45 protein-coding genes and 1 riboswitch are annotated in these 57671 nt (G+C 43.9%); of the genes, 6 read left to right on the top strand and 39 right to left on the bottom strand.

From position 1 onward, the window contains the following. Positions 1-7 precede the first annotated feature (7 nt). Complete coding sequence (locus AC58UU_RS31355; protein WP_497321409.1) at positions 8-781, bottom strand: phytanoyl-CoA dioxygenase family protein; 774 nt, start codon at positions 779-781, stop codon at positions 8-10. A 151-nt stretch (positions 782-932) separates the two neighbouring features. Here AC58UU_RS31355 and AC58UU_RS31350 point away from each other — a divergent pair, with 151 nt between their 5' ends. After that, a complete protein-coding gene (locus AC58UU_RS31350; protein ID WP_497321407.1) occupies positions 933-1712 on the top strand; it encodes a helix-turn-helix domain-containing protein in 780 nt (259 codons plus the stop codon). Between the two features lie 57 nt (positions 1713-1769). On the opposite strand, the gene AC58UU_RS31345 is transcribed toward AC58UU_RS31350, so the two are convergent. The 10 genes from AC58UU_RS31345 to AC58UU_RS31300 form a co-directional block, all read right to left on the bottom strand. Then, entirely contained in the window at positions 1770-2216 is a 447-nt protein-coding gene (locus AC58UU_RS31345) for a GNAT family N-acetyltransferase (RefSeq protein WP_497321405.1), read from the bottom strand. 175 nt (positions 2217-2391) lie between these two features. Then, a complete protein-coding gene (locus AC58UU_RS31340; protein ID WP_497321403.1) occupies positions 2392-8754 on the bottom strand; it encodes an OmpL47-type beta-barrel domain-containing protein in 6363 nt (2120 codons plus the stop codon). Between the two features lie 270 nt (positions 8755-9024). Further along, positions 9025-10026: a Gfo/Idh/MocA family protein gene (locus AC58UU_RS31335; protein ID WP_497321401.1), complete on the bottom strand. Its 1002-nt coding sequence runs from the start codon at positions 10024-10026 to the stop codon at positions 9025-9027. Between the two features lie 23 nt (positions 10027-10049). After that, complete coding sequence (locus AC58UU_RS31330) at positions 10050-10961, bottom strand: Gfo/Idh/MocA family protein (protein ID WP_497321399.1); 912 nt, start codon at positions 10959-10961, stop codon at positions 10050-10052. A 22-nt stretch (positions 10962-10983) separates the two neighbouring features. Then, entirely contained in the window at positions 10984-12054 is a 1071-nt protein-coding gene (locus tag AC58UU_RS31325) for a dihydrodipicolinate synthase family protein (RefSeq protein WP_497321398.1), read from the bottom strand. A gap of 2 nt (positions 12055-12056) precedes the next feature. Beyond that, on the bottom strand, positions 12057-13073 hold the full coding sequence (locus AC58UU_RS31320; protein WP_497321397.1) for an NAD-dependent epimerase/dehydratase family protein: 1017 nt from the start codon (positions 13071-13073) through the stop codon (positions 12057-12059). Between the two features lie 122 nt (positions 13074-13195). After that, on the bottom strand, positions 13196-14227 hold the full coding sequence (locus tag AC58UU_RS31315) for a GTP cyclohydrolase IIa (protein ID WP_497321396.1): 1032 nt from the start codon (positions 14225-14227) through the stop codon (positions 13196-13198). Positions 14228-14829: 602 nt separating this feature from the next. Continuing rightward, positions 14830-15387, bottom strand: a complete 558-nt coding sequence (locus AC58UU_RS31310) for a discoidin domain-containing protein (RefSeq protein WP_497321394.1) — start codon at positions 15385-15387, stop codon at positions 14830-14832. Continuing rightward, positions 15384-17147 carry a glycoside hydrolase family 2 protein gene (locus AC58UU_RS31305; protein ID WP_497321392.1) on the bottom strand — a complete coding sequence of 588 codons (1764 nt, stop codon included), beginning with the start codon at positions 17145-17147 and terminating at the stop codon, positions 15384-15386. Before AC58UU_RS31305 ends, AC58UU_RS31310 begins: the two co-directional genes overlap by 4 nt. Continuing rightward, the gene (locus tag AC58UU_RS31300; protein ID WP_497321390.1) at positions 17075-17683 is read right to left on the bottom strand and encodes a sugar-binding domain-containing protein; all 609 of its coding nucleotides are present in this window, start codon (positions 17681-17683) and stop codon (positions 17075-17077) included. Before AC58UU_RS31300 ends, AC58UU_RS31305 begins: the two co-directional genes overlap by 73 nt. Positions 17684-17909: 226 nt before the next feature. On the opposite strand from AC58UU_RS31300, the gene AC58UU_RS31295 reads away from it, so the two are divergent. Further along, the gene (locus AC58UU_RS31295; protein WP_497321389.1) at positions 17910-18074 is read left to right on the top strand and encodes a hypothetical protein; all 165 of its coding nucleotides are present in this window, start codon (positions 17910-17912) and stop codon (positions 18072-18074) included. Positions 18075-18639: 565 nt separating this feature from the next. Here the strand turns inward: AC58UU_RS31295 and AC58UU_RS31290 are convergent. The 12 genes from AC58UU_RS31290 to AC58UU_RS31235 form a co-directional block, all read right to left on the bottom strand. Continuing rightward, a complete protein-coding gene (locus AC58UU_RS31290; RefSeq protein WP_497321387.1) occupies positions 18640-20247 on the bottom strand; it encodes a response regulator transcription factor in 1608 nt (535 codons plus the stop codon). Positions 20248-20270: 23 nt separating this feature from the next. Beyond that, a complete protein-coding gene (locus AC58UU_RS31285; RefSeq protein WP_497321385.1) occupies positions 20271-21998 on the bottom strand; it encodes a cache domain-containing sensor histidine kinase in 1728 nt (575 codons plus the stop codon). Between the two features lie 134 nt (positions 21999-22132). Continuing rightward, a complete protein-coding gene (locus tag AC58UU_RS31280; protein ID WP_497321384.1) occupies positions 22133-23020 on the bottom strand; it encodes a carbohydrate ABC transporter permease in 888 nt (295 codons plus the stop codon). A gap of 30 nt (positions 23021-23050) precedes the next feature. After that, a complete protein-coding gene (locus AC58UU_RS31275) occupies positions 23051-24010 on the bottom strand; it encodes an ABC transporter permease (protein WP_497321382.1) in 960 nt (319 codons plus the stop codon). 85 nt (positions 24011-24095) lie between these two features. Continuing rightward, on the bottom strand, positions 24096-25685 hold the full coding sequence (locus tag AC58UU_RS31270) for a type 2 periplasmic-binding domain-containing protein (protein WP_497321380.1): 1590 nt from the start codon (positions 25683-25685) through the stop codon (positions 24096-24098). A gap of 246 nt (positions 25686-25931) precedes the next feature. Further along, entirely contained in the window at positions 25932-27032 is a 1101-nt protein-coding gene (locus AC58UU_RS31265; protein ID WP_497321378.1) for a GerAB/ArcD/ProY family transporter, read from the bottom strand. A gap of 1 nt (position 27033) precedes the next feature. Then, complete coding sequence (locus AC58UU_RS31260) at positions 27034-28122, bottom strand: Ger(x)C family spore germination protein (RefSeq protein ID WP_497321376.1); 1089 nt, start codon at positions 28120-28122, stop codon at positions 27034-27036. A gap of 23 nt (positions 28123-28145) precedes the next feature. Then, positions 28146-29699, bottom strand: coding sequence for a spore germination protein (locus AC58UU_RS31255; protein ID WP_497321374.1), 1554 nt, complete (start codon positions 29697-29699; stop codon positions 28146-28148). A gap of 482 nt (positions 29700-30181) precedes the next feature. Continuing rightward, on the bottom strand, positions 30182-31180 hold the full coding sequence (pdxA, locus tag AC58UU_RS31250) for a 4-hydroxythreonine-4-phosphate dehydrogenase PdxA (protein WP_497321373.1): 999 nt from the start codon (positions 31178-31180) through the stop codon (positions 30182-30184). Then, positions 31173-32483: a four-carbon acid sugar kinase family protein gene (locus AC58UU_RS31245; RefSeq protein ID WP_497321372.1), complete on the bottom strand. Its 1311-nt coding sequence runs from the start codon at positions 32481-32483 to the stop codon at positions 31173-31175. The genes pdxA and AC58UU_RS31245 overlap by 8 nt, the downstream gene beginning before the upstream one ends. 29 nt (positions 32484-32512) lie before the next feature. Then, on the bottom strand, positions 32513-33472 hold the full coding sequence (locus AC58UU_RS31240) for a 2-keto-3-deoxygluconate permease (protein WP_497321371.1): 960 nt from the start codon (positions 33470-33472) through the stop codon (positions 32513-32515). A gap of 124 nt (positions 33473-33596) precedes the next feature. After that, positions 33597-35438: a sigma-54-dependent Fis family transcriptional regulator gene (locus AC58UU_RS31235; protein WP_497321370.1), complete on the bottom strand. Its 1842-nt coding sequence runs from the start codon at positions 35436-35438 to the stop codon at positions 33597-33599. Between the two features lie 579 nt (positions 35439-36017). On the opposite strand from AC58UU_RS31235, the gene AC58UU_RS31230 reads away from it, so the two are divergent. Then, positions 36018-38399, top strand: a complete 2382-nt coding sequence (locus AC58UU_RS31230; protein WP_497321368.1) for an immune inhibitor A domain-containing protein — start codon at positions 36018-36020, stop codon at positions 38397-38399. A 405-nt stretch (positions 38400-38804) separates the two neighbouring features. Here AC58UU_RS31230 and AC58UU_RS31225 read toward each other — a convergent pair whose 3' ends face one another. From AC58UU_RS31225 to AC58UU_RS31180, 10 genes are all read right to left on the bottom strand, one after another. After that, the gene (locus AC58UU_RS31225) at positions 38805-39890 is read right to left on the bottom strand and encodes an NAD(P)H-dependent flavin oxidoreductase (RefSeq protein WP_497321470.1); all 1086 of its coding nucleotides are present in this window, start codon (positions 39888-39890) and stop codon (positions 38805-38807) included. 124 nt (positions 39891-40014) lie between these two features. Beyond that, positions 40015-40824, bottom strand: a complete 810-nt coding sequence (locus tag AC58UU_RS31220; protein ID WP_497321366.1) for a hypothetical protein — start codon at positions 40822-40824, stop codon at positions 40015-40017. Next, entirely contained in the window at positions 40821-41585 is a 765-nt protein-coding gene (locus AC58UU_RS31215; protein ID WP_497321365.1) for a glycerophosphodiester phosphodiesterase, read from the bottom strand. Before AC58UU_RS31215 ends, AC58UU_RS31220 begins: the two co-directional genes overlap by 4 nt. Before the next feature lie 18 nt (positions 41586-41603). Then, positions 41604-42596, bottom strand: coding sequence for a CehA/McbA family metallohydrolase (locus tag AC58UU_RS31210; protein ID WP_497321364.1), 993 nt, complete (start codon positions 42594-42596; stop codon positions 41604-41606). A 4-nt stretch (positions 42597-42600) separates the two neighbouring features. Further along, on the bottom strand, positions 42601-43065 hold the full coding sequence (locus AC58UU_RS31205; protein WP_497321362.1) for a hypothetical protein: 465 nt from the start codon (positions 43063-43065) through the stop codon (positions 42601-42603). Then, positions 43062-43907: an ABC transporter permease gene (locus AC58UU_RS31200; protein ID WP_497321361.1), complete on the bottom strand. Its 846-nt coding sequence runs from the start codon at positions 43905-43907 to the stop codon at positions 43062-43064. The genes AC58UU_RS31205 and AC58UU_RS31200 overlap by 4 nt, the downstream gene beginning before the upstream one ends. Next, positions 43904-45064, bottom strand: coding sequence for an extracellular solute-binding protein (locus tag AC58UU_RS31195; protein ID WP_497321359.1), 1161 nt, complete (start codon positions 45062-45064; stop codon positions 43904-43906). The genes AC58UU_RS31200 and AC58UU_RS31195 overlap by 4 nt, the downstream gene beginning before the upstream one ends. A gap of 26 nt (positions 45065-45090) precedes the next feature. Beyond that, entirely contained in the window at positions 45091-46122 is a 1032-nt protein-coding gene (locus tag AC58UU_RS31190) for an ABC transporter ATP-binding protein (RefSeq protein WP_497321357.1), read from the bottom strand. A gap of 33 nt (positions 46123-46155) precedes the next feature. Beyond that, positions 46156-46980, bottom strand: coding sequence for an ABC transporter permease (locus AC58UU_RS31185; protein WP_171689923.1), 825 nt, complete (start codon positions 46978-46980; stop codon positions 46156-46158). A 29-nt stretch (positions 46981-47009) separates the two neighbouring features. After that, entirely contained in the window at positions 47010-48017 is a 1008-nt protein-coding gene (locus tag AC58UU_RS31180; protein WP_497321356.1) for a LacI family DNA-binding transcriptional regulator, read from the bottom strand. A 300-nt stretch (positions 48018-48317) separates the two neighbouring features. Between AC58UU_RS31180 and AC58UU_RS31175 the strand changes: the two genes are divergently transcribed. After that, positions 48318-48953, top strand: a complete 636-nt coding sequence (locus AC58UU_RS31175; RefSeq protein WP_497321355.1) for an FMN-dependent NADH-azoreductase — start codon at positions 48318-48320, stop codon at positions 48951-48953. A gap of 77 nt (positions 48954-49030) precedes the next feature. Here the strand turns inward: AC58UU_RS31175 and AC58UU_RS31170 are convergent, their stop codons facing one another. The 3 genes from AC58UU_RS31170 to AC58UU_RS31160 form a co-directional block, all read right to left on the bottom strand. After that, a complete protein-coding gene (locus AC58UU_RS31170; protein ID WP_497321354.1) occupies positions 49031-49999 on the bottom strand; it encodes a DMT family transporter in 969 nt (322 codons plus the stop codon). A 160-nt stretch (positions 50000-50159) separates the two neighbouring features. After that, a riboswitch (FMN riboswitch) is annotated at positions 50160-50306 on the bottom strand. A 134-nt stretch (positions 50307-50440) separates the two neighbouring features. Beyond that, positions 50441-50914 (bottom strand): hypothetical protein, encoded by a 474-nt coding sequence (locus AC58UU_RS31165; RefSeq protein ID WP_497321353.1) that lies wholly within the window; start codon positions 50912-50914, stop codon positions 50441-50443. Further along, positions 50889-51464, bottom strand: a complete 576-nt coding sequence (locus AC58UU_RS31160; protein ID WP_497321351.1) for a CBO0543 family protein — start codon at positions 51462-51464, stop codon at positions 50889-50891. Before AC58UU_RS31160 ends, AC58UU_RS31165 begins: the two co-directional genes overlap by 26 nt. 204 nt (positions 51465-51668) lie before the next feature. Here AC58UU_RS31160 and AC58UU_RS31155 point away from each other — a divergent pair, with 204 nt between their 5' ends. Continuing rightward, entirely contained in the window at positions 51669-53000 is a 1332-nt protein-coding gene (locus tag AC58UU_RS31155; RefSeq protein WP_497321350.1) for an MFS transporter, read from the top strand. 48 nt (positions 53001-53048) lie between these two features. Then, positions 53049-54053 carry a DUF3231 family protein gene (locus tag AC58UU_RS31150; protein ID WP_497321348.1) on the top strand — a complete coding sequence of 335 codons (1005 nt, stop codon included), beginning with the start codon at positions 53049-53051 and terminating at the stop codon, positions 54051-54053. Between the two features lie 72 nt (positions 54054-54125). On the opposite strand, the gene AC58UU_RS31145 is transcribed toward AC58UU_RS31150, so the two are convergent. The 3 genes from AC58UU_RS31145 to AC58UU_RS31135 all read right to left on the bottom strand — a co-directional run. Continuing rightward, on the bottom strand, positions 54126-55769 hold the full coding sequence (locus AC58UU_RS31145; RefSeq protein WP_497321346.1) for an alpha-amylase family glycosyl hydrolase: 1644 nt from the start codon (positions 55767-55769) through the stop codon (positions 54126-54128). 87 nt (positions 55770-55856) lie between these two features. Then, positions 55857-56759 (bottom strand): helix-turn-helix transcriptional regulator, encoded by a 903-nt coding sequence (locus AC58UU_RS31140; RefSeq protein ID WP_497321345.1) that lies wholly within the window; start codon positions 56757-56759, stop codon positions 55857-55859. Positions 56760-56841: 82 nt separating this feature from the next. Then, the coding region (locus AC58UU_RS31135) for an ATP-binding protein (protein ID WP_497321344.1) at positions 56842-57671 on the bottom strand (830 nt) is incomplete at its 5' end.

The raw sequence follows: 57671 nt of genomic DNA, 5'->3' as shown, positions 1-57671 counted from the left end.
TATTTACCTACAGAAAATAAAAGCTGGATGTGTCTCTACCTTTTAAATTATAGCGTTGGTAGTGTTGGTAATGCGCTTTATATAGATTTCCATTCTTACTAGGCGTGTACGTCAAATACAACTGTTTGCGGCTTACGTCGGACAAGTTGGCCCCGCTTTGATGAGGTGTAAATGAATGGAAGATGATCACATCACCTGGATTTGTTTCTACGATAACACCTTTTTGGGGATCAATCTCAGCAATTTCTTCCGCATTCATGTTGCGCAGCTCACCCGGCGTGGAACGCAATCTTTCATGATAGCCTGGGAACAATTCCAAGCCTCCGTTTGCCATTGTCGCTCCATCAATTGCCACCATCACAGAGATCAGACCTTCAATGGGGAAGCCTTGCCACCAAGATGCATCTTGATGCATCGAGTAGCCATTCGCGCCTGGGAGCTTAAAGATGAGTTTATCCTTGAAAAGTAGCGGTTCGTCCAAATAAATATCACGCAGCGGTGATAAAATGCGCTCATCCTCTACTAAATCAGCAAACACTGCGGAAATGTCATGAACCGGGTCCAGACGTTCGATCGCAACTCGGCCATCCGCGTAGACTTTGTGACCAGCACGAATGTTAAACTTATCAGTATAATCGCCTAATGTAAGCAATTGATCGCATTCCGTTTGGATGACTTTCGCTTCATGTTCTGTAAATACGCCCCGCAGTACCAAGTACCCCTGCTCGTTATACGTTTGAAGCTGCTCTTCTGTTAAAATACTCAAAGATTTCTTTCTCATGGAAATCTCCACCTCTCATTTGTTTTTTTGCCTCTCACGTTGTGTGATTGACTTTCTTATAACCTTATATTACAGCCATGTATTCCCTTAATCCATGCACTAGGTTATACTAATTCATATACTTTTTTGCATGGAACGGGAGGGTGAGTACATGATTGGAAAGCTCCAAATTAAGCGGTATTATTTTGGTAAACAAAGAGAGCAGTTTTCTTTATCTGAAGACACTTATGAAAGCTGGGGTATGCTCGCTGCCCAATCGGGTCGATTCTCCTTCACTTTAGAGGGCGGTGAACAAGGTGAGAGGATTGCTGAATTCGGGGAGCTTGTTTTTTGCCAACCCGGCCAAACGTTCAGGCGTCTTGCTCTTGAACCGATCTCTTTTCATTTCGCTGAATTCACTTTAGATAGCAGTTGGACGCTGCCAGGTAAAATCCGAATCAAGGATGTCGGTAGGCTCAGCTCCACCTTTCAATATTTGCAAGAATGGCAGGAAGAAGTAGATCATGGCGATCATCAGTGGGAGGTCGTTCATCATCTCATTGAAGACCTGCTTTTCATGGCAAATCGGGAGCAGCTCACAGCGCAGCGTAACCGATCCGGTACTTCTGATCCCTTAATGAATCAAGCGGCTGCTTATATAGAACTGCAGGCTTTCGAACATGAATTGTCCTTGCAGGGGCTAGCTGTCACACTTGGTATTGGCGCATCTCAGCTTACTCGGCGTTTTCAAGCCGCGTACGGTATGTCACCAATTCGGTATGCAACAAAGGTTCGAATATCCCGAGCACGCTTGCTGCTGGCCGAAACGCCAGACACACTCGATGCCATTGCTGAGCAGTGCGGTTTTCAGAATGCCTTCTACTTCAGCCGTGTCTTTTCGCAGCAAATGCAAATAAGCCCTTCCGCTTATCGAAGGACATTCCGTGTATGAAAAAGGGCCGTTGATCGTTAGTTCGAACGGATCAGCGGCCAGATTAATCGCAACGGCTTAGACGATGGAATAGTTAACCCAATCCCCTTGAACCCCGCCCATTTTATCAAAAAAATGTTGAGCTCGTTTATTATCAGGAGCCGTTATCCAAGACATATACGCATATCCTTGATCTTTTGAGTAACCTTGACATTCTAAAAAAAGTTCTGATTCCACTTCTGTACCTCGAAATGGCTCAATGACATAAAGGTCGTTCATGATGGTAATTTTCTCTGCTTTCATCGTACTAAATGCGAAGTATAAGGTAGCAAAGCCGACTAGCTTTCCGTCTTGTTCTGCGACAAACTGTATACCTAATTGTTTCTCTAAAAGGGTTTGAATCAACTTATGTATTTTTCCATCGGCCGGCCTAGGTTTCTGATAAAATCCTACGATGTATTCATACATTAATTCGGTCAAGCTGTTTTCATCATCAGGTTCTGCGTCTCTCACGATAAGTGGCATTAATAATTCCCTCCATTTTCAATATTGCATAATTATACATAAAAGTGTATGTATATTCAATAATATTTTTGCACGTTATTCGAAATAAAAAAGAGAAGCCGCCACGAAAGCGAGCTCCTCCATCAATTTGAAACTTTGATTCCATTTAGGAAGCACCTGATAGAAAGACGTCCTTTTACATTTGGAATACTACAGTTGGATTAGTTGTTATGTTATTTACAATTTCTCTGTACATTCCCCCATAAGTTATGCCGAAGGTATAAGAACCAGGCAATAGCTCCTTGCTGATCTCTCCACCGGTTGTTTGGCCAAAAGTCAGCCAGCCTCCCGCATAGTATTTCACGCTTCCGCTGTCCATCAGATTTCCTTGACTGTCTTTCAGTTGTACCTTGACCTTAATCGTCTGGAATATGACCACTGCGTCAGTTCCAATATCCTGTACTTTCTCCTTATACGCTCCCTCGTTGGTCATGCCGAAAGTATAAGTGCCGGGCAATAACTCATTGCTGACCTCTCCGCCTATTGTTTGGCCGAACGTCAACCAGCCTCCCGCATAGTATTTCACACTGCCGCTGTCCATCAGATTTCCCTGGCTGTCTTTCAATTGTACTTTGACCTTTACCGTCTGGAATACGACTACTGGGTCAATCCCTATATTCTGTACCTTCTCCTTATACGCACCCACGTTTGTCATGCCGAAGGTATAAGAACCAGGCAATAGCTCCTTGCTGATCTCTCCACCAGTTGTATGACCAAACGTCAACCAGCCTCCCGCGTAGTATTTCACGCTTCCGCTGTCCATCAGATTTCCTTGGCTGTCCTTCAGCTGAACCTTGGCTTTTACCGTCTGGAATACAACCACTGCATCAGTTCTGGTATTTTGCAGCTTCTCTTTATATGTTCCCTCATACGTAATGCCGAAGGTGTAGCTTTTGTCTGCTATGGATTTACTTACCCTTCCACTAGCGTCCGTCACACCAAAATCCTTCCATCCTCCGTCGTAGTATTTCACTACTCCGCCGCTGAGCGGATTTCCATTACTGTCTTTTAACTCAATCTTTACCGCGGTTGTGGCAAGCGAAAAACTAAGATTATGTGCCGACTCAATATTCCCTGCTTGATCCGTTGACTTATAGATCAAGGTATATTGACCTTGCTTATCCAACGTAACAGGTGATGTATAGAGCTGAAAAGTAGTCCCATTATCCAGACTGTATTCTGTTTTCTTCACACCTGAATCAACATCCACTGCATTTAAACTAAATGCAATCGGCCCAGCGTAAGTACCGTTTGGTCCTTCCGGTTGTGCCGGGTTCACACTGACTGATGTACTCGGCGCTATTTTGTCAATATTGTTCACCGTGTAGCTGCTAATATTGGACGCATGGCCTGCCGCATCTATTCCTCTCGCAAAGATCATGCCATTTTCGGAAACGACTACTGGCGTCGTGTATGCTGTCCATGTGCCGCTATCACCTACTTTATACTCTTTCACCGCTGCAATAGCCGGATAGCTGATCGTTACGGTGACATTGGTGTTGGTCGGTGCTGTGATATCTGCAGTAAGGATTGCCTCTGCTGGCGGTTGCGCAACTTGATTAGTGCTGTACGTCAGCGGGATCCTAAATGAAGCACCACCTGCTATATCATAGATAAATCCTTTACTGAAATCATTCGAATCTTTATAGGATCGGACAAGCGTAATGTCCCCTATATCGAGCTTCAAGCGGGTCCCTTCCATGGCGGATACATCCTTGATGCGATAAGACGCATAGCGGACACCGTCGTTTTGAATGGTGATGCTCTTACCAATCAAATCGGCAGGGGTGCTGAAAAGCCCAGAAGCTTCGATAATGATCTCGTTATGCGGTGACAAATCCTTCGTAAAGTCCACAACTGTTCCGGTAACGGCTCCAACCCGATCCTGCCGGACTACATTGTTCTTTCCGATATAAGAGCCGTCGTGCAAATAGGTGCTCGCACTTCCATCCTCCTGCACCAAATATACGCCGAAGAAGCCTTTAAACTCCAAAGAGTATGCGGTATCAGGCAGTTCAACCGTGTAAGCTTTGCTTGAATCCAAGCTGCTAACCATATAATCGGTTCTGCCGTTTTTCAATTTTACGCTTACTGCCCGAACCCCGCTGTCATCCACGGTCTGTCCGTTCAGCTTAACGATCAATGGTGTGATGGAACTAATAAAGCGTTCTCCCTTATACGGCTCAATGATCGAAGTAAATAAACTATCAATGTTAGTACCGCTGCTGTGGGCGATCAAATACCGGAGATCTTTCGGATTGCCCACCTTATTTTGTGGCGGTACTCCGTCGGCCAGCGCTACGTCATTTACATTGCCTAACATCGTCAATCTAAGGTGAACATCTGTCGCAGCCCCGCTTCCATGACCGTACATATTCCAGGTATCTTTCACATTCCAGTCGATACTGAATTTGTCCGCTGGAGACCCATCACGTTCCACATTTTTCAAATAGTGAAACCCGCTGCCCATATAACCGACCCCTGCGATATCATCGACTCTTTGCCCATAAGGTACGTCCGCTCCCGCATACGTCCCTGTTGCCTGCGGTACCAGGTTCAACCCTTCCGTCTCGACCGTTCCTTCTGCTCCATGGAAGCTAAAGTAATGATCATTGCCTCCCTTAACCCGAAACAGATCCACGGTATAGGAGTTTTTGTCATCTGCCTTGATCATGGCCGTAGTCCGCTTATATAGCGTCGTCTGCGGATATACCTTAGGCGCCTCCACATCAATGAGCTTCACCAAATCTGTATCATCGAAATGCTTTGCATCCGCAGCCCACAAATTCGTGTTCTGTTTTCGTTTATCCACGACTACCGTGTTATGGCTGATTGTATTGACGACCCACTGCGCTCGATGCATATCGACGCTGTCCGCGAATTCGGGGTAGCCCAAATCTGGCGACAAATCGAGACCAAATGCGTGAAATCCAACATTTAACGTGTCCCCATGACCGTGGCTTACGTTGCGGCCATAGAACATCCATTCATCCCGAAGCGTGTTAATCGCGTTCAGCTGGGCATCCCGCTGGGAGCGCGCCTGCGCATTCAGCAAATTAAATACGCGGACGTCCAGATTATAGCCGCTGGATGACGGATGCTTCCCGATACCCTCGAAGGAAATAGTATGCAGTCCTTGCGTAAGATTCATCTGGTTGATGATCTCATATGCATTCGTATCCGTCCCGTAAAAATCCAACTCTTTAACAGGTTGCCCATCGATGGAAATACGATAAATGCCATTAGACTGCGCTTTTACGGGGAGTAAATCCAACTCATAATCATCCGTAGTCGGAACAGTAAATTCAAATGTTGCCGTTTCTCCGCTTTGAGTTGCCGCAAGCTGGATGGAACTAGTAGCCTCAACAAACTTCGTCGGTACGCTTTGTGCGGACACGTTCATGCCGCCAAAGCCAATCCTCGTTCCATAATCAACTTTCGGATTATCACCGTCCCGCAGCGCGGCAAATCCATATCCGCTCGCATTTACACTTTCCAAATTCAGTGGACCTTTTACGTTAATAACCTCTTGAATTTGATTAGCGATCGCACTAGGACTGGAGGAAAATACATCCTTATGAATCCCGTCGGTCGTATTATTGTTCAGAAAATAAGCCAGCTGCGCATAAATCGGATCACCGAATTTTTCAAACGCTTTGACGGAATCCGTCATTCGCTCAATGATAAAAGGATTTCCGGTTCGGCCCGTATCCCCGATGTTTGCTGTGAATTTCTCGCTCAATATGAGTGTACTCATAGCGGAAAACATTTTTCTAAACTTCACGTTGTTGTACAGATCGGCCTGCGGGTATAAATCGTAGCCCTCCAAAATATCGGCAGTCAACCGATGATTCACCAGCCACAAAGCATTGTAACCAGGCGCGCTTTCATTTCCATTCCCATCTCGGTCGACGTCCGAAACAAGTGAACTTAGAATATTCCCACCTGTCAAGCGGGTTGGATTAGCAAGGACTCCTCCTGTCTGAAAAATGAAGTCTAGCCACTCTTTCGTTTCAGGCATCGTATCGTAGACAACAGCAGCCATGGCTAAAGCACTTTGATGCATGCCGTCATTGCCTAGAATTTGCGTCTTTTTTACTGCCGGAAATACTTGCTTAATCATACCGTCTTCGATATTCCGACGAATGTTTGCTCCGGAATTTTTCGTATTAACCAATCGAAATTGCGTCGACTTCGCACTCAGAAATTGAATGGTTCCCGGGTCATCGAGTGCCGGGAATAAAGCATCGTAGGCACTAATAAACGACTTTACTAATTCGGTTTCCCAAATGCCGCCTAATACTTTGCCATTGCCGACAGATTTGCCCGATGAATTTAGAAACACCGCTCTGTCAAACTTGCTTATATCCATTTCCGGATAAACATCCGCCACCCGATCTAGCAATATCGAACCGGCACGGCCATATTTGATGTCCCCCGTATATAAATAAGCATCGCGGAATGCATTCAAAGAACGCTGAATCAGAGAATCTCCCCCGTACCATGACCAGTGGACATAGTAGGCGATGAATGTATACCGTTTTCCTTGATCATCTACCCAGCCATAGCCATCATCGACTCCCCAGGTGGGTCCCTTTTCAGGATAGAGCGTGTTTACGAGCAAACTTCGATCCGCGAGCTCCGGCAGAAATATGCCGTGTTCGTCCAAACCGCTGCGGTAATAAGCTCCGAAGTCGTTCGTTGGAAAGCGGTAAAAGTTGCCGTCTTTGTCTTTTGCACTCGGATCTACAATTTTCCATGGGTCATTCAATGGATCAATACGATAAGGATAGTTGCCGTATTTTTTAATCTCCTCGCCGGTTATCGGGCTTCCTAACGACTGATTAACAGCATAACTGCGAGGAAGCTTTTGACTGGGAACCGCGTTCCACAAAAAGTCCAATCCTTTAGCCAGAAATTTATCCGCGTTTGAAACCGCCGAATCCTTCAAGCTCTTTGCCCATTGCAGCTGCTGTATATTTTGCCGGGCGGCCGTGACCTTCTCCTGGCTGTACAGTGTCGTCCTCGTTTTGCTATTCATCAATTCACCCGACCTAATGAATGTCGCGTTATCGAAATATACAGTTCCTCCGGCTGGCGGCGAGGTGCCTAATCGCAGGCTAATATAGGCGGTCTGAGCCGAAAAAACGCTCTTAAGCGTTATGGGCGTCCAAGCGTTACTGGACGAACCCGTCTGAGACACCGTTGAAAGGAAGACCTTGTCCGCATCCCATAATTCGACCTTCAGTTCAGCTGTCCCGGAGTTCGTGAAAGCAAACACATTTGACGTATATTCAACGCCTGGTGAAACTGGAATGAGATGGCTACGCAATCCTGCCGACTGATCCACGGCATTTGTTATTTTGATGCTGCGGATCCCGTCATAGACCATCTCATTAGATACCTCCACATCGCCGTCGACCCCACGCCAATTACTTGGCTTGCCATTATCCAACAGCTCGAATCTGCCGTTATTCAAATAGGGACTTGGGTCCGGAGTGGCTTCCCCGAATTTGGCATCGTCAAAATAACTCGTACCGATGTTAGTGCCTCCCAGATACAATCTTATCGTGGCGTAAGCTGCTCCAACAGGCGCAGCACCGACAGCACGAATCGGCTTCCATTCATTCTGAGTAGTGCTAGCCGCAATCACGTTCGTTAAATTTGTGTTGGCGGCATCCCAAAACTCCAGAAAAATGGTAGAAGCGCCGGATTCGTCATAGGCAAATACTTCCGCTTCATATTTTACCCCTACTGAAACTGGCATTTTCTGACTTCGTACTCCGATGCCAGCGGTTGCGCTCGTATCCACCATTTTTACACTGCGATCTCCCGAATGCTTCCTCTCCAGAGAGGACGTAATATTACCGCCGAAGATAGAATCCCAGTAGCGAGGCATTCCATCAATCGTATTCTCCATTCCACCGTTCCTTAGTGGCGTGCTCGGATCCTTCACCAACTCCCGAAAATCCGCATCGTCAAAATAGGATGTACCGATGTTCCCTTGTCCTGAATAGACTCTCAAGCTTGCGAAAACAGCACCTGCCGGCGCAGTTTGACTGATTCCGAGCTGCTTCCACTGATTTAACGTATTATTAGTGGCAGTTGGAAAAAGGATGAGCGTGTTACTCGCATCCCAAAACTCCAAATATAGGGACGAACTGCCCTGTGCATTGTAAGAATACACGGAAGCCTCATAATCTTTGCCAGGCGTAACCGAGATCTTCTGACTGCGCAGACCAACGGATGCTGTACTGCTATTATCCGTTAACTGCACGCTGTAAACTGCGCTGTGTACGGTGTACGTTGAAGATGTCACCGTCCCGCTCAAAACGGACCAGTTAAGTGGCTTTCCACCGGAAACCTGCTCGAATCCACTGTTTGGAAGAATCGGCAGCGTGTCCGCTTTTGCTTTTCCGGGGAATACCGTAAATACCGAAAATGCCATTAAAAAAGATAGGAAAACAGATAGAAACTGCGAACCTCTAATTCGACTCATTAATAATCCTTCCTTTCCATTCAAATTTGGTCAACCACCCATAAATAAAGCGTTTTCATTTCGTGCTATCCTAAATTATAAAGTCCAGAGTAGCCTTGAAGATATACATTCAATTCAACAAAGTGTCTACAAATTCCAGAAAACAAAAGGGGTTATTTCCCAGGTCTGAGAAGACCTTGAAAACAACCCTTTTTTTCAAGTTTTCATGCTAGTTAACTGCTAAAAGGGCAGGTCCTTGTTCCTTCGACCTGCCCTCTCATTATCCAATTTTCATTCTCCGATTTCCTGATCAACAAACTGTTCCAAACCTGTTTCTGCAGAACGGTATACAGCCTCCAGTGCAGCTATGACGCCTCGCGCATACTCTGGGGAGCAGCTAGTTTCCGAATGGTTCCGTATGGCCGTGAGCAGGTCGGAATATTGCAATTCGAATGGAGCAGCTGTGTTTGGTGTTTCAAGCTTCTCATACTGACCGCCCCGACTTATCCATAAGCTTTCACCGGTTACTAGCTTCAGCATACCACCCGTAAACATAATCTCCGTTTCATTGCGCGATGCCCCTAAGTAACCCGATTGAACAATTGTCGCAGGGATTCCTGAAGTAAGTTCCAGATATATCATACCGCTGCCTTCTACATTGCCCCTGCTTCCATGATAACTCACAGATGACCTTAATTTACGGACTGTACGATCTGTCAGCCACTGAATTTTATCGATAGAGTGCGTACCCAAATTGGCCAGAATACCACCGCCTGATTTCTCTTTTTCAAGAAACCACTGTGGACGCGAGTCTTGGAAGTAATTCGTATGTCTGACATCATGAATCATGACAAGTTTTCCTAATTCTTCACTTTGGATGATCCTTTTGGCCTCTATATTTTCAGCAATATAGTGCTGAGTATGTCCGACCAAGATGCGAATATCCGCTTTACGTCCAGCTTGGATAATCTCATCGCATTCCGATACGGATAAAGCCATAGGTTTCTCCAGCATCAAATGACATCCATGTTCCGCAGCAAACACGGCTGTCTCTTTATGCAAATAGTGAGGCAATGCGATGACCACCACGTCCGGTCTTTCCTGTTTGATCATTTCCCGGTAATCGTTATAGGCCGTTATTTCATAGAGCTGGGCGATTTCATTCGCTTTATCGAGATTGATATCTACAACCGCGCAAGCTGCAAATCCTGTCGTTGCTCGGATAGCATCAAAATGTGATTTGGCTATAATACCCGCACCAAGCACCGCTACCCTTAATTCTGCTTTTTGCATGGCAGTTTCATCCTTTCCCGATTCTACAAATATACCTCTAAACCGGATTCACGACTCTCATTGGCGGCTTCCAAGAATCGCATGATCTGCAGCGTCTCTTCCATGTCTATGTCAGGTGTTCCTGTTACAAACATGCTCATAATTTTCTCCATTAAGCTGGCATAATACGGTTTCGGATGTCGATACACATCGATATACTGCGTTTTGGTTTCCCTATGCAGCAGTGCGCCAAATTCTGAGTTGCCTTTGCGATTACCTCGAATCGTACCGATTATACAATTTTGCCAGACGCCGGTAATGAGATCATGCTCATCAGTTGTAACAGCCGAAACCTTCACACAACCTTTACCCAGCGTTTTAAAAAGCATCTCAGCCATATGCACGCCATACCAGAATAGCCCTGGCTGTGTGGGTTGCATAGCTAGCGGACCATAACAATCCATGCCGATAATGCTGCTGCTTTCAGATTCCAGTAACGCCTCCGTCATTGCTTCGGCATATCGGAGCGAAGAACAGCTCATCATCGGTATGCTATGCAGCTGGGCTAGTTCCACAATTGCCTTCGCATCGGACGAAGAAAGAGCCATTGGCTTATCGATGAAAATCGGTTTGCGATAAGCAGCGATGCGACGAAACAGCTCGAGATGAACCCGCCCATCGACCGACACCATCAGAATAGCATCGCAAGCATCAGCCACTTCCTCCGGCGAATCAACAATTTTCACACCATACTTGTCGCGAACTTGCGCCGTAAACCCTTCCACTCGCGAATAACTCATCTCGAAATCGGCTGAACCTCCTGGAAAAGCAACCGTCACTTCCCCACCAGGCACATGATAAGCATGGTTCTTATCGTTTAGCAATTGCGTAAAAACGGGAGCATGCGATGAATCGAGACCTATAATACCAATTCGAATCGTTTTCCCGGACATCATCTGTAAATCCTCCCATTCTCAATCAATCTGCTAACCATTCGGATAAATGCCTCTTAACAAATTCATCGTCGTTCAAATTCGGATAATCCCGATAGACACGGTCAATTTCCTCCATTTGTCCGTTAGACAGCTCTTCTTCGGGATTCAGACACCAACGCCCTTCAAGAAGACCTTGTCTCCTAAGCACCTCATGAATTCCGGCTATACAGCCTGCAAATCCATTCGCTGTATCAAAAAATGCCGCATTGGAGTCCGTAACTTCTATATTGCGAGTCAACCAGTTGGAATTTAGACTTTCATCGTTTCGCACAAGTTTAATGGCATCCAAGAGTTCAACAGCCTTTTGCGTCCAAACAGACCAATGACCCAACAAACCGCCCACTATTTTTTTCTCAACCTTGATTCCATTAACGACAAAATGGTAAGTGGTCAGCAAATCGTTCACAATATTATCGTCATTACCCGTATACAGAGCGATTTCATCTCGCCGCTCGGAATTACATACGGCACGCACGACATCAATCGTTTGATAACGGTTAAACGGTGCCATTTTGATACCAGCCACGCCAGAGATGTTCGCAAACTCTTTCCAGAAATCGTAGCTTAATACTCTTCCACCGACAGAAGGCTGTAGATAAAAGCCGAATACCGGAATGATCTCCGCGATTTTGGCAATTCGCTTCAGTAAGTCCTTCTCTGTGAAGCTTTGAAGTCCTCCCATGCTGACTAAACCTAGATCATATCCTAGACCCGCTGCTGTTTCCGCTTCGTAAACGGCTTGCTCTGTTGGACCGCATATACCTGCTATTTGAAGGAAGGGCTTGGTTAGCTTGGCATTCTTGACTTCTTCGGATGCTAATTTCAGCACCTTTTCGAAAAGATTATGTTCCTTATCCCTGATTTCAAACTGTGTCGTATGCACAGCAACTGCGATGCCGCCTGCACCCGAAGACATGTAATAACGTGTGAGAGCTCTTTGTCTGCGTTCATTCATCTCTCTTGCAGCGTTTAAAGCCAGCGGATGTGCGGGAATGACCAATCCCTCATGCAGCGCTTTGTTTTTTTCCGCACTAAGTGGTTTCAATCTGCTCATCTTTAATATTTCCCCTCTCTCTCTTGGAAATGGGTTGGTTTATTCCAAGTATGACCATCGGCCAAACACCACTCCGCGGTCCAGTCAATCATTTGCTGCAGGGAAACCTGAGGATAACCGAACAGTTGGTGAGCTTTTGCTGAATTGCTCAATAAAGCAGTTGGTGATTCTTCTCCAACAAAGATAGGTTCCACACCAAATCTTTGGCCAAACATATTTGCTGCCCAACGCATCGATAACGTTTCAGGACCGGATACATTTAAGAATGTAGGCGGGGAACTGGCAATATTCAAGGAACGAATAGCCATTTCATTCGCATCCCCCTGCCAAATACAGTTCACATTGCCCATGGTGATGTTGATAGGTTTCCCTGCTTTAACCGATTTTGCTATTTCCAAAAGCACGCCATAGCGCAAATCCACCGCATAATTAAGTCTGAAAACGGTCAATGGCGTATTATATTTACGGGAAAAATGCTCAAAAATCCGCTCACGCCCCAAACAAGATTGGCCATATTCTCCGATCGGACCAGTCGCCGTATCTTCTGTAGCTCCGCCATGAGCAACCGGTGTGAATGGGTACACATTCCCTGTAGAAAAAGCGACAATACGAGAGTTTTTATATTTTTCCGCAACACGTCCAGGGAGGTAAGCATTCATTGCCCATGTAAAATGTTCATTCCCCATCGTGCCAAATTTATTTCCCGCCATATAAATAACATTTTTCACATCAGGCAGCTGCTGAAGCTGTTGATCGTTCAATAAATCAACGGAGATCGTTTCAACACCGTCTGCTTCCAGCTCTTGTTTTAATCCTTCGGAAGAGAACCGCGAAGCGCCAATCACCTTTTTATTTACACCGGCTTCTTTAATAGCGTTCATGGCTAACCTAGCCAAACTAGGTCCCATCTTACCGCCAATACCAAGTAACAGAATATCCCCATCGAGTGCAGCAATATCATTGATTAAAGCGGACGAAGGCTGAGCTAGCTTTGTTTCTAATTCTTGGGTTGTTTTCATGTCGTTCTCCTCTCGATTTTCAAGTCTACATCCCTATTTTAATGAGCCTACACATTAAAAGACAAGTCTTTTAAATGTCTATATATAAACAGAAGGATAGGACGAATCCCTTCCATCTCACATTAGCTCTTCATACTTTCATCAAGGAACGCAAACTCAAAAATTTGCCGTGGACGGCCTTTCGGCATTTTCTCCATTCCACTTGTCCGTACTAAACCTGTATCCGACCATTCCAACAACAATCGATGGGTGCTTCTAACGGTAATATTGAGCAGCAAAGCCAATTCTTGAACGTTATACTCTTTCTTGCCGGTACGGGCATACGTTACAAGTAACCTGCTTAAGTAGGGAGAGGTCATATTGGCGTTCTCTGCTTTTTTAATAAAGTCAGGATTAACCAATTCCAAATCTTTCACCTGGGCATCCACCATCTCCAAAGGTCCAAGTATGCCTCTGTCCTCTCTAACAATAAAACATGAGTTGCCGTTGGCCTCCTTTGACTTCCGCAAAGCCGATCTCGCATTCGAACCCGCTTCATTGGCCGTTCTGCCGAATCCAACACCGATACTCAGCGTTAACTGATAGGATCTATAGATTTCTGATGCTAGAGGAACTCTTTTGTATCCTGCCGTTTCTTGTTCAAATATCCCCCTGGTTGTAAAAAATAAATATTCATCGCCTCCCAGGTGCGTAAGATGACCTCGTAAAGAATCCACATAATCCAGCAAAATTCGGTGAATATTGAGCTTTAGCTTTTGAATTTCATGCTCCGAGTTATGGCGATCGACGATTTTGCCAAAGCCATCCACATTGATCAGACCCACAACGATCTGGGATTCCTTACTTTTCCTCGCATCTGTCGATAGAAGCGCTCTCTCCAGAGCTACAACGATGTCCTGTGTGGTTGGGACCATCCATTCATTCGGGATACCTAAATCATTTAATTCAGCTGATATTGAATTGATTCCAGTGAGTGCTCCAGACACCAAACCCTTGTTAAAACAATCTTTATGGAACTCCAAAAGTTGTTCTCTTGTAAGATTGCTTGCCCCATCATAGCAAATGATTTTCAAATCTTGTTCATCGATTTCTTCCAAAAATCGTTTTACCATGACTGGAGTTACCGTATCTACACTTATTGCATTACCAACCATATTCGAATTAACATTAACGTTTGCAAGTTTTTTTTGGATATTATAAAAAGCCTTATATAATCCAGTTTCGTTATATCGGACGTAATGAACTGGTACGACTGATTTCACTTTCTCCAGAACTTTTCGGTATGGGACAGGACCGCATAATAACAAGACTTCCACTTCATTCTTTATTTCATCTGATAAATTTGGAGTTTCCAATTCATTCTTTGAATACCTGACAACGGGTTCAAAGGTGGGGAAGTTTTTGATGACTTTGACGATCCTTAACACCATATCCTGGGGACCGACAATGCCAATCTTAACCCCAGCACTCGCACTGCTGTGACCTATTATTTTTCCAAAAGTATCAATGGGAGATCCCTCGCTTTATTTTCATTTGTTTCAACATATTTTAAAATCCAACACTAGATTTAACCCAAAACAACCTTGCGCGAAAGCTCTGTGCGCAAGGCCGAAGGATGATCTGAATCGGATTGCCAAGGCAAAAGCGGATCCACATCATAGTAATTTTCCGAATACTGCGCAAACTCAACTTAAATATAACGCAGATAAGCCTCTGCCTTCAAGCAAGGTAACGTTGCCGTATGAGTTAGGCAGAGTTACATCTCTTTCCCGAATACTTTCACTACATAAAAGCTGGGTAGCCCTTTGGATACATCGCTCACAACAATGCGTACGTACCTAATCCCTGTTTCATGAAATTCATCCATGCCCATCTCTTGTCCCGTTTGTCTTTGAGAAGCCACTGCTTTCCAATGGATATCATCAGATGAAACTTCAACTTGATATTCATACTCCGTATTATCACTTTCCCAGTAGATCTTACAGCCATCCAACTCGTAGAAACCTTCAAGATCTACCTTCCACCACTGCGGCAGTTCATTATTTCCAGCACTCCACCTCTCGCTCCACCGATCAGCAATGATATTGCTTGTTGCTTGACTAGCACTGCATCCAGGAAGCTCTGAGCTGGCTTTCGCCGGTTTATTGATCGCAACATCCGTCCAGTGTTCCCAATATCTAGATGATGGAGGCGAAAAGAAAGCAATCTGATCCACCTCATATTCCGGTTTTCGATCGGGTGGTACTTGTGATTTCCCTGGTACAAATGGCTTAGAAATAGGCTGCGATATGATTTCTACAGTCGCCGATTTCATCCATCTGACTCCGCAAGCAGTGTGATTAGGCCTGGTTCCTTCGTCGCACGAATGAGAACCCCGATGGCTCCCGCTTCCGCTTCTACGGGGTTTGCCCCCACTCTACTGTCTCCATCACCGACAATTTCTGCCGGTCCAGTCAATTGGAATTCTATCTTATTGTAGGCATCCGGAACTACGGTTCCATTGGCGTCTCTCACATAAACATGAACCATGATTAAATCAGAACCATCCGCTTTCAGATCAACACCGCAATCATCTACAGATAATGTTAAATAATCCGGTGTCCCTGGCGTCATGACGGAATGCGTTGCTACGATAACATCATCAACAATAGCTTCAGCCATTAATGTTCCCGGCTCCCATTCTACCCCTTCGAAAATGAAAGGTGCATGCGGCATACTTCCATAGCTTGCATCTGGTTTCTTAACACCGAGAAGCCTTCCATTCAGATAAAGTCTGATTCGTTCACAGTTGCAATAAATTGTAATATCTGTTGTTGAAGCTGCTGTCCAATCATTAGCAATGAATACCATCGGCGTTGTACGAATACCCGATATTGGTAAATTAGGTTCGCTTTGGCTTTGAAATAAATAATAGCTATATTTGGGTAAACGATATAAATCCAGTGCTCCACAGGCGGCTATATTATCATAATATCCCCTGTTCGTATCAATTCCGGTCCACAGCGCTCCGCCGCTAAGTCCTTTCGTAGCTAGAATATTATTTAAAATATCGGTGCGCTCTTTCGAAGACTGCAGCATGCCAGACTCGCCGCCTGGGTAGAAATCTCTTGTCCCTCTTGAACATCTGAGATGCGTATGCCTTGGACCCGCCTGCTCCAGATAATGGTCTCCCCACTCCCTGATGAAAGATCCCTGATGATCACGAAGTGCTGCTCCGTAAACGACATCATAGTGGGTCGCAGCAATTCTATAATTGTCACAAGCCGCATAGCATTGATCACCTGGATATTCGGCATGTGTGACCTCTAGGGCTGTTCGTGTATATTGTTCACTATAATCGGTTTCGTTCAAGATAGGCTCCCACAGTACAACACTAGGGCGATTCCTATGATAACGAATCATCTCTCGAATATCTTGATAGGATCTTTCTTTAAACGTATCGTTATCCCTGAACCACTGCCATCCAGGTGTCGGCACAATACACATCAGGCCTAATTCGTCACAAGCGTCCATGAAAGCCGGAGATTGCGGATAATGTCCAGTACGAATGATCGTAAATCCGCCTTCTCTAAGCTTGATTGCATCCCTTCTATGCAGGGAATCAGATAGGGCATCTCCCACATATACATATTCCTGATGTCGGTTGGCACCAATTAATTTCATTAATGTCCCGTTTATACGAAAGCCTTCACCATCAAATCGGATGTGCCGAATACCTATTTTGGTTTCATAGGCATCTACAACTACATCGCTATCATAAACAACCGTGTATACAGTATATAGGTAGGGATGATCTGGGTGCCAAAGCTTGGGTTCTGATACCGTAACACTTTGAGTAAAAGTATGATCCTTCTGTTGATCTATGTTGTGTAAACTGGATGATACCTTATTAACAACTTCATTATTGTCATTTACAATATAATGGGTCACTGAGCAAGCCTTAGGGATATCATATTCATTACTAATGTGCGTTTGAATATTTACTTGAGCTTTAAGTGAACTTACATCCGAGTAAGTGATGAAAAGGCCGCCGCCAGCTTGTTGATTCGCATAAACGGCATCTGTGATATGCAATTTATCCGTCGTATGCAGCCATACATTCCGATAAAGTCCACCATAATAGCAAAAATCCAATTCACCTTGAGGTTACCTGGTGGAACATCCGGCATATCGGAGTTGTCTAGCTTCACCACAATAACATGATCCGTTTCTCCATCCGCCGTAACGTGATCCGTAATATCTAAAGTAAAGGGCAGGTAACCGCCGTAATGTGTCGAGAGATGTTTCCCGTTAATCCATACATCAGCTGTATGCTTCGCACCTTCAAATTCTACAAATATTTTTTGACCGTTGTAAGCCTTATCCACATAAAAATGTCTCCGATACCAAGAGATGCCCAGATAGTTCAGGCCTCCACTGCAGTGAGCTGGTTCTACCCTCACTGTGTGAGGAAGGTGCACAATCTCCCAAGCTGAGTCATCAAAATTAGTCGCTTCTGAACCTTGTATATCCCCCCGAAAAAAACGCCATTCCTGATTAAAACTTAATTTATTGCGATGAACCTTTGTTTCAAGTTCCTGGAAGATCCCCAATTCATCTATTGTATTCATGCCATGCCATACTCCTCTCAACTTACATCTCTATAAGTTATTCTAATTTAGCAATCACATTAAAGACAAGTCCTTAAAAAGACCTTATATGTGGTGAGGATACATACGAATCCATGACAATTAAGCGCGAAAACCGCGCTTTCAGTGAAAGCTCCGCGAGTCGAAGCTCGCCGACAGAGTCTGAGAAGGCGGAAATCGACTTCTCAATAAATGGTTTTGCGCATCTATGCGGAATAAGCGCGGAAAACGCGCTTTCAGCGAGAGCTCCGCGAGCAGAAGCTCGTTAGTAGAGCCGGAGAAGGCGGAATTCGACTTCTCAGTAGATGGTCTTGCGCATCTATGCGGAATAAGCGCCGAAACCGCGCTTATTCCGACGCCACCGAGTAAATAGGCGCGAAAATCGCGCTTACAGCGAGAGTTCCGCGAGTCGAAGCTCGCCGACAGAGCCTGAGAAGGCGGAAATCAACTTCTCAGTAGATGGTTTTGCGCGTCTATGCGGAATAAGCGCGGAAAACGCGCTTATTCCGACACCACCGAGTAAATAGGCGCGAAAACGCGCTTACAGCGAGAGTTCCGCGATCAGAAGCGCGTTGGTAGAGCCGGAGAAGGCGGAAATCGACTTCTCAATAAATGGTTTTGCGCATCTATGCGGAATAAGCGCGGAAAACGCGCTTACAGCGAGAGTTCCGCGAGTCGAAGCTCGCCGACAGAGTCTGAGAAGCCGGAAATCGACTTCTCGGTAGATTGTCCCGCTCGTCCATGAAGATTAAGCTCGGAAAACGAGCTTAATCTGGAGCTCACAAATAAAAAAGGGGTAAGCTTTGCTTACCCCAAACCCAAAACATATAAATTTTTATGAAGAAAAATTCCTGCTCCAAAGGAAATTGGAAGCAGGAATTTCATCATTGATTGCCGTAAACCGCCATGTAAAACATGACGGCTCGTAACATTTAAACTTATTTATTTTTATATTGCGTAGGCGTAAATCCAGTGTAACTCTTGAATAATTTGCAGAAATAACGGTAGTCGGAGATGCCTACAGCCCCGGATACCTCATAAATTTTCATCGTTGTCCGTTCCAACAATTCGCTCGCCTTTTCCATACGTACTCGGTTCAAATAATCCGAGAAGTTCTCGCCGACCTCCTGCTTGAACATCTGACCTGCGTAAGATGGGTGCATTTGAACTAGCTTAGCAAGCTCAGCCACCTGCACATCCTCCTTGTAATGCTCTCGGATATAGCGAATCATCAGTTGAACTTCCTTGCGCATCGACGCTGACGGATGAATGCGATTGTTCATCCATTCGTTTACGGCTTGAATCATTTTCTCCCACCATCCGCAGTAATCCGTCCACGTCTCTAATCGATCGATCCCACTTAATCGCTCGATAACCGAGGCTGGAAGCTTCACGAACCCGGGTTGAAACATTTGTCGCGTCATGCGCAGAAGATCCGCTGGATGAATCGGCGGGTTATAAAGCTTGGTGATGACTGACACGCTTTCCTGGAACGCTGCGGCATCCTCCCGCAGCATCGCTTTCACTACAGCAGCAATCCACTCACGGATCTGCTCCTCATCGAATCGCCGGAATGTCGACGCATGTTTGCCTACAACAGCCGAATCCGACTTATAGAAGTAAGCAGCTAGCCCATCAAGTCCTTCGCGTAACCCGTCGGCAATCTGCTTTATCGTCAAAGGTTGCTTGCCTAATTCCCGTACCGGACCGACATGAATAAAGCTCTTAACCGGGGCGAAATCTCTTAAAGCCTCCAGTGCTGTCAACGCTAGCTGGTTCATCTTGAAGCTTTCCAGAAGCTGTTTGGATCCAATCAGCAGGCACAACCGACTTTGCCGTATCGGCAGCATGACCATTCGGTTGCCTTCACCGAGCATGCGCGGGTCCAGTCTCTCCTCCAATACTTCGCCTACTTGTTTCTGGAGCTGAACAAGCTCCTCCTCCGTTAGCTCAGCTTGCTCGGATCCCGCAGGGACGCTCCAGCCTATGGTCAATCCCGCCAAATAACTGGCTTGAGCCACTCCTTCGAACCACTCTTCAGGAATCGTCCGGGCTTGGATACTTCCATCATCGTCCACCAATCGCTCCATCCACTGGCGCTTCCTAGTCCATTCCTTTTCCCATTCCAATTTACGGCGCATCTCCAGCTTCTGATCCACATCCATCTCCTGCTCAATCGCTTCAGCCACCTTGCGGCAAGCGTCGAGAATTTGCTCCGGAGTCTGCGCCAGCTTGATCAAATAGTTATCCACACCCAACTCGATTGCTTGGCGCGCGTATTCGAACTCACCATAAGCCGTCAGGATCACAATACGGATTCGCGGCCACCTCTTGCGCACATAGGCAGCTAGTTCTAATCCGCTCATATTCGGCATCGTAATATCCGTCAGCAGCAAATGCGGCATATCCCGTTCTATCATTCGGATCGCTTCTTCGGCTCCCGACGCGGCTCCCATAAACGTAAACCCCGCATCCGACCAAGGAATCCGTTCGGAAAAGCGTTCACGTACCCATTGTTCGTCATCCACCATCAGCAGCTTCAGCATGGCACTTTCCCCTTCCGCTACATTTATTTCTCTCGAAGTTCCCCTATCGGGAGACGAATCGTCACTGTTAGCCCCTCGTCCGGCTCATTATGAAAATGCAGACCATACGGATAACCGAATGTCATGCTAAGCCGTTCTTGGACATTGCGCAGCCCCAGATTGTTCAAACCTTTATAAGGATTAGGCGTCCCGGTCTCTTCCGTCAGCAAGGCAAGCTTCTCCGGAGTAATCCCTGGTCCTGTATCCGAAACCTCAAGCAGTACACTACCCGCCTCCGTATTTTTCCCGGAGACAATGATATGATTAACCTCTTTTTTAGTGAGCCCATAGAAAATACTGTTCTCCACCAATGTAATCAACGTTAGCTTCGGGATTGCCGTGTTAAAGTAGATCTCCGGGACGGCAATGTCCATCTCGAATACATCCCCGTACCTGAGGTTCATAATCTGAACATAGTTTTCCAATTGCCGAAGTTCATCCTCAACCGTCACAATATCTCCGACCTTGTCCGTTGAATATTGCAGCAGCCCCATCAGCGACCGAATCATCTCACACATTTCATCTGTTTGTCCGGTTTCCCCCAAGCAGTATATAGCATTAAGTGTATTATTAAGAAAATGGGGGTGAATCTGCGATTGCAGCACCTTCAGCTCATGATGCCGCTTCTTCTCCTCCGCTACCCGCAAGTCATCAAACAAGGACTTGATATTGCCCATCATGCTGTTGAAGCCGTCGGCAATATGCGTGAACTCATCGTTGCGCTTCAGTTTGATCCGAGCTTCCAATTCGCCGCGTGCAGCTGCCTTGAATTGTCGAGTTATGGCTGTCACGGGCTTGCGGATGTAGTTCGTAATCCACACGGAAACGATCACTGCCAGAATAATGGCGATTAGAAGCACCAGCACCAGCTGTTTCTTGAGCGAGTCCAGTAAAGGAAACGCCTGCGATTCCTCGATGACGGAGAAAACAAACCAATCCCAGCGATTTTGATTACTGCTAAGCACCGTATAGTTTCCAAAGGAGGTGTGAACGGTGTTGTAAGCCGTCCCGCTTTTCAGGGTTAAGGCTTGCAAAGCATCCTTCATTTGCAAATGATCCTGAAACGTCTTCGGATATGCGAGATACGTGTTCGTTGACAAATAATCGCCTTGGCCCGTAAATAGATAGATTCGTCGCTGCTCACCTTGAATGATCTGAGGACCGGTTAGCGCATTCAAATTCAAATCCAGCGCAACGACGCGGTTTCCATCGATTTGTTTAGAAACCGTTATAACGGAACGCTCGTTGATTGAATGTGGGGGACTCCACCAGAAGCCCGTTTTGCTTGTCTGAGTTTTGATTTCCTCGATTCGCTCGGGAGTGATATAAAATCGATATCCGTAGGGAGAGCTAATCTTCACTTTGTCATATTCGATCAGATAAATACTATGAATCTGTTCTTGATGGTACGTCATGATATTATCGATCAGTTCCATATAGTCGGCTTCTTCCATTTTATTGTATAGAACCGGATTGGAGAGAAAGATCAGTTGACTTTGTATGGAATTCATTAATGTTTTAATATAATTTTCAACCTGCACGACGGAGCCCTGCAGCACTTCTTCGTTGTTTTGCCTGATCGGCTCAAAAAGCCGCTGGTATCCGAAAATGCCGATCACCAGAAAAAGTACGATTACTGACAAAAAAGTAAGGATAAACAGCTTGGTGCTGACGCTGGAAGTGAAGCTTTTCCCTCTTATTCGACGAATCATGCAAGATCACTCCCCTATCCTATGAGGATACAGCAAAGCCCCCGATGATCGAGGGCTTGTGACTTTCAAGTATTATAGCATGGTCAATACTTCTTTGTACCATAATTTTCATATTCAATCATTTGCGCTCACTATTACCCCTTGACGGAACCTAGCAATGCACCTTTGACAAAATATTTTTGCAGGAACGGATAGATGATCAGGAGCGGTAATGTCGCTACAACAACTACGGCCATCTTGATCGTTTCCGGAGGCAGCGCGTCAAGAGCCAATGAATTAATCGACAGCTCAGAGCTGACATTCGGCGCTTGAATCATGCTTCTTAGCACGACCTGCATGGGCATAAGTGTTTTGTCGGAAATATAAAAAATACCTTTGAAATATTCGTTCCAATGCGTAACTCCGTAAAACAAACCAATCGTAGCCATAATGGGCGCCGACAATGGAAGGACAATGCGAAATAGTGTCTGTATATCTCCGCAACCGTCCACCTTAGCTGCCTCCTCTACTTCTGCCGGGAGGTTTTCAAAGTACGTTTTGACAATCAATAAGTTAAAGGTGGATACCATTCCGGGAATAACGAGCGCCCAAACCGAATCGTACAATCCGAGACTGCGAACCATAATGTAAAGTGGAATAATACCACCGCTAAAAATCATCGTGAATACGAGCGCCATCAGAATAAAATTACGGCCTGGAACAGACCTCTTGGATAGCGGATACGCCAGAAGCGTGGTGACCACCAGATTCAAAGTCGTGCCTACTACCGTGATGAATACGGTAATTTTCAACGCCTGAGGAATACGGGCGCTCCCGAATATTTCTTTGTAAGCTTGAAAGGTAAAATGCTCGGGCCAAATAACGAATCCACCATTCTTCATGACTTCTATATAAGGAGTCAGCGAAACGATAGCGACATAGTAAAGCGGAAACAAAGTGATGAGGGCAAACAGGGTTAGAACGGTATTTATCGCCACATCAGCTATCTTATCCCCTTTTGACTTTTGGAGTACGAATGACATCGTAATACCCCTCCTTTTCCAAAATGCAATCTACCATATGCCGGAACCCCCGACTTTCTTGGCCAGTTTGTTTGCCCCTATAACTAAAACGAGCCCTACCAAGGATTTGAAAACACCCATAGCTGCTGCAACGCCAAACTCCAGACGCTCGAAGCCATATCGATAAACCCATGTATCCACAATATCCCCGACATCATACACCCGGGCATTCAAGAAGATGAAAACCTGATCGAAGCCTGCATCCAGTATGCCGCCGATTCTAATAATCAGCAGAAGCACGAATACATCACGGATACCAGGCAACGAAATATGCCAGAGCTGACGCCAACGTCCTGCACCATCCACGACGGCAGCTTCATAAAGTTCCTGGTTGATGGATGCCAAAGCCGCCAAATAAATGATGGCTCCGAATCCGGTATTTTTCCAAATTTCTGTAAGTACCAGCATCGGTCTAAAGAAATCATTGTTCGTCAATAAATCAATTTGTCCCCATCCCATATCGCGTACATAAGTACTGATCAATCCGGAGCCCGGAGCAAGAAAAGAAAATGCTAATCCATATACGATGACCCAGGATAGAAAATAAGGTCCATAAGTTATGGTTTGTACCGCTCGTTTGAACCAAAGTACCCTTACTTCATTCAACATGAGTGCAAGGATAACATCAGGCACCATGTTACCTACAATTTTGTAAATACTGATTAACAGCGTGTTTCTCATGATTTGCAAAAATTCAGGATTATCGAAAATAACTCGAAAATTATCAAAGCCGACCCAAGGACTTCCCCAGATGCCCTTCATCAAGTTGTAGTTCTGAAAAGCTATCAAGGTTCCCGCCATTGGAGCAAAATGAAACAGAATATAATAGACCAGTCCAGGTATCATCATGAGGTAGAACCATCTGCTGTAGTAAATGCTTCGTAGCTTACCTTGGCTCACCGGGCGTGTTGCTGTAGGTTTCTCTTTCATTGCAGTTGTGGTTTCCGCCATCGCCATATCCTCCTAGCCGTATCTCTGTTGGAAGGCAGAAGGAACCCATGAACAACCCAGGGTTCCCCTCGATGCCTTGACACGTTTATTTAAATTCGTTAAGTTTCTTATCTTTCAGAACGGAGTTCAATTGTTTGGTATACTCTGTGAAGATTTCTCTTCCTTTGAACTTTGTCATCAGTTCTTCACGGTATTGCGGCCAATTTTTACCGCTCTTGTCTTCAAGAACTGCTTTGGCATGGAATTTGCTCATTTCTTTACGGAAATCCCCGATGTTGATGCCTGCAGGCGGAACTAAGCTTACAGGAGGCAATGCGTTATGTTTCGGGAAGCCTTCGACCGTTTTCAGAATCGCACGGTCATGCTCGGAAACACGGGAATCAATCAGTTCCAATCCAAGTACATTAGGTTCTTCCGGTGTAAATGCAGCATATACATTCAGCCAGTTGCCTGCTTTGGCGATATCAGCTTCGAAAGCTGCAACATTTAAGGTTATCTTGTTGCCAGATTTCGTGTAGTGCTTACCTTCTTGACCAAAGTGAGTCAGTAAGAAACCTTCTTCACTTTCAAGCCAGTTGACGATTTCCAAGGAACGCTTCACTTTGTCCGGACTCTTATCGGCTGTAGCTTTGCTTATCAAGAACGTATCTGTAGGAACGTTATATTTCCACATGATCGGCTTGTCGAGCGGATAGATTGGCTGCCAATTGGCTTTTGGATCAAGAGCTTTCGTACGGTTTTGTACACTTGTAGCAACACTGTCCAGAGCTACTGTTTTGTCGCCTGCCGTGAAGAACATCCCGACTCTGCCTTGAGAAGCTTTATCAAAATGAGCTGGCGGTTTGTTCAGGAACCAGTCGGGATCTACGATTCCAGCTTTGTTCCATTCCACCACTTGATCGATAACACCTTGAACTTTAAGATCCGTACGATTGTCTACATAGCTATTGTCTACGATCATGAAATCAGCTACAAAACCGTTGTTCAACCATTGCGGGAAGTCAAATGGAAGATTTTGCCCGCTGCCTGCTGCAGTAAAGCCATAAGTATCCTGCTTGCCATTGCCATCCGGATCTGCTTTCGTGAACTGGGTTAATACGTTGGTCAGATCCGCGTAAGTTTCGGGAGACTTCAACCCCAGCTTATCGAGCCAATCTTGGCGAATATACCAGGAAGCATAGGTGTTACGTGAGAAAGGCACCATACCGCGAGTGAACTCACCCTGTTTGAGTTGGTAAGCATCTACTTCTTCTTTCGTTACCCACTTGAAATAATTAGGCATCGTTTCTTTCGTAATGAATGTGCTCAGGTTCGCGGTTATACCGTCGTTAATATACTTCTGGGACTCGGCACCACCGGCGATGAACAGATCAGGAGCACTTCCGCCCGCCAAGGTAGCATTCAACTTGTCATGATATTCTTTGCCTGTCACCATATAATCGATTTTCAAATCAACGTTAAATTTCTGTTCAATCGCTTTTTTAACGAAATCTTTGTCTGCGGAAGGCAGTGTCACATTCCCCATAAGTCCACTCATAACGGACCAGTTAAGCGATAGCTTGGCCGGTTTAGCGTTTCCTGTTGACTTTGTAGTTTCTGTTGTTGTTGCTTTGTTGTCCGAGCATGCTGTAAGCGCAAACATTGTAGCAAGTCCTAGCACTACCAGTTTTTTCATTTGATTAACACCCTCCTGTTTATATACGGTCCGTAAACATTTACCCCCTGTAAAAGCTAAATGAAGACGTTTACTTGACTTCATTATAGGTCCGCCCAACTAACGAAACTAGCAGACTATTTCAAGAAATAGTGGTCATAATACAGAAATGACTCATTAATTTACACAAAAAAAATGCAGCCCTATGGACCGCATTCTGATAAACGTTCCTGATAAAATTGTAATACGCTTTGTCATTTATTGCCATCATTCAATTTTTTTCGACATAAATTTACTCCTTAAAAGAACAATAATAAATAAAATGGGAATGTACGCATAAATAAAATAAAAGCCTATTTTGGAGCTAACTGTTGACAACTGACTAATGCTAGATCGATCTTTAAAGAACAGCAAGAGCATTACCATAAATCCAGCTAGAAAAATAAGTAAGCTTGTTCGGTGTTTCATTTGGACCGCGGTTTTCAACCCTCTGCAGGCGACCCAAAGAAAAATGGAGACAGTCGCTAGTATTTTAAGAAACCAGATTGAAATCACGATGTACTCTAATCGTTGTATGAGTGGTATTTCGATAATCTTGAGCATCGTTAACGTTGGCCAAATGATATGTTTCATCTGCCCTTGACTGAAATACATAAAAGCAATGAGAGTGATTACTAAGTAAATGAAAGTGCTACAGAAAACAGCTAGCTGCGCCCATTTGTAAGACTGTTTTGGTGTTTGAACCAACGGATAAATAATTAATATGGCTTCAAAACCAGTAAATTGAAACATCATGGTTTTGATGGAAAGTAACATGTCTTCGACTGAACTTACATGGAGGGGGAGCAAGTTTCGAGGATGTATGTACCTTAATACGAAAAATAAAAGGGGAACAACTACGAGGTATGGAAGTACGATACCCCAAAAACTCATCCCGGTAACCGTACGAAATCCACCAGAGATCGTATAGTAAATGACGACAATGAAAACGAAGCTAACCGGATACATGCTCATTGAGGGAAAAAGCCACACTTGGATAATTTCAATAAAAACTCTAAAAACACTAAATGCTACCAAGAAAAAATAAAACACCACACAACCATTGATTAGCTGTCCAACAATTCTACCAAAACAGGCTCTATTCAGTGATATTAGATCTGAATTTAGCGGATCTGTGGACAGCAAACGATAAAAGATCCATACAAGGATATGAATGGAGATCCCGGCCAAAAGAACAGAAATCCACGAACTATAGCCCCCGTGATTAATAAGCTCTCTTTGGAAATTCATGATGCCGACCCCAATCATACTGCTATGAATAAGGAAAAAAACGAGATAGGGGGATATGGTATGGGATTCCTTTTCCAATCTACTCGCCAACTCCCGTCTGAATAATATGAACGTGCACTTTTACATTCGTCTTTATTTGATCATACGTAGCTGCATAAAAGTCCTTTTCTTCCCATCGTAATGATTTACTTCTTACCAAATCACCGAATCCTAAAGGATCTACCTTATTTTTTTGACAAAAAGAAATAAAGCTTTGAATTTCTTTTTCAAAATAACTAGCGATAGTTTGTTCAAGCCCTCTTAGTTGCTTCTCTTGTAACAAATCAATTTTATTAGGTACATCTTTGACTTGCAGCTTTAAATTCACTTTGATTGAAATCATAGGGTTTGGCGAAATTTGATCAACGGAAAACTTAATTTTAGAGCCGATACTGTGTATTAAAATAAATTCATCCCTACCGGATTTGGAGCCATTCAACGGATACATATAGCTGCCATTTTTCGAATTATCCATTAACATTTTCAAAATAAATGCTTGTTTCATACTAACCGTGGCTACTAATCTGTCGAATGAGAACAAAGCTATACCATCTATTTTTATATTTCCATGTTCGAGAATGAGATAAGGTAAAAAGGGATCCCGACCTTCACCATAATGTGCAAACAAAAAACCATGTAGATTCATCATGGGTAAATTTCCGTGGGTTATATTCTGTCTAATCATCCCTGATATATAGAAAGGATCCTTGTATTTTTTCGAGGCAGTTAGTAATTCGGAAGCATCCTTTTCTGCAACCCCAAGATGTACGCGAGTTCCAATTTTGGCATCTCGACATAAACTATGTATGACAGAATCAATTCCTTCTTGTGAGTAGGTTTTCCCAAATAAGACCATCCTCAATTGACCATATTCAATAGGATCATTTGTTTTCGTATTTAGCCTAGGGATGATATCGTAATAGGAATTCGATCTCGTCTCCAAAATCTCCAATTGAGCTTCATTTTTCTTTTCAAAAATAGGATATAGAACAACGCTCTTAACGCCACCATCCGATAAATCATAACCGATCGATTGGACAATTTTTATTTCATCTACTAGCTTCTGATTCGCACAAGCGGATATCAAGGTCATACATATAAGGCTTAGACAGACTTTTAGGAGATGCATCTTTTACCCCACACATTGTCAACTCATTCTTCATCAAAATCTTTTTTCTTATTCGATTTAGGTTTATAGCGTAAAGATGATTTTGGTTTCAGATAACCTGGTCTTGACTTCGTTATCTCATAGGAGGGTCGAATAAAGCTGTCTTTGAGATCTTTCATTCTTAGTGGATAGACAGGCACAGTGTAAGGGATACCTAGCGACTTTAGCCGTGTAACATGGATTAGTAATAGGCAAATCCCGATGACAATCCCCAAATTGCCCCAACAGGCAGCTGATAAAATAATAGGGAAACGTAAAAAACGTATCGTATTTGACATCTTATAGATGGGGGTCGTGAACGAGGCTAATGCGGATAAAGCCACAATAATAAGCAAAATATTACTTGTTAATGCCGCTTCAACTGCCGCTTGTCCGATAACGATCCCTCCGACTATACCTAACGTTTGACCAATCTTTGTTGGCAACCTTGCTCCTGCTTCTCGAAGAAATTCAATCGTAGCCTCCAGAAAGAGCACTTCAAGTACCGGAGGAAAGGGAACATTTTGCCTAGAAAAAATCAGTGGACCTAATAAACCAATTGGAATCATTTCATAATGGTACGTCGTTAGAGCGACATAAATCGATGAAGCAAATACGGAGAAAATGACGCCCGAAATGCGGAAGAGCCGAAAAAATGATCCCAACACCCATGGCAGATAGTAATCTTCCGGAGATACAAAGAAATCAAAAAGCGTCGAGGGTCCCGTAATAAAATAAGGCGAGCCATCACTAACGATGGCAACTTGGCCGTAAATGAGACCATACACGACACGATCCAACCGTTCCGTTGATACAAAAAGTGGAAATGGTGTCCACGAATTATCCGAGATGATTTGTTCCAATTGCGAAGAATCAAAAATAACATCGAAATCAAAATCTTGTAAACGCTGTTCGACCATCCTCAGATTCTCTTCATTCGTTACGCCATCCATATAAACAATCGCAACTTTGGTATTTGAAACAGTACCTAAGGTTAATTCCTTAACAATTAAATTGGGAATATTGATTTGTGTTCGTAATAGATGAATATTAATATCCATCTTTTCTACAAATCCTACTTTAGGACCTACAACACTAAATTCATTTTCGGTTGTGTTATGATCTCTTGAACCTTCACTGGATGAGAACCTGATTAAAGCACACTTGAGATCATTCTCGTGTATTTGAACAATCGCATACCCTTTTAACAGGCTGCTTTGAATGACTTTGATATCCTCAGTGATAATAATTTGGTCGATTGGAATCCAAGCCGAAATCTCTTCAATGGCAGTGATTTCAACCTCACAAGCACGAAGCTGCAAGGTATGAATCAAATTATGCTGCAGTAAATGATCATCGATCAACGTCTTGTAATAGGAAATACTTAACTTTTGAAGAGGGAGCTCGATAAAACTCTTTATAAAATCACTGGATAGAGCTGCTACTTTCATTAATTGTTCAAAACTGTTAAATTCCGTTCTTACTTTATTCTCTTGTGCAGGTTTCTCTTTCCTCATCTTTTTGAGATCTTTCCACAATAACTTCAGTGTTCTGTTCATGAATTAGAATCACCTCAATAAGAAACAACTAACATAATTTACCTTCATTCACTTTATGTTTTGCAAGGAAGTTGATTTTTATGCTTTTCTTGTCCTTTTTAAAAAAATAAACCCCATGCCCGCTGGGTGCGCGAGAATCAGGATTTTTAGCTTACGCTTATGGACAGGTGGAGTCGTTCTTGTGAAGGAAGCTGGGCTTAGGTAGCTATTGATGTTGCACTTTTTACCAACAATTCACACACCAAAAGGCTCTATTGCAGGTTGGAGTTGTATTTCGTACAACATTTCGACCCCTATTTGATGCTAATTGACCTATTGGGGTCCCAATTGTTGTACTTTTTACATCATCACAGGGGGAGCGACCTCATGGTTGTCAGTTGGAAGTAAACATGCCAGGGAATTGGCTTGCAATATTGCTTAAAAATGAAGCCATTAGCACAAAAAAACCTCCTATCCGGTCACCGGAAAGGAGGTTTTGGGGATTATTGTTCACGCTTAGGAGCTAATTCAATCGCTTGCTTCAAAGCTTCCTTCAGGCTTTGCTCATCGGCAATGCCTTTGCCGGCGATGTCAAAAGCCGTACCGTGGTCTACACTGGTTCTAATGATCGGAAGTCCGACGGTAATATTAACACCGGCTTCCAGCCCCAATACTTTGATCGGGCCGTGCCCTTGATCATGATACATGGCAACTACGATGTCAAAGTCTCCGCGCGTAGCTCGGAAGAATAGCGTATCCGCTGGTAGAGGTCCGACGACTTGAATGCCTTCATCCTGTGCTTTCTTGACACCAGGGACGACTTTTTCATCTTCTTCCCCATAGCCGAAGAGACCGTTCTCTCCCGCATGTGGATTAATACCGCAAACCGCAATTTTAGGTGCTGTGTATCCGGCTTTTTGCAGCGTTTCGTGTGCCATACGGATTACTTTATAAACGCGATCCGGGTTAATCATACGGACTGCATCCAGAATTCCGACATGTGTCGTGACATGAATGACTTTCAGCTTCGGAGCGGAAAGCATCATAGAGAAATCCTGTGTGCCTGTCAAATCTGCCAAAATTTCAGTGTGCCCTGGATAAATGTGTCCGCCTTTATGCAAAGCTTCTTTATTTAACGGTGCAGTGCAAATCGCATCAATCGCTCCCGCGTTAGCAAGCTCAATCGCTTGTTTCAAATACATGAAGGCTGCATGACCGGCTTCTTTGGACACTTGACCGATGGGAAGATCGGCCGACAATAGGTTCAAATCAAAGCAGTCAACAATGCCGTGCTCGAATTGGGCTTCCGTAACGGAGGCAATCTGACGAACGCGCAAACCCGTTTGAACGAATTGATCGGCTCTCTCCAGAATTTTGGCGTCTCCAATAACGAATGGTCGACATGTCTCGTAGATCTGTGCATCTTTCAACGATTTCATGATGATTTCCGGACCTACACCCGCGCCATCACCCATTGTTATGCCTATGATTGGTCTATTCATTAGCGTATTCTCCCTTTAACACTTTTTTAGCGTTCGATAAGCTATTTTCATTCCCGAAAGCTCCGGCTTTCGTTACAACCCAAACGGACGTTTCGTTTGTAAGGAGGCCAAGCGGGATCCCGGGTTCAATTTCTTTGATCAGTTGGATACTAGAGACGCCTAAATGCCTGCAAACGGCCTTAGCTGTATCTCCGCCTGTCAAAATAACCCCTTGCAATTGTGCGCTTCGAATCACTCCAGAAGAGATCTCCCCTAGAATATCCGCAATTTGATTGGACACGGCGGTAGCGTCAAAGCCTCTTCGAGAGCCGGTCTCTTTCGTCAGCATCACTTGTTCCGGCGAAGAGCTTGCATACAGAGAAGCATCGAAACCACTGGCCAATGCATCCTGAAGTTCTGCCCTGCAGCGCAAGATTTCTTGCCTTAACCCCTCTTCAGAAGATATGGCTTCAACCGTATTTAATTCAATCGCTATGACCTGCGATTCTAAGTTGTACGCAGCCACTTGTTGACGAGTTACCTTTGAAATACTCCCTGCGACTAAAAGCACAGGACTCTTGGAAGAAGGCAGCTGCCCAGGATCGTTTGACTGAACTGGAAGCGACAGTGCCTTCGGAAGGTAATCTGCCAGTCCAGCGGAACCTGCCCAAAGCATGTTATAGTTGCTCTCGGCCAACCACTCAGCAATATGCTGCATATCCTCTTCAGTTACAGCATCGAATAGGATAAGTTCAGTCTTCGCTTCCAGCATTGATTGTATGTTTTCGTATAATTGATCTTTGCCTGCATGTAAAATATCTAAAGAAATAAGTCCGACCTTACGCTTTGATTGTGCAGAAAACAGTTTAACTAAATCTGACTCTTTCACAGGGCATTTCGGGTCATTTGCGATTTCAGTTTGACTGACCGGTACCCCATTCAAGTAATGAATCCCTTGTGAGGTCGTACGTCCGATCCTCGGAAATGCTGGAGCTACAACCGCGAAATCAAAAGGGATGGTGTCCATGACAGCGTCAATTTCAATCCCTAAATTTCCGCGAAGTGTCGAATCCATCTTCTTGTAAACCTGCTTGAAGCCTGCCTGTTGGACTTGAAGCGCAGCTTCTTTTACGTTTGAGTAGGCAACTTCTCGAAGGGCGGAACGGCTGTCGGTATCTACCACGACAGCCTCCATTGCCTGTTTTTGTTTGGATACTTGTTGGATATCGAAGATGACTTGCGTTTGCAGACCTTTTCTTGCAAATTGAACACCTGAATCAGAAGCTCCAGTCAAATCATCTGCAATGATGGCAATATGTTTCATAGTGTTATTCCTCCAATGCAAATCTCTCTCTAGTTGATTTGACTCTTAACTCCAATTCTTTTGGCATACCAAGCTGTTACAATTGGTACAAGGATTGCTGTTACAATAACGCAAGATGCAACCAGTGCTGTCGCTGAAGGAACAAGCGGAGCATACACGGCATTCGCTGCAGCAACCGCGGCAGGTACACCTGCAGCATTACCGGCTGTAGAGGCTGCCGATAAACCGGCAATTCCGTTTCCGCCGATTAAGCGGTCCGTCAGCGCCAGAGTGATTCCCGTGATGGTAACAACGGCTACACCAAGCAATACGCCAAGGAAACCAGCTTTCCATACCGTCTGAAGATTAAGCCCTGCACCTAAAGCGAAAGCGAAGAATGGAACCAGGACAGGAACGGCCTTGGAAAGGAACTCACGCATGTCCTTATCTAAATTTCCAAGGATCATACCAACGATCAGCGGCAAAATCGCTCCGACAAATGTCTGCCAAGGGAAAGCGGCCAAGCCTGCAACACCTAGTGAAATCATTGTAAAGAAAGGGCCGGATTCTAAACTCATAACGGAGTAAGCGCCAACATCTTCCTTCTTGCCGAATTGGCCCATCAAGGCCATGTACAATCCGCCGTTCGTGTCATTCATCGCAGCTACGATGGCCAATACGGAGATACCTGCGAAAAAGCCTTCGGTAATCATGCCATTGCCCAAGAACTTGGCAGCTATGAATCCAACGATTATCGCTGTCAAAATCTTAGTGCCTAGCAGGGTTCCACCCTTTTTCAAAATGTATGGGGTTGCTTTAAAATTGATGGTCGATCCCATACAAACATAAAACACAGCTAGGATAGGCAGTGAACCTGTCATAAGCGCCCCAGTGAATGAGCCAAATGTTTTCCCCATCGTTGGGAATAATGTAGTTAAGATAGCCCCTAAAATTAATGGAACAATCATCATGCCCCCAGGAATCCTATCGATTGTTGCTTTTATTCTCATGATGCTTCCTCCTAAGAAGTATAATTGAGCTTCTGCTTAGTTGCAATTTGCAACATAATTATATCGAATTGCTCATGAGATGATTATAAGACAGGTTAACACCTATAACAACGGGGTAGATCGTTTAATATTGCAACACATCTTTCAGCTTTCGCCATAATGTAGATCGATTAATCCCTAATCGTTTCGCTGCTTTTGATTGATTCATTCCTTCTTTTTGCAATATTTCCAGTAAAATGCGCTGCTCGATTTCATCCCAGGTCCCGGACAAATTTAGGGAAGCTGTATGACCAGATATCTCCGATTGCAGAGATTCCTTTACTTTAAGCCATCCGTCCTTCGCTTCCTTTAGTCCAATATAATGCCCGTTGGTACAAGCAAGCATGCTTTCGATGACTAATCTCAGCTGCTGGATATTGCCTGGCCACAATTTGTTCATCAGATCGTCTTCCAATACCTCCTGCCGAATGCCTACAATTTGCTTGCCATGCCGAGAATTGTAGTTGGCAATTAAGACACGGGCGATCTCGCCAATATCCTCCAAACGTTCGCGAAGCGGGGGCAACTGCAAATACATGTCCATGAAGGAACGGACAAACGGTTGATCCATCTCATCTTTCTTGAGCATAAGTTTGATCGGATGCGGACATGCCACGATGAGACGGGCGTGTATCCCCGTCGTAAGTGTCGATAGGAGCTTCTGCTGCAGCGTAGAGCTCACATGTTGAATTTGGTCCAGACATATCGTTCCAACCGATTCCTTAAACAGCAAGCCCGGGTAAATATTCGTGCCGAATAGTACAGCATCGAGTTCAGCTTCGGAGAGTTGTTCGCAAGGAATGATATATAGTTCATCGGTGGAATTCGGGCTGGCCGTATGGATGGCTTGGCAAAAAAGCTGCTTACCGCTCCCCTCTTCGCCGGTTATCCAGATTGGATGATGTGTAAGTGACATCGTTTTGGCACGTTTGATGGCTTGATGAATGACACTGCTTGAGCCCATAATCTGGGCAAAGCTGGCCATGCGTTCGGTTATTTGAAAATTAAAGGTGACAGGGCTGTTCATTTTACCCTCCGCAGAATACAAATAAACAAGATATTTGTAGCCTGCATGGCTTTGCATAGAGGGTACAATGATCTCAATGCTGACCTGCCGCTTCTGGAACCATTTCGTTTGTTTATTGGCGCCGTCCGCAGGACTTTTGGAAGCCTCCTCCAAATAACGAGCCCATACCGGATCAATCCCTGACAGATTCATGCCTCTTATGACCGAGGTGTTGTACCCCAATAGGGATGCTGCCGCTTCATTTGCATAAATAATGCTGCCGCCTTTATCGATCGCCATGACGCCGCTGCGGTGGTGTTCCAATATATGTTCGAATAAATTCTCTCTTTCTTGAGCTTTCAGGACCACATCATAAATCCGTTTGAGCTCGCTGAGCGCTTCGAGTACAGACTCGCGGCCGCTTGTAATTAGAATGCCGTTATAGCCCATTTCTTCTGCTGTTTTGACCGTGACTACGTCGCCCAGAACAATTTGGACCCCTTGCTCAAAAGCCGTTTGAAGTGCTTGAGGAACATCAGCCGCCTGCTCGATCGAATAAATCGGTATATCAAAGTCGAGAAGGCTGGATACTTCCGCCACGCCGCGGCAAATATTCGGAAAACCGATGATCGCAACCTTACTGTTCGCATTTTTAACCAATGTAAGCACTCGCAAAATATCGTAACCAGACACTGGAATATCGACTACAGGTGTCGTTACATGACTTCGAATTAGCGTCGAGGTTCCGCCGCGGCTTAAAATCACGTCGTAACGATCTTTGGCCGATTGAACGATCGGAATCGCGTTGTGCAGATCGGCTACCTCGACATCTATGTGAATACGCGTATCTTCGTTAGCCATACTCTCAAGTAAACCCTTTAAACCCTGATATGGGGCTATTGCCAGTACTCTAATTTGCATAAAGTGTTTCCTTTCCAAGAAAATAGTGAATAGTCATGTTGCATATTACAACATCACGTAGATAGTATACAATCCCCCCACGTATTATGGCCAATTTCTAGGTGGATATCTATTTTTTGCATCAATTCCGGTAAAAAAAAAAAAAAAAAGGGAAAGCCCGCTGCTCATGTATGCAGTCGGGCCTTCCCTTTTTTTGTTTTAAGTTTTGTATACGGTTATTATATTTACCGCTAATTAGTCCCGAACGAAACGAAAATGTATCTATGGTATCCGCAAACGCAAGAATCACCCGGATTGCTGGGATAACATGCGTGCTTTTATAGCTATCACTAAGCTATGTTTTACGTTTCTTCCCCTTTCAAACTTTCATCCATAAATGAGAGAAATGATATGAAGATAGTTTCTCAGATTTAGGAGGAAAGTCTAGCAAATATTCCCGCGGAAAATCAATAAAATAGTCGAAATAGGAAATATATGGGTCCAAATACGCAGGACTAAAAGCACTTACTAGAATAGTCAAACTATTATAAATTTTAATATACCAATGGTTAAATTAATAGGTTGGTTTCATACTCTATTATGGGAGGTTTCATTTTGAAAAAAAGCACCTTGAAAATCACTAGACTATTACTAGCAACGAGTTTAACAGCAGGGCTTTTCACAACATCATCTGCATTCGCAGCAGGATCCGACTATCAAGAGGCAATTGAAGCACCGCCGGTAGATTTTAATATTTTAGACGATGAGCGTTTGGCAAAAGGGTTAATGGACAGAGGGCTGTTAAGCAAAAGTGCTACGCCTGAACAGATTGCCAAAGCCGTCAAATCATACGTATCAGCTAAAAACAATAAAATTGTTAAATCAAAAGAAGACACAAATCAGGATGAAATAGATAAAAAGTCAAAGGATTTTATAGCTAAGCAGAAAACCAAGCTGTTTTCCCAACTGAACAAAGGCCAAGAGAACTTTAAAAAAGGAAATCCAAATGGCATACCCGTACCCTCGGCAATACAAGATTCATACAACGGTCCTGTTCGTGAAGATAAAGTACTCGTTCTTTTGACTGAATTCTCTGACTTTAAACATAACAATGTAACACAAGAGCCTGGGTACATGTATGCAAACGATTTCAATCGTGATCATTATCAGAAGCTCATGTTTGGGAATACTGATTTCACCTTATTTGATGGTTCTAAGATCCAAACCTTTAAACAGTACTATGAAGAACAGTCCGGTGGCAGTTATACCGTAAATGGTTACGTATCCGATTGGTTAACCGTTCCTGGTCAAGCTGCCCAATACGGAGATGATAACCCTGCTGGCGGTCACGATAACTTAAACCCTAAGGGGCCTCGTGATCTAGTGAAAGATGCTCTAAATGCTGCAGTAGCAACCGGCCTTAATCTAGCTGATTATGACAAGTTTGACTTATACGATTTGGATGGGGATGGCAACCAAAACGAACCCGATGGTTTAGTTGACCACTTGATGATTATTCATGCAGGAACGGGCCAAGAAGCTGGCGGCGGACAATTAGGCGATAATGCCATTTGGTCTCACCGTTGGACATTAAATGGTGTTTATCCTATTGCTGGCACAACAGCACCAGCGGGGGTCGACTATTGGGGCGGCCGTATGGCTGCATATGACTATACCATTCAACCTGAAGATGGTGCAGTAGGTGTTTTTGCTCATGAATTCGGTCATGACTTAGGACTGCCAGATGAGTATGATACCCAGTATACCGGACAAGGTGAGCCTGTTGCTTCTTGGTCCATCATGAGCGGCGGTAGTTGGAATGGTAAAATTGCCGGCACAACACCTAGCTCTTTTTCACCACAAAATAAAGACTTTTTCCAAAAAACAATGGGCGGAAACTGGGCAAATGTGAGTGAGATTGATGCCGCAGACATTACGAATTTGGGTACAGCTGCCATCATTGATCAAAGTGTAACGAAGTCGAAAAACCCTGGTATTGTTAAAGTCAATTTGCCGGATAAAGCCGTTCCAGGTATTCAACCTGCATTCGGTGCACGCTATTATTACAGTACAAAAGGCGATAACCTTCATACCACACTTTCGACTCCTGAGTTTGATTTAACCCAAGCACAAACCGCTACTTTTGATTTTAAAACCTTATATGATGTCGAGTTTGAGTATGACTACTTAACGGTTACAGCATCAACTTATAATGAACAAGTTACCCTTGATGTCATTGGTGACAATGATACGAACGGCGACGCACGTGCGGAAACTACAAACGGAGCTTGGGTAGATAAGTCCTACGATTTAAGCCAATTCGTCGGCAAAAAAGTTACCCTTCACTTTGACTACGTCACGGATGGTGGACTCGCATTGAATGGTTTTGCAATGGATAATGCGAAATTAACCGTAAATGGTCAAGTCGTATTCTCAGACGATGCCGAAAGCGCTGCTAAATTTAACTTAGACGGCTTTGTTGTATCGAATGGTATGGAACTTAAGAAGCACTATTACTATCTGGAATGGAGAAACTACGCTGGAGCCGATAAAGCTCTTGCTTACAGCCGTGGTGTCAAATATAATACCGGACTTGTCGTTTGGTATGCAGATGACAGTTATCTAGACAACTGGGTGGGTATCCATCCAGGTCAAGGATTCCTTGGCGTTGTCGATTCTCATTCTGACGCTTTAATATTCAAAAAAGATGGACAGGATTCCGTCGCGCAAACGACACGTTATCAAGTTGCGGATGCGGCCTTTTCCTTGGACAAGACGCCTTCATGGTACATCAACAACCCAACTAGAGGCGAATACAATTATAAATCCTTGCAAGGTGTAGAGGAATTCTCAGATTCCAAAAGCTATATGAACTCATTAATTCCAGACGCCGGACGCCTTGTTCCAAGTTATGGATTGAAATTCCGAGTTGTCGGTGAAGCTAAAGATAATTCTGCTGGATTAGTTTGGATTCATAAGTAATCTTACTAATGTTACGGTAACCAGAATTTGCTGAGGGGAGCGTCGATCTGCTATTTCGTCGAGCCCCTTCAAAATCATGAGGATGCGGAACGTAGAGGCGTTATTCGGGCGAAAAACACCGAAATTAGGAGGATGCGGAACGTAGAGGCGTTATTTCGCGGTATTTGCCTTTGGATCATGCTTTTTTGATCAAATAGCGTCCCCTCGTTCCTCTCATTCGTTTTCAAGCGCAGATTTCCCAAAATAGCGAATCGACGTTCCGCCAAATAGAGATCGGGTTACTTACCCTTGCAATGGACAGAAAAACAAAAAAAATGAGGCGGTAAGATTGACCTTGCCGCCTCATTTTTTTTGTTTTTCTGTGCCCCTTAACTTTCGGGAGAGCCCGCTTTATTTCGTATCCCCTTAACTTTCCATCGACAATATAGACATGGCCTGTTGGATCGTTTCAGCCACAATATGCCCCGCATTTTGTCCAGACGTAAGCATTCTTGTACCTTGTCCTGCCCATAAGGACATGTAGTCAGCATTGCTTTGACTAGCGGCAGCATTCCTAATATCCCGTGTAGCGGTATTTTGCGTAGGAAAAGGAAGTGGCTCTACACCGCTCGCATCCCATTGTCTCATGAATTGGTTTAGAACCCCTCTTGCTGGTCGACCAGAGAACACCTTGGTAATGACTGTACTCTCTTCGGTACTTTTTAATAGTGCCTCCTGGTAGGAGACATGAGCACCTGATTCAATCGCAGTCAAAAAACGTGTTCCCATCTGTACACCTTGCGCTCCGAGTACGAGGGCGGCGACAAGCCCACGACCATCCATTATGCCTCCAGCGGCAACGACAGGAATCTGAACACAATCAACTATTTGCGGTACCAACGCAAACGTTCCGATGTTTGCACCCATAGGATGATTCGAAATGTCGAATGTTCCCCGGTGTCCCCCCGCTTCGCTTCCTTGTGCAACTATGGCATCACAACCGGACTGCTCAGCCAAGATAGCTTCATTAACCGTTGTCACCATGGTGACAATTCGCATGCCAGCCGATTTAGCTTGTCGCACTAGGGGTTCCGGAAGAACACCAAATGCCGTACTAATGACAGGCACTTTTTCTTCCAACACGACCGCAAACTGTTCTTCAAAATGATCCGGAGTTACCACGAGCTCCTCTGTTGCTTGCGTTATTCCAAGTTGGTCTCTTACCTGATTAAGCTGTCGCTGAACTTCCTTCGTTCTTTCATTCTTGTCAGTCATTTGAATTGAAAATAAATTTACCCCAAATGGTGCATCCGTTAGCTGACGAATCTCCTGAATTGCTTTGCGGATTGCACTAGGCGTCATATAGGCAGCCCCTAGCGTCCCAAGTCCGCCTGCGTTAGAGACAGCTGCCACCAACTCAACAGTTCCAGGGCCTCCCGCCATTCCCGCGAGGAAGATCGGATAACGAATATTAAAAATTTTACAAAGGTCTGTTTCAAGTTGAATTCTCATCGTATCCCCCAGAGAGATCTGATTTAAATGCGCTGAAAGCGTTGCGGCCATTCCATCTTCGGATGGAAATTGTACAGCAGCCCCTCTGTATATATAATAGCATTTACCCATAGTGATTTGAAAATCAGAGGCTTTTGATCGAGAAATTGCAGCGGATCGACCGGAACCGAAAGTTAGTAAAGGCTTCAAAGTCACCTTCGAACCCTTTCGGCCAATGCCGCTTCAAGGGATGATCGGGAACACGCCCGCCAGCCTTTACCTGCGCAAAAGTCTCCTGCAGCCACTCCATGGCAGTGACTTCCTTAATCGGGATCACTAAGTTCTCCCAACCTTTGAGAAGGGAACCGTGCTTCCCCCACTCAATGCGCACGATTGGGCGCCCGTCATTTTCATGCGCCTCCTGTACGGCGGCCTGTGATTCGATGACACTACTATGAAAAAAGGTCAGCACATTCGTAACGACTTCCGTGTGTGGATCGTACGCAACCCAAATCTCTTCATGGTCACATGGCTCATAATCGTCAGGGAAATCGTAATCGTCTTCCCAAAACAAATGGTAGCCAATAAGTGGAAGTGTTGGATGATGAACAGCCACCACATCCTTTAGAGGAAAACACTCGAGCGGCGTTGTAAGTAACATCGGGCAAAATTTGCGAATAAAACGAATATCGCGCTCTTCCAGCGGCTGCGGCGGAGCCAACTCCAGCGTACGCTTATACTGCTCGCCCGCGCGTCGTAAATTTCCATCGAGATGGAAATATTCCGCCCGCCAGGCGGAGTATTCGGATTGCTCTGGGCAAACTTGCTGGAGCAGCTCCAATAAAGGAAGGACAGCTTGATAATAGGCGCTTCCCGCTTTAACTTCACCACTCAGCATTTTGGCCGCAAGTGTCTCACTAGCAAGCTTGAATTCATGGGCGTAGATTTCAATCATGAACGCTCACCACGCATCTTTTGCTTCAATTGCACCAAAGCTGTAACATTTCGAGTGGTTATGGAGGCTACGCCAAGATCGGCAACCTGCATCATTAAATCTTCTTCATTCACAGTCCATACATAAACCGGCAGCCCTAGGGATGCGGTATAGTCCATTAGCTCTTGGCTCACGACACTGTAATGGATGTTGATGCCGAAACAGGAGGCTGCAAGTGCATCCTCGCAGGTTTTTACCATAGCATCTCGATATGGAAGTGTTTTAAAAAGGTCGTGGTCGGTATTCAGCAGTTTGCGCATTTCTGCGGCCAATCTCTCTGCTAGCATCGCACGATCCAACTCACAGCCAGATAGAAAAGCTTGCTCCAACATATCATATTGCTTCACCAAAGCAGAGACAGGTTCGATACTCTCGTCCACTTTCAAATCCAAATTCACAACTTTACCCGAAGCTTGGATAAGCGGCAGCATGTCTTCCAGTCTGCAAATTTGAATCGTTTCACGTTGTTCCCCATGAGTGACCTCGAACTGAAGCTCTCTTAAATCTTCAAAGGTCATTTGCGAAATGGACAATTTCAAGCCATCAACGGTAACCCATTCATCATCATGAGCCAAAACTGGGATGCCGTCCTTCGTAACTCTAACGTCTTCCTCGACCACGTCAGCTCCGAGCCTAAGCCCCGTTTGCACGGAATCGAGCGTATGATCAATCGTGTTCATGCTGCCGCAGTGAGCAGTTATGAGCGGAAATCGATAACCCATGCTACAAAACACTCCCTTTCATCGATCCACATATATAGCATTCGTAAAGGCGATTAATGTGCGAACTCCACGAACGATACCTTTTAGCTCAGCCCGAATCCATAGAAGTTCATCGCCAGGAATTTCGATCTCATAATTCGGCTGATCCATAGTAACGAATTGCTCGCTTAGAACACCGGAATTCCCTATCAAGTTTAGCGTATAATGGGGTTCCTGAAAATCCCAAATCTCTTCCCGCACATGAAAATCAATGTTTACATGGACCTTATAACTGTGGGAGTGATCCTGCCGAGAAACGACGGCGCCGACACCGTAGCACGCAGTATCTGTCCGAATTTCTAGCGTTACCAAAGGTCCCATGGTTACCGATACTTTACCAGCCGCGAGTGCACGCACCGCTCGGTTCGTCACCGTCCCTTCTCCGTCATCGATGTCGAGATACGTCACCGATACCGGTTCATCCGTTTGCTCTTGGGCGTGCCAATCTCGCCCTGACGTAGCCGCAATCCGTAAGCCTTCATTAAGCTTATCGGTCCACAAACGGTAGGCGCGGTCATTGTCCGTTTTAATCGAAGGAAACGTGCCTGACCAAACCTCGATATAATCAATATCGTTCCAATCCTCGATGTTGAATTCCCAGAAACAACCTGTACAAATTGGACTTCCAATGCGATAAGGATGTGCCATTCCGACAATCCCTCCGCTCCTATGAACATCGGCAATTCCTTTATGGATATCGTCTGGGCCCGCCGGACGCCAATCAACAAAATTGGTCAATCCTATCGTCACCATATGCCCATAAAAGGTCGTCCATTCCATCCCGGAAATGATCGAAATTCCGGTTTCTTGCTCCACGGCTGCTTTATCATGCAAACCCGTCATGGTATTGTGGTCGGTCAACGCAATGCACTCGAAACCAAGCGCCTTTGCGCCATTAGCCAGCTCCATGAGCGTTTGTCTTCCGTCGCTGTGGAACGTATGACTGTGTAATTCGCAAGCAATCCAGGGCATGCCGCTATTCCTCCTCTTGATGAATTTGCAATGTGTAACGGCAGCTTTCTGTAACAATCGCATGCAAACTTAACGTAACGTGCCACATGCCTGCTAGCATTTTACCACTGACAAAGCCTGGGGAGGCTTCCAGCTCACTTATAACTAACTGCTGCTCAGGATCATGCCGATGCCCTGCACCGCGGTGCCTTTCAGGGTCGTCGACCGATACGGTTATTAAGTTTTTCAGCGGTAGGAAGGTTTCCCATTTCGCCTGAATCCGTTCACGCTGATCAGGTTCCGTATACTTGTTTATACTCTCGAAAATCATTGTTTTCGATTGTTCCCGATCTTCTAGATTTTTGGGTTCATAAGCAAAATGAATCCTTAGCTTTCCAGCCTGCGTTCCTAAGTGAAACCGATACGAAATATGTGTTTTGGAGGAATTGGGATGTACAATTCCTTGTACATCCAGAATAAGTTGACTCATCGTGACCTCGCACTCTCCTCCGTGATCATACTGCGGATATAAAAGTATCCCATTACTGAACATAGCAGGAACGTAAAGAATGCGATAGCCGCAGCTAGTTGTTTTTCTTGGAAAACGCCGAAAACTTGTTCCATGGATACCCCTAACATTTGTGGAGCATTGGGTCCAATCAGAAATGGTGCCGTAAACGAACCGATCACGCCCATGAATACAAAAGTAACAGCAACGAGCAAAGTCTTATACGTAAGCGGCAAAATGAAACGGACGAAGATTTGTAATCTACGTGCCCCAACATCCTTCGCGCTTTCAATGACTGAATTGGGGACAGCAGATAAGGCTGATCCAAGAAGCATCGTTGTAAACGGAATGTTAAACCACAAATTAGCGATAATAATCCCCTTCATGTCGAAAATAATACGCGGCATTTCTCCTCCATTGACCAGAAGTAACATTCGGGATACCCAACCGTGATTGCCAAGCAATTGAATTAAACCGTAGGTAGCGATGACGGATGGGATAAAGATTGGAATCATGTACATGTTGCGAATCCATTTCACCATCGTACCGTTATTGAACCTCATATAAGCTGCCAGGGCGTAGCTAATAATTAGTACGAGAATGACCGAAATAATCGTCACTTCCAGCGTAAATATGATGTTGGAGCGCATCAGCTTATCCGTAAATAAATACGTATAATTGGATAAATCGTAACCACCCGCCTTGTTGGTCAGGCTTTCTTTGAACGAAATGATGATCGGAATGACGACAGTGACAAAGAGCAATAAAAAAGAGGGGATGACCAGAAGCAATCCCAGTATCCCCATTTTCATTTGTTTACTCATTGGGCAGCAACATCACTTTGCCAGCGTTTGGTCATATCTTTGTCCAGTTCGCCGATATTGAAGGAGCGGAATCCTTCGGATGCACCCTTGAATGAGTCTTGAATTTCTTTAGACATATTTGAAAGCTTGATCCCTGGGAAACCATGCATTTTGTCTACAACCACAGCTTGTGCCTCAGAAGAAAGAACGAAGTTCAGGAATTTGTAGACCGCATCCTTCTTTTCCGAAAGCTTAGGTACCATTAAGTAGGTTGGTCCACCGTTAAATCCTGGCTTGATTTGCGCCATTTTTGTTGTTTTTGGAAGCTGACCTTTTGCCAATTGCTCAAGAACCATATCCGACCATGCCGGTATCATATCCACTTCACCGCTCGTCAGTAAATCTAAAGTCCCTTGATTTTTCTTTGGATAAATACCTTTGCCGTATACGGATTTCCCCAGTTCCTTGAGCAGCGCAAAGCCTGGATCCCAACCTTTTTCAACACTTGGATCGGAATTATGGATAGCTTCTTCTGGCAGGAATTTATATAGAGTTGTCGCTACAAAAGAATTACCGGAACCCCCTGTGGATGGATCATTGTAGGCGAATTTCGCCGGATTTTTCTTGATCCAATCATACAGCTCATCCAAATTAGTTGGAGGCGTCTTTACTTTATCACTGTTATAAGCCAATACGACCGCAGATGAACGATAAGGAATAGCGAGATTAGAGATATCTTTTAACGTTTTCTCATCTACATTTGCCAAGTTTTTAATTTTGTCGCCTGGTAAAGTGTCCCAGAGGCCATCTTTTTGGCCGCGAGTTACATAAGACAAGCCATCTTCATATAAATCGATATCGCCTGAGCCTTTGTTAGCTTGCTTTGCAGCTGTAATACGGTCATAGGTTGGTTGTGCGCCTGTTCCTGAAGGAATGTAGACTGGTTTCACTTTAACATCCGCATTTTGTTTCTCGAACATAGGAATCAGCGTATCCCACAGATCTTTTACATTTTGTGAGCCGGTAAAATAGAAGTTAAACTCGACAGGCTGTTTAGTGCCAGCTGTTTCTTTGGCCGGACTGGTGCTTTGAGTTGCAGAGCTGCCGCACCCGGATACAAAAACAGCGGTAGCGGTCATTAACGTCACTAACATAACAGCGGATTTCTTGCGAAACATAGATAATTCCTCCTTGGGATATGGGTCTAATTTTCCGGATAGGCTAAAACTTTTGCAAAGCTTGCTTTTACTCGTTGCCCTGTATGAAGATCCTTGACGAAATCCCGTGGTTGAAACGCCCGAATTGTGCCGTACGCTGGCAAATCGATAGACACTTCGGCATAATGCCCAAGTACCATAACCTGTTTGATCACACCGGAAAGACCTTGTCCCTCTTCACCCTCTATAATCACGTCTTCAGGTCGAACTGCCACATTTACTTGCCCGGACAGATTTTTTGTATTTGGAAAACTTAGATGCCCTACGGTCAACCCGCCGGCCGTGATCACCCCTTTCAAAAAGTTCATTTTTCCAATAAATTGGGAAACAAACAACGTACTCGGTTCATCGTAAATTTCTTGTGGAGTAGCAATTTGCTCAATATTGCCTTGGTTCATAACGACAATGCGATCAGAAATCGATAGCGCTTCTTCTTGATCATGAGTGACAAATACCATCGTAAGGCCTGTCTTGGATTGAATTTCTCGCAGCTCTTCTCTCATCTCGTGACGAAGCTTCGCATCAAGTGCGGAAAAAGGTTCATCCAGCAAAAGAACGGCTGGGTTAAGGAGCAAGGATCTCCCAACCGCTATGCGCTGTTGCTGACCCCCGGAAAGTTCACCCGGATATTTGAGCTCAGCTCCAGGTAAGCGAACCAGCTGAAGCACTTCGTTAACAGCTTTTTCGATGTCAGCCTTTTTCATCTTGCGTATTTTGAGACCGAATGCCAGGTTGTCAAACACCGTCATATGCGGCCATAGATTGTAACCTTGAAACACCATGGAAGTCGGACGTTTTTCCGGAGGTGATTTCAGAACGCTTTTACCTTCAATGAGTATGTCGCCTGAATCTGGGTCGAGAAACCCGCCGATGCTGCGAAGCACCGTTGTTTTACCGCAGCCTGAAGGGCCCAACAGTGTGATTAACTCGCCTTTGCGAACATCGAGGGAGATGCCTGTTACGCCTTCTCCTGTTTTATAACGTTTCGTCAAATGCTGAACAGAAAGCTGAATATTCATATATACCCCCTATATTGGCGAATTGGTCTATCGTCATTTGAGTTGGAAGCCGCTGGACATAATATCTGCACTCACGAAGCGCTGCGCTGCCAGCAGTAGGATGATCGTAGGCGCCGTCAGAATAATAGAAAATACAGCGCCTGCGTAGGCTGGATAATCACTGATGATAGAGTACATGACGATCGGCATCGTTTTATAATTGGGGATGCCCACCAGAAAGGTGCCCTGGGCCTCATCAAGCGAGTTAAGGAATGTAAAGATCGAAGCCACGATAATACCTGGCATCGCCATCGGTAGTGTAATACTGCGGAATACGCGGAATGGGCTCGCCCCCACATCCCTGGCTGACTCCTCCTGAGCTGTATGCACATTGCGGAAAGCAGCCGTTGGAATCCAGGTCATGAACATGAGTACATTAATCATATGGATCAAAACAACGCCTATCAAAGTGTTCATCAGTCCAAGTTTATAAAAGAGCACAGCGATCGAAACATAAAGTCCCATTTTCGGAAAAGCATGTGTCAGTAGAAACGAGAACAAGAAAAAACGGCTAAGCGGAAAACGTATGCGAGCAAACGCATAGGCTGCTGGAATACAAAGCACAATGGATAGAGCGGTCACGATGGATGCGATCATAAACGACAAGCCGATCGATTTGGCGATATCCTCCTGCTTTAACACAAATGTCCACCACTTCAATGACCATTCGTGCGGCAAGATATCTGGGTAGGTCCATTTGCCGGTAAAAGCCAGTATAGCTAGGTTGAGCAGCGGGCCCAAGAAAAAGATGACGAACACAACAAGTATGATAAATTCCACGATTTTACGTGGCCCTATCGCTTTTAAATACCAACGCATACGGACTAACCACTCCTCTCCTATGAAAATTATTGGGTTGATTGCCGGACAATCAATTTGGGTACAAGCTGCTTAGGATTCTCAATGTTCTTTTCCTGACGGATAAGCTTGTCTAACAAGCTAAAGGCCTGAGTCCCCATCTCCTCTGTATTGACCCTAATAGTTGTTAATGAGGGTGAGAACATTGCGGCAAAATCGATATCATCAAAGCCTACAACCGCTACCTGTTCTGGAATGCGGATCGATTGCTCCAACATAAACTTCATGGCACCCAGCGCTATCATATCGTTGGTGGCAAATAGCGATGTAAACCCGCCAGCACGAAACTGCTCCCAGTGGTTGCGCATTAACTCATACCCTTCCCCGAAGGTGGAGGTTGATGCCTGTAAGATCGATGATGTTGGGATCGGAGCCCCCATTCCTGCCATGTAATTCTTAAAACCTTTCAGCCTCAAATTGTGGCTGCGATGCGTCTGCGGTCCGGCAATCACGAAAATCTGACGATGCCCTAAATCCGTTAGATACTCAGCGACCATCCGTCCGCCTTCCTCGTCTTGATTAACAATATGCATGACCCCGTCGACATCCGTCGAGCCATTGACCATCACGTAAGGAACTCCGAAATTAGTGATGTAATCAATGACGTTCCGCTGCAAGCGGCTGATCAGGATCAGTCCGTCCACCCTTTTTTCCATCATAAAATCAGCAGAGCGCAGCGACATATCATGATCTGTTGTAACGAAAACGGAATAATTCAAGCTTGCGGCTGTCATCAAAATAGCATCAAGAATTTTGCCGTAAAACGGATGTGACGCAATGGGATGATGCTGGCGATAAATCAGTACGCCAATGTTATGCGTTCTCTGTGAAACCATAGCCCTTGCAACCGCGTTGGGCTTATATTGCAATTCTTCAATCAGCTGGAGCACCCTATCGCGTACCTCCAAGCTGGTATAGCCCTTGCCAGAAATCACCCGCGACACGGTTGATTTGGATACACCGGCACGTAGGGCAATTTCCTTAATCGTAAGCTCCATGCTGCAACCTCATTTCTTCGTGTGAGACCGTTCCCACATATCAAAAATAACGTATTTTTGTTTTTCCTGTGTCAACCACAAGATAATAAATTGTAAATCTTCAAAACAATCAAATACCTTGATTACTTTCTTATGCTTCTTTTCATAAAAAAAGACCGCCTCATTGCGAGCTAAACATGCTCCCTTGGCGGTTTTTTTCAACACATATTATAAGTAACTAATTTATTGTTTGATATTTACTCGAAATAAGTTATAATGAGAACTGTAATTATTTTATGTATAGAAGGGAAGTTATTAATTATGGCAACAGTACTTTATATCACTGCACACCCGCACGATCACCAAACATCTTTCAGCCTTGCGGTAGGTAAAGAATTTGTCGACGCATATCGTGAAGCAAATCCATCAGATGAGGTTATTCATGTTGATCTGTTCAAACAAGATATTCCTCAAATTGATGCTGATGTATTCAGCGGTTGGGGAAAACTTCAATCAGGAACAGCTTTTGACCAGCTGTCTGATGCAGAAAAAGCAAAAGTAGCACGTTTAGGCGCAATCGTTGACCAATTCGTGGCTGCTGATAAATATGTTTTTGTTTCTCCAATGTGGAACTTCTCATTCCCTCCAGTATTGAAAGCTTACATTGATGCAATTTCCGTTGCAGGTAAAACTTTCAAATATACGGAAAGTGGTCCAGTTGGTTTGTTGACCAACAAAAAAGGGCTACATATTCAAGCGAGTGGCGGCATTTATTCCGAAGGCCCTGCTGCAGCATTTGAAAGTGGCTTCAGCTACCTGAAAAAAATCTCGCAATTCTACGGTATCCCTTCCTTCGAAGCCATTTTTGTTGAAGGCATGGCTGTAACGCCGGATAAAGCTCAATCCATTAAAGAAAAAGCAATTGCTCAAGCAAAAGAAGTTGCAGCTAGTTTCTAAGAAAATAGTAAGAACCCGCTAAATCTAGCGGGTTCTTTTTACGTTCAATGATTTTAATTCTTGTAATCAGTCCATATTTATACAGAAACATTTCCTTTACTGCGGCTCATTAACCAGAGGGTTAACCAAATAAATACAAAGCCTACCAGTTGTCCTACGGTCAGCTTTTGACCAAATACAACCCAGTTTATGCACACGCCTACGGCTGGGAAAGCAAGCTCAGCAAGCGTTGCAAAGAATGCCTTTGTCGATGACAGCCCCTTATAATAGAGGAGCATGCTGATCAACCCTGGGAAAAAGGCCTGGAACAGCAGGTTGACTGCGATAAGAGTTAGAACTGTAGTAGAACCGCCAACATGCCAAGCGTCGCCACTTACCAAAAGAACAACCGTTAGCAGCGGGATCGCCATCAGAAATCGCAGCGATGTTACAACAGGGAAATCCAAGTTTTTTTGAAGCAGGAACTTACCCATGACGGTCGATCCGCCCCATAAGACAGCTGCTAGAATTGAAAATAAGCAGCTTAATGTGCCTAAATCCTTCAAGCCCATCTCCGGGGAAGCAAAACCAAACGTCAGCAAGTACGTGCCTAGCAGCGCCATTACGATATAGGCAGAAAATTTGGAAGGCAGTGTCTCTTTGAGTAGTACTCGAGCCAATACGATGGCGAACAAGGGCTGCAATTTCTGCAAAAGCAGAACGGAGTTTGCACTGCCGTGAGCGAAAGCTGAAGTAAAGAGTATGGTGGCTATGGCCGATCCACCCCAAGAAATAAATAGAAGAGCGCCAATAACTGCTAGAGTTAGTTTGCCAGCTAAGGACTTGCGGTACTTCATCAGCACCGGAAGCGCATAGCAGACCAGCAGCAAATGCTCAATGAACACTATTTGTGCAGAGGTAAAACTTTTCAACAATAAGATTCGAAAGAGAGGGTCCAACCCCCAAAGTGTGGCTCCGAGTGCCACATACCAGATCCCATTGATGCCCCTGGTACTTGATGAATACAAACTTGCGCGCTTACTTCCTAGCTTAAATACATTTTCCAATTCAAAAACCTCCCAATAGGAGAAACTTTAAGAGATTAACTCAAAGATCCCTAGATGATGTTTTGAATTGAACCTTCTGAAAGAGACAATGCCCCTGTTTACAATCAACAGGGGCATTGACAAACAGACCTATTAAAAATTGAATTTTTAACAAGTTGTCCTTCACCTTCTCTCATCCGGACTATACCGTCGGCCTTGGAATTTCACCAAGTCAGTCCCAATCTATACAGACTGGGAGTCGCGGGCTTTAGACACTTACGTATCCATCACCGCCGGTAGGGAATTTCACCCTGCCCCGAAGGTTCATATTCTAATAAAGTGTATAATAACATGTTACAGTTTAACTGGCAATCCTTTTTCGCGACGATTTGCCACTGACATAGGTTGATTTTATAAAAAAAAGAATCTCCAACTGTCTTATATATCTGACAGAGAGACCCTTTATAATATCGACTGGCGTCGTTTTAAAAAAAGAAAGATAACAACGCCTATAGCAATACCAACAAATGAAAAGAACATAGGCAGCCAAACTGGACCCAAGAGAATGCCGAAAGGTTGAAACACATCCGAATAGATGATTCCTACCGTCCCCAGAAAAGCGCCTAATACAAAAGGAACATACGCATACTCTGCCGTATCTCCCCCGTCTTTATAAGCATCCCAAATACCAAACATATAGAGACAGGGGTAAAACATTAGCCAATGATAATCGGTTTGCTGGATGGCCTCTTGAATGTTTCCTTTGAAGCTGTCGATTATAATTTGATTGAGATCGGACATGTAATTCACGATAAATTCTAATATGATCAACGTGATTCCTTTGACATATTTCCCGTTTAAAAACTGACCAAACCCAGGGAGTGCGATGGCCCATAATAATTTCTCGATTTTATTGGATTTGTGCATAGTTGTCATTTGGCAGTCGGTAATTTGCCGTACTTGCTATGAATTCAGGTGAAGGCATCTTGCTATGGGATCGTTCCTCTACAAAATTTTCTCCTCTTACTTCAGGCGTAATCCTTTTTAATAAACTCACAAAACCTCTTATTATAAACAAAGTAAAATTAAGTGATGCAAATGTATGAAGAACAGACCAGGATTTCCATCTAAACAAATCGGTTTTCCTCTCTAAAAACCATTGAAGCAAAGTCATTGGTACACTAAAAAATAGACTTCTCGTAATGAGTTCAAGCGGTTTGCTTTGATAAGTCGATCTTACCCAGATAACACTTAAAAGCGGATAGAATAACAAATCGTACAAAATATTCGTGTCAAATACTTTGGCGAAAGGACGAACGGGGTACGATATCTTCCCTTTTTTAATAAAGAAGGAATCTATCGAACTTGATAAAACGCATTTCGAAAAGAATACAGTCAGATACATGAGCAGGTTTTTACGTTTCAAGATGAATGGGGCAGCTGCTAATGATGAGGCAAATAAAATCCGCAATAATATCTTTTCCATATAGATCTTCCCCCTCGCTTTTTTACTTTTGCTTCATACCTTCTAGTGTGGATAAAAGAACATTCTATTATGCATATAAGGAATAGTCAGCTAACCAAAGAAACCAAAAAGCGCTGCCGCGGGCAGCTCTTTTTATGTTTGACTGACATTTGTATAATAAGGGGATAGATAAAACACATCTCTAGTTAGACAGGATGGTATTAGATGAACGATAAAATTGTAATGCCGGTATGGACAATTGGCTTGTTCATTGTGGTCATGAATACGACGATGTTTAATGTTTCTATCCCTAGTATTATTCAAGATCTTGGCATCACCGCAGATCTCGGATCGTGGGTAATTTCAAGCTACTCCATCGGGTATGCCTTATCGACAGTTATTTACAGCAGGCTCTCAGATGTCCTACCGATTCGCAAGCTGCTGACCGTGGGGCTCTTGGTGCTTGGATCTTCATCGGTTTTTGGATTATTTGCCCGGGATTTCAATGCCTTGCTTATGGCTCGAATTCTTCAGTCCGCAGGTGCAGGGGCGATGGCCGGACTTGGTTTGGTTCTGGCTAGTCGATATATTCCGATCGAAAGACGGGGGTCAGCCATCGCCATGATTTCCGCAGGGAGTGCTATGGCTTTCGGGCTCGGTCCGATCGTTGGCGGCTTGATTAGCGAATACTTTGGTTGGAACGGGTTATTTGCAGTTACATGTCTAGTTCTGGTCATACTTCCGATTCTCGTGCGTTTGCTTCCCAAAGAAAATGCGACAGCCTTTCGGTTCGATATTCTGGGTGCTCTCTTAACGATCGTCAATGCTACTACGCTGCTTTTAGCTGTGACACAACTTTCTGTCTCCTGGCTTGTCGCGAGTTGTCTTTCATTGCTTGTACATACTTGGCACTTGAAACGAGCGAACAATACGTTCATTAACCCTGAACTATTAGGCAATCCAGCTTATCGTAAACTTGTTACGATTGGGTTTTGTATCTTAGTATTGAACCTTGGCAATTTATTTCTAATGCCGTTGGTGTTAGCCAAGGTCTTTGATCAATCGGCTATGATGATTGGCTTAACCATTGCGCCAGGGGCTATTTTATCGGCCTTCTTAACACGTTTCGTCGGACGATGGATTGATCGATACGGTAATCTACGCTTTATGTTTATAGGGCATTGTATTTTATCTTTCGTGATGATCGCTTTTTATTTGACTCTCGGCGCTTCACCACTTGTTATACTTCTTGGATATCTTTGTTTTTCTCCTGCTTTTTCAGCAACGATAGCGTCTTTGAACAACGAGACCTCACGTATTCTTCCAAAATCATTAATAGGATCGGGCATGGGGCTCATGCAGCTTATCCAATTTTTTGGAGGTTCAATTTCTGTTGCGATTTGTGGCATACTACTCGAAATTCAAAAGAATACGTCACTTCCTTATTCATTTAAGCACGTCTATGGCCTTCTATTTTTGATAGGTCTGAGTTCTCTGGGCATGTTGCTTTGGTACAAGCTGACAGCACCTGTGCCAGCTTCCTATGGAGATAAATGATAAATCCTTTTTTAATTGGACAATCTAATTTTTAGAGGTGATATAGATATGAACGAAACTCAATTAAAACTAACTTCGACTGAAATCGGAGCTTTGTGGGGGCAATATGTAAATGAAACTATGGTAAATCAAGTAAATAAATATATGCTTTCCATTATAGAAGATACGTCCATTAGAGAGATTTTTGCCGATGCAATAAAAATATCAGAAAATCAATTGCAGCAGATTTCGACTTTTATTCTTAATGATGGATTTCCATTACCCATTGGGTTTTCAGAAGCAGATTCCAATCCCAATATTGGAAGGTTATTTTCCGATATTTTCTGTTTGGATTATTTGTATCTCATGACCATACATGGTTTAAATGGTCACGTATATTCGCTTACTACATCAGTTAGAAGAGATTTAAGGGATTTTTTTGATTCCTGTTTGACGGATGGAAAAAATATGTACCAACGTACCGTTGATTTATTACTTGAAAAGGGGCACTTTCAAAGAGACCCGTATTTTTTCCCCCGTGCAAACCCAGAGTTTATTGATAGCAAAAAATATCTTGATGGTTTTTGGGGAGATAAACGTCCTCTTTCAGCCATAGAAATAGGTAATATTTCCCTTAACTTAAAGAAAAGTATTATGGCAAAAACACTTGGAATTGCATTTAGTCAAATTGCCGGAACCAAAGAAATAAGAAAATTTCTAACAGATGCCGTTCAAACGTCAAATGACCACATTCAATTGCTAAGTAAAAAACTAAAAGATGATAATTTACCTGTTCCGATGTCATGGGAAACGGAAATAACGGAATCTACAGATTCACCGTTTTCAGACAAACTTATCATGTATCACACTGGTTTTTTGTTTCTAACTTCTCAATCCTATCATGGATTAGGACTAGCGGGTTCCATGAGGTCTGATCTAATTCTTGATTATGAGCGAATCATTCTCAAAGATCTAACTGTGGCAAAAAATTGGTTTGATCTCATGATAAAAAATAAATGGTTGGAGCAACCTCCAATTGCACCAAACAGAAAAGAAATTGCTAAAGACCAATAGTTTTCCACCTATGATTAAAGCCCTCTCTGTAGGTGTTCAAAGAGGGCTTTTCAGTGATTATGAAATTTAGTTTTATATTTTATATATTATTGTTTCATAGCTATCGATCCATAGACTGGATGAATCATTTTCAGAGCGGCGGTCGTCTCTTCCGGTTCGATAGATCATATTTTTACGGTCCTTGATAACATCGCCTGCTAACGCATCACTGTCAAATTGAACAAACAAAACATCTTTTGACAAGTTAACTATGATTAAATACTTACAATCCTCGTACTGCCTCAAGTAAGATAAAACCTGCTCATCAGAGTTGCGAATGAACGTTAATTCTCCCATCCAAAATGCCGGATTGTTGGTCCGAAGATGAATCAGAAATTGATAGTGCTCGAACATATCCATATCGAATTGATCCCAGTTCAGCTTATATTCATCGAATAAGGATGTCCATGTTTCCAACGTACTCTCATTAAATTCCTGCCCCATCATCATGCATGGAACACCTTCAAGCGTCAGCAAGATAGAAGCAGCAGCTTTTGCAAGCTTTTCCCCAAAATAGTTACATGCTCTTGACCGTTCTTTTTCCTCCAGCCAACTCATTCTTAGCGCATTCCTAGGGAAGCTGTACTTATAAGAGTTATAAATCGCTATAAAATCGCTCTGTGTGATTGTACCGTCAACCATATCGCTTATCAGAATGCGGGGACTGCCGTCGTAGGTCAAGTCACAAGATTCAATATGATGATACTCATCGTAGGACTGTGAGATCAGGATGAGATCAGCTTTCACTTCTTGCAGCGCATGCTTAATTTCAGAGAGAAAATCAAAGGGAGTTATGTCCGAATCGTCTAATCGAATACCATCAAAATCAAACTGAACTATCCAATATTTCATAGCCTCAATGACATATTTCCTCATCTCGCGGTTACTAAATTCTAGCCCAGCGAAATACGCCCGATTGGGAACATCATAATAGATCTCATCTTGTTCATTTCGAGTAAAATATTCCGGATGGCTTCTTGTCATAATGTGATCCACACTTGTACGGTTCAACACCCAATCCATAATGACTTTGATCCCGTTGTCATGAGCTTTTCGAATAAATGAGCGTAGATCCTCTTTGGTTCCGAAGCTGGGATCAATGGAATAAAAATCTTTTACCGCATAGGGATCGCCATACTTACCTAACCTTCCCTCATGTCCAACTTCGTTGAAAGGCATCAGCCAAAGTGTATTTATTCCGATTTTTTTAAAATAGTCGATTCTGTCTGTTAGTCCATTAAAACCATTTTCGGTAAACGCCCTGAGATGAAGTTCATAAATCACCGATTTTTTAATCCAGTCGGGACTTTGGATAGCCATAAAGTTTTCATACATATATCCAGGTTGTTCTTTTGAAATATCATGGGTTCGGATCAGTACTTCTCCCTGTTCAGTAACCGTAATAGCGGAGTTATTTTGCCCATCTTCCGACACACTCGGATTCAATGGGTCCAAAATCCATGCCTCTCCATTCACTACAAACTTATAAAGATGTCTACCCTTAGGTATTGCTAACTCAATCTCCCAACCTTTCGCATCTTCCCTTTTGTTCATATAGTTTCTATCGCCATTCCAGTTATTAAAGGTCCCTGCTAAGGCGACACTATCAACTTCAATCTCTGTGTAATAAACAAACCGTACGCCATTTGTTCCTTTTGTTGGAAAGTCAGGTGACATTGTATGAGCTCCTTCATATTAATCTCTTCTCCTATAGTAGCAGTAAAGAAAAAGGCTGCCCATATCCGAATCCACTCCATTATGATGCTATTCTGTTGTGATCATTGAGCCCATGCCAGTAGTTTCATGAGTTCGGGCTATCATAGTCTCTTTAAAGCTTTTAGGGGAACATTGATGGAGTCTTTTAAATAACTTGTAGAAATGGGATATGTTCGGTAAGCCAACCTGTTCAGCAATCTGAGCAATGCTAAGATCTTCGGTCAAAAGGAGACGTTCGGCATATTTGATTCTGCGGTGAATCACATAGTCCGTGAAGGAAATGCCCAAGATTTGTTTGAAATATTTAAGGAAATAGGTATAGCTGAAATTGACGAGATCGCATGCTTGCTGGGCGGTTATTTTATTAGATAAATGGGCTTCCACGTAATCGAACACTGGCTTTAGGTTGGAGTCGTTTATCGATCGGTTTGGTCCTAACAATCCTATGTTGTCATGACGTAATAATAAAAAAATACATTTCTTTACCAAATAGTTCATTGCGAGCTCATAGCCCCTCTGCCTCTGCTGATGTTCTTGCTGCAATTCAATGACCGTGCTGTAGAATTGTTGACGCAGTTCCGAATCTTTAAACAATGTGTTTAGTTCGACTAAAGGTAGCATTGACTCCTGAAACAGATACAAGTATGGAAGCATGTTGGAATCAAAGAAGGCTTCCAGCTCAAATTGAAGTGCTACATAATCAACGACCTCGTTTTGTTTTCTCAGATCGAGATGGGGTTGGCAAGAACCCAATATCAGCACATCTCCCGCTTGCAAGTGGTATACCTCAACAGGTGTGTGAATTTCCATTCTTCCGGACCGAACAGCTATAATCTCTATTTGAGGATGGAAATGCCATCCATCTTGACATATTTTCATGCTGTTAAAGCTAAGCACTTGAATACGAAGAAGAGGATCATCATAATGAATCGGCTCTTTAAATATGTTCATATTGTTCCTCCAAAACGTGCTAACAATTGTTACTATTCAAAAAAAACAGAGCCTTGGATACCAATGCTCCGTCTAGTTCCGTTTATAAATTTTCTAGAGCTTTAGGAATAACTACACTAAACTTAGTGCCAATCCCCTTAGTACTTTTAACATGAATTTCCCCATCTAGGGCCTCAATAATTCGATAGCACACCATCAAGCCCAGCCCAGTCCCTTTATCCTTAGTTGAATAAAAAGGAACACCCAACCGAGATAATTGATCTTCCGTCATGCCGACTCCAGTATCAATAATTTCGATCACAACATCATTACTATTGGCATACACATTTATCGTTAGTTGACCATCTTGTTCCATGGCTTCCACAGCATTTTTCACTAAATTGATCATTACTTGTGTAAATTTCTTTGCATCTGCGTTTATGCATAAAGAATCTTCAATATTATAATTTAGGATGTGACCTTGCGAAGTTATATACGGCTCGATAATTTTCAAGACGGTATTTAGGTGTTCTTTCACATTAACTTTCTCGTATCTGTCGGCCTGCGGCTTCGCATACATAAGGTATTCAGAAATAATGGATTCAGCTCTATCTATTTCTTCTAGAGCTAGTGTTGAATATTTTAGATCAGTGTCATTATTCGAACGCGACTTTATCAATTGAATGAATCCTTTGGAAACTGTCAATGGATTACGTATCTCATGAGCAATTGTAGCAGCCAACTCCCCTAAGACATTTAGCTTCTCAGAGCGATGAATTTCATCTCTCATCTTTACGTTATCTTTCATTGCCTCGATAATGTAAAGCGCACTCCAGGAACAAGTCACAAGTACAAAACAATAAAAAACAAAAAAAGTAAGATTTTGAAGGATGATATCATCGGATTTTATGATACTACCCACTGTTACTAACA

The sequence above is a fragment of the Paenibacillus sp. JT22N1 genome (assembly GCF_059692155.1).
Note: the sequence above shows the minus strand (reverse complement) of the source record. Positions and strands in the feature narration are given on the sequence as shown.

Excerpts from the sequence above, each read along its gene's own strand:
- AC58UU_RS31355 (WP_497321409.1), bottom strand. The coding sequence starts at position 781 with ATGAGAAAGAAATCTTTGAGTATTTTAACAGAAGAGCAGCTTCAAACG.
- AC58UU_RS31350 (WP_497321407.1), top strand. The coding sequence starts at position 933 with ATGATTGGAAAGCTCCAAATTAAGCGGTATTATTTTGGTAAACAAAGA.
- AC58UU_RS31345 (WP_497321405.1), bottom strand. The coding sequence starts at position 2,216 with ATGCCACTTATCGTGAGAGACGCAGAACCTGATGATGAAAACAGCTTG.
- AC58UU_RS31340 (WP_497321403.1), bottom strand. The coding sequence starts at position 8,754 with ATGAGTCGAATTAGAGGTTCGCAGTTTCTATCTGTTTTCCTATCTTTT.
- AC58UU_RS31335 (WP_497321401.1), bottom strand. The coding sequence starts at position 10,026 with ATGCAAAAAGCAGAATTAAGGGTAGCGGTGCTTGGTGCGGGTATTATA.
- AC58UU_RS31330 (WP_497321399.1), bottom strand. The coding sequence starts at position 10,961 with ATGATGTCCGGGAAAACGATTCGAATTGGTATTATAGGTCTCGATTCA.
- AC58UU_RS31325 (WP_497321398.1), bottom strand. The coding sequence starts at position 12,054 with ATGAGCAGATTGAAACCACTTAGTGCGGAAAAAAACAAAGCGCTGCAT.
- AC58UU_RS31320 (WP_497321397.1), bottom strand. The coding sequence starts at position 13,073 with ATGAAAACAACCCAAGAATTAGAAACAAAGCTAGCTCAGCCTTCGTCC.
- AC58UU_RS31315 (WP_497321396.1), bottom strand. The coding sequence starts at position 14,227 with ATGGTTGGTAATGCAATAAGTGTAGATACGGTAACTCCAGTCATGGTA.
- AC58UU_RS31310 (WP_497321394.1), bottom strand. The coding sequence starts at position 15,387 with ATGAAATCGGCGACTGTAGAAATCATATCGCAGCCTATTTCTAAGCCA.
- AC58UU_RS31300 (WP_497321390.1), bottom strand. The coding sequence starts at position 17,683 with ATGAATACAATAGATGAATTGGGGATCTTCCAGGAACTTGAAACAAAG.
- AC58UU_RS31295 (WP_497321389.1), top strand. The coding sequence starts at position 17,910 with ATGCGGAATAAGCGCGGAAAACGCGCTTTCAGCGAGAGCTCCGCGAGC.
- AC58UU_RS31290 (WP_497321387.1), bottom strand. The coding sequence starts at position 20,247 with ATGCTGAAGCTGCTGATGGTGGATGACGAACAATGGGTACGTGAACGC.
- AC58UU_RS31285 (WP_497321385.1), bottom strand. The coding sequence starts at position 21,998 with ATGATTCGTCGAATAAGAGGGAAAAGCTTCACTTCCAGCGTCAGCACC.
- AC58UU_RS31280 (WP_497321384.1), bottom strand. The coding sequence starts at position 23,020 with ATGTCATTCGTACTCCAAAAGTCAAAAGGGGATAAGATAGCTGATGTG.
- AC58UU_RS31275 (WP_497321382.1), bottom strand. The coding sequence starts at position 24,010 with ATGGCGGAAACCACAACTGCAATGAAAGAGAAACCTACAGCAACACGC.
- AC58UU_RS31270 (WP_497321380.1), bottom strand. The coding sequence starts at position 25,685 with ATGAAAAAACTGGTAGTGCTAGGACTTGCTACAATGTTTGCGCTTACA.
- AC58UU_RS31260 (WP_497321376.1), bottom strand. The coding sequence starts at position 28,122 with ATGCATCTCCTAAAAGTCTGTCTAAGCCTTATATGTATGACCTTGATA.
- AC58UU_RS31255 (WP_497321374.1), bottom strand. The coding sequence starts at position 29,699 with ATGAACAGAACACTGAAGTTATTGTGGAAAGATCTCAAAAAGATGAGG.
- pdxA (WP_497321373.1), bottom strand. The coding sequence starts at position 31,180 with ATGAATAGACCAATCATAGGCATAACAATGGGTGATGGCGCGGGTGTA.
- AC58UU_RS31245 (WP_497321372.1), bottom strand. The coding sequence starts at position 32,483 with ATGAAACATATTGCCATCATTGCAGATGATTTGACTGGAGCTTCTGAT.
- AC58UU_RS31240 (WP_497321371.1), bottom strand. The coding sequence starts at position 33,472 with ATGAGAATAAAAGCAACAATCGATAGGATTCCTGGGGGCATGATGATT.
- AC58UU_RS31235 (WP_497321370.1), bottom strand. The coding sequence starts at position 35,438 with ATGCAAATTAGAGTACTGGCAATAGCCCCATATCAGGGTTTAAAGGGT.
- AC58UU_RS31230 (WP_497321368.1), top strand. The coding sequence starts at position 36,018 with ATGGGAGGTTTCATTTTGAAAAAAAGCACCTTGAAAATCACTAGACTA.
- AC58UU_RS31225 (WP_497321470.1), bottom strand. The coding sequence starts at position 39,890 with ATGAGAATTCAACTTGAAACAGACCTTTGTAAAATTTTTAATATTCGT.
- AC58UU_RS31220 (WP_497321366.1), bottom strand. The coding sequence starts at position 40,824 with ATGATTGAAATCTACGCCCATGAATTCAAGCTTGCTAGTGAGACACTT.
- AC58UU_RS31215 (WP_497321365.1), bottom strand. The coding sequence starts at position 41,585 with ATGGGTTATCGATTTCCGCTCATAACTGCTCACTGCGGCAGCATGAAC.
- AC58UU_RS31210 (WP_497321364.1), bottom strand. The coding sequence starts at position 42,596 with ATGCCCTGGATTGCTTGCGAATTACACAGTCATACGTTCCACAGCGAC.
- AC58UU_RS31205 (WP_497321362.1), bottom strand. The coding sequence starts at position 43,065 with ATGAGTCAACTTATTCTGGATGTACAAGGAATTGTACATCCCAATTCC.
- AC58UU_RS31200 (WP_497321361.1), bottom strand. The coding sequence starts at position 43,907 with ATGAGTAAACAAATGAAAATGGGGATACTGGGATTGCTTCTGGTCATC.
- AC58UU_RS31195 (WP_497321359.1), bottom strand. The coding sequence starts at position 45,064 with ATGTTTCGCAAGAAATCCGCTGTTATGTTAGTGACGTTAATGACCGCT.
- AC58UU_RS31190 (WP_497321357.1), bottom strand. The coding sequence starts at position 46,122 with ATGAATATTCAGCTTTCTGTTCAGCATTTGACGAAACGTTATAAAACA.
- AC58UU_RS31185 (WP_171689923.1), bottom strand. The coding sequence starts at position 46,980 with ATGCGTTGGTATTTAAAAGCGATAGGGCCACGTAAAATCGTGGAATTT.
- AC58UU_RS31180 (WP_497321356.1), bottom strand. The coding sequence starts at position 48,017 with ATGGAGCTTACGATTAAGGAAATTGCCCTACGTGCCGGTGTATCCAAA.
- AC58UU_RS31175 (WP_497321355.1), top strand. The coding sequence starts at position 48,318 with ATGGCAACAGTACTTTATATCACTGCACACCCGCACGATCACCAAACA.
- AC58UU_RS31165 (WP_497321353.1), bottom strand. The coding sequence starts at position 50,914 with ATGACAACTATGCACAAATCCAATAAAATCGAGAAATTATTATGGGCC.
- AC58UU_RS31160 (WP_497321351.1), bottom strand. The coding sequence starts at position 51,464 with ATGGAAAAGATATTATTGCGGATTTTATTTGCCTCATCATTAGCAGCT.
- AC58UU_RS31155 (WP_497321350.1), top strand. The coding sequence starts at position 51,669 with ATGAACGATAAAATTGTAATGCCGGTATGGACAATTGGCTTGTTCATT.
- AC58UU_RS31150 (WP_497321348.1), top strand. The coding sequence starts at position 53,049 with ATGAACGAAACTCAATTAAAACTAACTTCGACTGAAATCGGAGCTTTG.
- AC58UU_RS31145 (WP_497321346.1), bottom strand. The coding sequence starts at position 55,769 with ATGTCACCTGACTTTCCAACAAAAGGAACAAATGGCGTACGGTTTGTT.
- AC58UU_RS31140 (WP_497321345.1), bottom strand. The coding sequence starts at position 56,759 with ATGAACATATTTAAAGAGCCGATTCATTATGATGATCCTCTTCTTCGT.